Source organism: Alteromonas sp. MmMcT2-5 (assembly GCF_022348315.1).
GTDB classification, from domain to species: Bacteria; Pseudomonadota; Gammaproteobacteria; order Enterobacterales; family Alteromonadaceae; genus Alteromonas; species Alteromonas macleodii.
Window position 1 is genome coordinate 57,672 of record NZ_JAKRFB010000022.1, and the last position, 47,046, is coordinate 104,717.

General features: G+C 43.9%; 45 protein-coding genes and 1 pseudogene (1 of these 46 cut by a window edge). 20 read left to right on the forward strand and 26 right to left on the reverse strand.

Features of this window, described 5'->3' with window-relative positions:
• The 9 genes from MHN09_RS11065 to MHN09_RS11105 all read left to right on the forward strand — a co-directional run.
• Positions 1-143 carry the final stretch of a hypothetical protein gene (locus tag MHN09_RS11065; RefSeq protein WP_239240705.1) on the forward strand. It extends 214 nt beyond the left edge of the window, so only the last 143 of its 357 coding nucleotides appear in the window; its start codon lies beyond the left edge, outside the window; it ends in the stop codon at positions 141-143.
• 300 nt (positions 144-443) lie between these two features.
• Positions 444-1,136, forward strand: coding sequence for a DTW domain-containing protein (locus MHN09_RS11070; RefSeq protein ID WP_239240738.1), 693 nt, complete (start codon positions 444-446; stop codon positions 1,134-1,136).
• A 74-nt stretch (positions 1,137-1,210) separates the two neighbouring features.
• Positions 1,211-1,708 carry a thiol peroxidase gene (gene tpx / locus MHN09_RS11075; RefSeq protein WP_014949606.1) on the forward strand — a complete coding sequence of 166 codons (498 nt, stop codon included), beginning with the start codon at positions 1,211-1,213 and terminating at the stop codon, positions 1,706-1,708.
• A 122-nt stretch (positions 1,709-1,830) separates the two neighbouring features.
• Positions 1,831-2,661 (forward strand): sulfurtransferase, encoded by an 831-nt coding sequence (locus tag MHN09_RS11080; protein WP_239240707.1) that lies wholly within the window; start codon positions 1,831-1,833, stop codon positions 2,659-2,661.
• Between the two features lie 82 nt (positions 2,662-2,743).
• Positions 2,744-3,469 (forward strand): Sir2 family NAD+-dependent deacetylase, encoded by a 726-nt coding sequence (gene cobB / locus MHN09_RS11085; RefSeq protein ID WP_239240709.1) that lies wholly within the window; start codon positions 2,744-2,746, stop codon positions 3,467-3,469.
• Positions 3,470-3,481: 12 nt separating this feature from the next.
• Positions 3,482-4,108, forward strand: coding sequence for a LysE family transporter (locus MHN09_RS11090; RefSeq protein ID WP_014949603.1), 627 nt, complete (start codon positions 3,482-3,484; stop codon positions 4,106-4,108).
• Positions 4,109-4,190: 82 nt separating this feature from the next.
• The gene (locus tag MHN09_RS11095; RefSeq protein WP_014949602.1) at positions 4,191-4,922 is read left to right on the forward strand and encodes a stress protein; all 732 of its coding nucleotides are present in this window, start codon (positions 4,191-4,193) and stop codon (positions 4,920-4,922) included.
• Positions 4,915-5,706, forward strand: coding sequence for a glucosaminidase domain-containing protein (locus tag MHN09_RS11100; RefSeq protein WP_239240711.1), 792 nt, complete (start codon positions 4,915-4,917; stop codon positions 5,704-5,706). Before MHN09_RS11095 ends, MHN09_RS11100 begins: the two co-directional genes overlap by 8 nt.
• The gene (locus MHN09_RS11105; protein ID WP_014976627.1) at positions 5,703-6,350 is read left to right on the forward strand and encodes a DUF2987 domain-containing protein; all 648 of its coding nucleotides are present in this window, start codon (positions 5,703-5,705) and stop codon (positions 6,348-6,350) included. Before MHN09_RS11100 ends, MHN09_RS11105 begins: the two co-directional genes overlap by 4 nt.
• A gap of 14 nt (positions 6,351-6,364) precedes the next feature.
• Here MHN09_RS11105 and MHN09_RS11110 read toward each other — a convergent pair whose 3' ends face one another.
• From MHN09_RS11110 to ccoN, 12 genes are all read right to left on the reverse strand, one after another.
• Complete coding sequence (locus MHN09_RS11110) at positions 6,365-7,387, reverse strand: patatin-like phospholipase family protein (RefSeq protein WP_014979378.1); 1,023 nt, start codon at positions 7,385-7,387, stop codon at positions 6,365-6,367.
• Positions 7,388-8,341: a tRNA 2-thiocytidine(32) synthetase TtcA gene (gene ttcA, locus MHN09_RS11115; protein WP_014949598.1), complete on the reverse strand. Its 954-nt coding sequence runs from the start codon at positions 8,339-8,341 to the stop codon at positions 7,388-7,390.
• A 148-nt stretch (positions 8,342-8,489) separates the two neighbouring features.
• Complete coding sequence (uspE, locus tag MHN09_RS11120) at positions 8,490-9,413, reverse strand: universal stress protein UspE (protein WP_239240714.1); 924 nt, start codon at positions 9,411-9,413, stop codon at positions 8,490-8,492.
• Between the two features lie 244 nt (positions 9,414-9,657).
• On the reverse strand, positions 9,658-10,395 hold the full coding sequence (gene fnr / locus MHN09_RS11125) for a fumarate/nitrate reduction transcriptional regulator Fnr (protein ID WP_014949596.1): 738 nt from the start codon (positions 10,393-10,395) through the stop codon (positions 9,658-9,660).
• 45 nt (positions 10,396-10,440) lie between these two features.
• On the reverse strand, positions 10,441-11,100 hold the full coding sequence (locus MHN09_RS11130; protein WP_014976623.1) for a sulfite exporter TauE/SafE family protein: 660 nt from the start codon (positions 11,098-11,100) through the stop codon (positions 10,441-10,443).
• Positions 11,087-11,317 carry a cbb3-type cytochrome oxidase assembly protein CcoS gene (ccoS, locus tag MHN09_RS11135; protein ID WP_014949594.1) on the reverse strand — a complete coding sequence of 77 codons (231 nt, stop codon included), beginning with the start codon at positions 11,315-11,317 and terminating at the stop codon, positions 11,087-11,089. Before ccoS ends, MHN09_RS11130 begins: the two co-directional genes overlap by 14 nt.
• Before the next feature lies 1 nt (position 11,318).
• Positions 11,319-13,787: a heavy metal translocating P-type ATPase gene (locus MHN09_RS11140; protein WP_239240717.1), complete on the reverse strand. Its 2,469-nt coding sequence runs from the start codon at positions 13,785-13,787 to the stop codon at positions 11,319-11,321.
• Entirely contained in the window at positions 13,787-14,266 is a 480-nt protein-coding gene (locus MHN09_RS11145; protein ID WP_039227668.1) for a FixH family protein, read from the reverse strand. The genes MHN09_RS11140 and MHN09_RS11145 overlap by 1 nt, the downstream gene beginning before the upstream one ends.
• A 216-nt stretch (positions 14,267-14,482) precedes the next feature.
• A complete protein-coding gene (gene ccoP / locus MHN09_RS11150; RefSeq protein ID WP_239240720.1) occupies positions 14,483-15,436 on the reverse strand; it encodes a cytochrome-c oxidase, cbb3-type subunit III in 954 nt (317 codons plus the stop codon).
• A gap of 16 nt (positions 15,437-15,452) precedes the next feature.
• Positions 15,453-15,614: a cbb3-type cytochrome c oxidase subunit 3 gene (locus tag MHN09_RS11155; protein ID WP_014949591.1), complete on the reverse strand. Its 162-nt coding sequence runs from the start codon at positions 15,612-15,614 to the stop codon at positions 15,453-15,455.
• Between the two features lies 1 nt (position 15,615).
• The gene (gene ccoO, locus MHN09_RS11160) at positions 15,616-16,221 is read right to left on the reverse strand and encodes a cytochrome-c oxidase, cbb3-type subunit II (protein WP_014949590.1); all 606 of its coding nucleotides are present in this window, start codon (positions 16,219-16,221) and stop codon (positions 15,616-15,618) included.
• A gap of 15 nt (positions 16,222-16,236) precedes the next feature.
• Entirely contained in the window at positions 16,237-17,670 is a 1,434-nt protein-coding gene (gene ccoN, locus MHN09_RS11165) for a cytochrome-c oxidase, cbb3-type subunit I (RefSeq protein ID WP_014949589.1), read from the reverse strand.
• 229 nt (positions 17,671-17,899) lie between these two features.
• Here ccoN and MHN09_RS11170 point away from each other — a divergent pair, with 229 nt between their 5' ends.
• The gene (locus tag MHN09_RS11170; RefSeq protein WP_275446502.1) at positions 17,900-18,379 is read left to right on the forward strand and encodes a hypothetical protein; all 480 of its coding nucleotides are present in this window, start codon (positions 17,900-17,902) and stop codon (positions 18,377-18,379) included.
• A gap of 124 nt (positions 18,380-18,503) precedes the next feature.
• Here MHN09_RS11170 and bfr (MHN09_RS11175) read toward each other — a convergent pair whose 3' ends face one another.
• From bfr (MHN09_RS11175) to MHN09_RS11185, 3 genes are all read right to left on the reverse strand, one after another.
• Entirely contained in the window at positions 18,504-18,971 is a 468-nt protein-coding gene (bfr, locus tag MHN09_RS11175) for a bacterioferritin (RefSeq protein WP_014949587.1), read from the reverse strand.
• Positions 18,971-19,447: a bacterioferritin gene (gene bfr / locus MHN09_RS11180; RefSeq protein WP_014949586.1), complete on the reverse strand. Its 477-nt coding sequence runs from the start codon at positions 19,445-19,447 to the stop codon at positions 18,971-18,973. The genes bfr (MHN09_RS11175) and bfr (MHN09_RS11180) overlap by 1 nt, the downstream gene beginning before the upstream one ends.
• A 134-nt stretch (positions 19,448-19,581) precedes the next feature.
• A complete protein-coding gene (locus MHN09_RS11185) occupies positions 19,582-21,153 on the reverse strand; it encodes a cation:proton antiporter family protein (protein WP_239240724.1) in 1,572 nt (523 codons plus the stop codon).
• Positions 21,154-21,492: 339 nt separating this feature from the next.
• On the opposite strand from MHN09_RS11185, the gene MHN09_RS11190 reads away from it, so the two are divergent.
• Positions 21,493-23,124: an FMN-binding glutamate synthase family protein gene (locus MHN09_RS11190; protein ID WP_156086455.1), complete on the forward strand. Its 1,632-nt coding sequence runs from the start codon at positions 21,493-21,495 to the stop codon at positions 23,122-23,124.
• Between the two features lie 78 nt (positions 23,125-23,202).
• Here MHN09_RS11190 and MHN09_RS11195 read toward each other — a convergent pair whose 3' ends face one another.
• Positions 23,203-23,679 (reverse strand): c-type cytochrome, encoded by a 477-nt coding sequence (locus tag MHN09_RS11195; protein ID WP_014949583.1) that lies wholly within the window; start codon positions 23,677-23,679, stop codon positions 23,203-23,205.
• A gap of 203 nt (positions 23,680-23,882) precedes the next feature.
• Between MHN09_RS11195 and MHN09_RS11200 the strand changes: the two genes are divergently transcribed.
• Together MHN09_RS11200 and MHN09_RS11205 are read left to right on the forward strand one after the other, a co-directional pair.
• Positions 23,883-24,305 (forward strand): universal stress protein, encoded by a 423-nt coding sequence (locus MHN09_RS11200; RefSeq protein WP_014949582.1) that lies wholly within the window; start codon positions 23,883-23,885, stop codon positions 24,303-24,305.
• A gap of 125 nt (positions 24,306-24,430) precedes the next feature.
• The gene (locus MHN09_RS11205; protein ID WP_239240727.1) at positions 24,431-24,787 is read left to right on the forward strand and encodes a diacylglycerol kinase; all 357 of its coding nucleotides are present in this window, start codon (positions 24,431-24,433) and stop codon (positions 24,785-24,787) included.
• Positions 24,788-24,825: 38 nt separating this feature from the next.
• Here the strand turns inward: MHN09_RS11205 and MHN09_RS11210 are convergent, their stop codons facing one another.
• The 3 genes from MHN09_RS11210 to MHN09_RS11220 all read right to left on the reverse strand — a co-directional run bounded on the left by MHN09_RS11210 (position 24,826) and on the right by MHN09_RS11220 (position 29,631).
• Positions 24,826-25,176: a hypothetical protein gene (locus MHN09_RS11210; RefSeq protein WP_239240729.1), complete on the reverse strand. Its 351-nt coding sequence runs from the start codon at positions 25,174-25,176 to the stop codon at positions 24,826-24,828.
• A 203-nt stretch (positions 25,177-25,379) separates the two neighbouring features.
• Positions 25,380-26,576, reverse strand: a complete 1,197-nt coding sequence (locus MHN09_RS11215; protein WP_239240731.1) for a tyrosine-type recombinase/integrase — start codon at positions 26,574-26,576, stop codon at positions 25,380-25,382.
• Between the two features lie 1,750 nt (positions 26,577-28,326).
• Positions 28,327-29,631, reverse strand: a complete 1,305-nt coding sequence (locus tag MHN09_RS11220) for a DUF2254 domain-containing protein (RefSeq protein ID WP_239240733.1) — start codon at positions 29,629-29,631, stop codon at positions 28,327-28,329.
• A gap of 214 nt (positions 29,632-29,845) precedes the next feature.
• Here MHN09_RS11220 and merR point away from each other — a divergent pair, with 214 nt between their 5' ends.
• The 5 genes and pseudogenes from merR (at position 29,846) to merA (ending at position 33,087) form a co-directional block, all read left to right on the forward strand.
• A complete protein-coding gene (merR, locus tag MHN09_RS11225) occupies positions 29,846-30,238 on the forward strand; it encodes an Hg(II)-responsive transcriptional regulator (RefSeq protein ID WP_239240735.1) in 393 nt (130 codons plus the stop codon).
• A gap of 84 nt (positions 30,239-30,322) precedes the next feature.
• Positions 30,323-30,670, forward strand: a complete 348-nt coding sequence (locus MHN09_RS11230) for a mercuric transporter MerT family protein (protein ID WP_012801203.1) — start codon at positions 30,323-30,325, stop codon at positions 30,668-30,670.
• 34 nt (positions 30,671-30,704) lie between these two features.
• Positions 30,705-30,980, forward strand: a complete 276-nt coding sequence (merP, locus tag MHN09_RS11235) for a mercury resistance system periplasmic binding protein MerP (protein ID WP_012801202.1) — start codon at positions 30,705-30,707, stop codon at positions 30,978-30,980.
• A 13-nt stretch (positions 30,981-30,993) separates the two neighbouring features.
• Positions 30,994-31,439, forward strand: a pseudogene (merC, locus tag MHN09_RS11240) (organomercurial transporter MerC).
• Between the two features lie 10 nt (positions 31,440-31,449).
• Positions 31,450-33,087 carry a mercury(II) reductase gene (gene merA / locus MHN09_RS11245; RefSeq protein WP_012801201.1) on the forward strand — a complete coding sequence of 546 codons (1,638 nt, stop codon included), beginning with the start codon at positions 31,450-31,452 and terminating at the stop codon, positions 33,085-33,087.
• A gap of 980 nt (positions 33,088-34,067) precedes the next feature.
• Here the strand turns inward: merA and MHN09_RS11250 are convergent.
• The 7 genes from MHN09_RS11250 to MHN09_RS11280 form a co-directional block, all read right to left on the reverse strand.
• On the reverse strand, positions 34,068-34,955 hold the full coding sequence (locus tag MHN09_RS11250) for a cation diffusion facilitator family transporter (RefSeq protein WP_045980004.1): 888 nt from the start codon (positions 34,953-34,955) through the stop codon (positions 34,068-34,070).
• Between the two features lie 34 nt (positions 34,956-34,989).
• Positions 34,990-35,892, reverse strand: coding sequence for a cation transporter (locus MHN09_RS11255; protein WP_045980005.1), 903 nt, complete (start codon positions 35,890-35,892; stop codon positions 34,990-34,992).
• A 176-nt stretch (positions 35,893-36,068) separates the two neighbouring features.
• Complete coding sequence (locus tag MHN09_RS11260; protein WP_018624877.1) at positions 36,069-39,263, reverse strand: CusA/CzcA family heavy metal efflux RND transporter; 3,195 nt, start codon at positions 39,261-39,263, stop codon at positions 36,069-36,071.
• A gap of 16 nt (positions 39,264-39,279) precedes the next feature.
• Positions 39,280-40,590: an efflux RND transporter periplasmic adaptor subunit gene (locus MHN09_RS11265; protein ID WP_045980006.1), complete on the reverse strand. Its 1,311-nt coding sequence runs from the start codon at positions 40,588-40,590 to the stop codon at positions 39,280-39,282.
• A 16-nt stretch (positions 40,591-40,606) separates the two neighbouring features.
• Complete coding sequence (locus MHN09_RS11270; protein WP_045980007.1) at positions 40,607-41,839, reverse strand: TolC family protein; 1,233 nt, start codon at positions 41,837-41,839, stop codon at positions 40,607-40,609.
• Positions 41,840-41,937: 98 nt separating this feature from the next.
• A complete protein-coding gene (locus MHN09_RS11275; RefSeq protein WP_106646697.1) occupies positions 41,938-42,303 on the reverse strand; it encodes a hypothetical protein in 366 nt (121 codons plus the stop codon).
• Positions 42,304-42,423: 120 nt separating this feature from the next.
• The gene (locus tag MHN09_RS11280) at positions 42,424-43,374 is read right to left on the reverse strand and encodes a DNA-binding protein (protein WP_018624881.1); all 951 of its coding nucleotides are present in this window, start codon (positions 43,372-43,374) and stop codon (positions 42,424-42,426) included.
• A gap of 177 nt (positions 43,375-43,551) precedes the next feature.
• On the opposite strand from MHN09_RS11280, the gene MHN09_RS11285 reads away from it, so the two are divergent.
• Both MHN09_RS11285 and MHN09_RS11290 read left to right on the forward strand, forming a co-directional pair.
• Positions 43,552-44,493, forward strand: coding sequence for a site-specific integrase (locus MHN09_RS11285; RefSeq protein ID WP_053909437.1), 942 nt, complete (start codon positions 43,552-43,554; stop codon positions 44,491-44,493).
• A gap of 234 nt (positions 44,494-44,727) precedes the next feature.
• Entirely contained in the window at positions 44,728-46,959 is a 2,232-nt protein-coding gene (locus MHN09_RS11290) for a Tn3 family transposase (RefSeq protein WP_239240736.1), read from the forward strand.
• The last annotated feature ends 87 nt before the right edge of the window (positions 46,960-47,046 follow it).

Genomic DNA, 47,046 nt, shown 5'->3' on the forward strand with positions numbered 1-47,046 from the left:
ATATCAGAACGAAAGAAGGTACCAGTGTTTGGCTAGAAGGTTATTCAGCAGAGGACGCGACAAAAATATTGGAGCAAGCAGAAAGTATCGCTGTTATAGAGACGGGACCGAATGAAAGCTCGAAAGAACTTGAAGAAAAATAATATCGTTTCGCTATATATAGTTTATTTTTTATAACCACCAGCGATACCTCAATTATATGAGGCTAAGCAAGTTAATTGGTGCTACATTTGGTGCTATAAATGGTCGGTTAACTTTAAAATAAATTATCAAATCAATCGGTTAGGTTTGTTTTTTAACTTCGGCCCCGCACCATTTATCTACTCCCAATTTTACAAACTTTAAATCAAAAAATTGATAAGATATTTACGCTCTTTTATCACAAATTACTATGGTAAAATCCGTAAAAATTTTGGCAAAGACGTACTATCTTGAATTCTGTTATGTCACTTCGTTTAGACGAGTTATCTCGTGCTGAACGTCCATTCCACGCGCGTGGGAGTAAAGTAGTTCGCTGCGACGCGTGTCTGCTACCAACGCAAAACTGTATTTGTGAATTTAAGCCTGAGGCTGGCACTGATGTGGCGGTTTTGTTCTTGATGTACAAAGGCGAATATTATAAGCCTACCAATACTGGTCGTTTAATTGCGGATGTGGTTAAAGATAACCACGCATTTTTGTGGAAGCGCACCGAGCCAGAAGAGGCGCTATTGGCGTTACTTCGTAACGAAAAATATTTTCCTATCGTGGTATTTCCACACGAATATGCTGCAGCTGAACGTTGTATTGATACGCCACCATTGAATACTGGGAAAAAGTTACTATTTATTTTCTTGGATGGAACGTGGCGTGAAGCAAAAAAAATGTTCGTGAAGAGCCCTTACTTGCATGACTTTCCTGTGTTGGGCGTGAGTATGGACGTAGCGTCAGATTATTTACTACGCGAATCTACCCATGATTTCCAACACTGTACTGCTGAAGTTGGTATTAGCGTTTTAGACCTTGCGCAGCAGAAGCAAGGGGCACAAACCTTAGCGCATTATTTCAGTGTGTTTAGACGGGAATATTTAAAAGGTAAGCCGCATTTGCAGCATAAGCTTGCGTTTGCAGAGTCGCAGGTTAAAAGTAACATTTAAAAAGCGTCACTTTTATTTGCGAAAGTATTGTTTTACATCCACTATTTCATATTAATAAAACACGGAGAAAGCGAATGGCATCAGTTACTTTTCAAGGCAATACAGTTACGACAAAGGGTCAGCTTCCTGAAGTAGGCACATCTGCACCAGACTTTACATTAGTGAAAGCAGATTTGGGTGAAGTAACACTGTCTGAGCTTGCAGGAAAAAATGTGGTATTAAACATTTTCCCTTCTATCGACACGGGAACATGTGCAATGTCTGTCCGAAAATTCAACGAAGAAGCGGCAAAATTGGATAACACTACAGTTATCTGTGTATCGGCAGATCTTCCGTTTGCAGCGGGTCGTTTCTGTGGTGCTGAAGGTATTGAAAATGTACTTACAGGCTCGACTTTCCGCTCAAGCTTTGGTGATGACTATGGTGTTACCTTTGAATCAGCGCCGCTTACTGGGCTGCTGTCTCGTTCAGTAGTGGTTATCGATGCCGAAGGCAAAGTGGTCTACACAGAGCAAGTTGCAGAAACAACAGAAGAGCCGAATTACGACGCGGCTATCGCAGCTCTTAGCTAAGTAGATCCGCAACATAGGTTAGTTGGTTAGCTAACTATGTGATGTGTTTGAATACGTACCGATTTGTTTTATCGGGGTATTACAGGGCACTCACTGATGTGGGTGCCTTTTAGGAGAATGTAATGGCATCGGTATTGCTCTCAGTTGGTGAATTAGCCAATGTAATGCAACAAAAGCCGGTAACGCTTGTACGAGCGTTAATGGACGACCCCGTTTCAAAAACACCAGATACGCGCACGGCAATGGTTTTACCTGCGTCAGTCGACTTTGACTTAGATAGTGAAGGTAGCGATCACACTACAGGTCTCCCTCACAGTATGCCTTCTGCAAATGACCTTGCTATTTATCTTGGTAATCAGGGCATAACAGCGAATACACCTATTACGGTATACGATACCCGTGGAATATATTCTGCGCCAAGAGTGTGGTGGATGTTAAAAGCGTTGGGCCACCAAGATGTTTATATATTAAATGGCGGACAGCCTGCATGGGAAAAAGCAGCGCTGCCGGTTTCAGAACAACAACAATACGGAAAATTAACCTATCAAGCTACACCTAGGCCTGGTTGGTTCGCAAATTCCGGTGCAGTACTTCAGGCAATAAATACTGAAGCACAACTTGTTGATGCGCGCAGCGCGCCGCGATTCAAAGGAGAAGTGTCAGAGCCTCGTGAAGGAGTACGTTCAGGTCATATGCCTGGTGCGTTTAATATTCCTTTTGACACCTTACTCAAAAGCGGGCATTTTTTGCCAGTTGAGCAGCTTAAGCCTGTTTTTGACCGCGCTAATATCGATTTACGCAAACCCATTATTTGTACGTGTGGTTCTGGCGTTACCGCCTGCATAATTGGAGTGGCGGCATTATTGTGCGGCGCAACGCAGGTTTCAGTATACGATGGCTCTTGGTCAGAGTGGGGCGCTGATACTCAATATCCTGTGGTCAAAGGTATGTAAAGAGTCGCGGCTTTTAACTAAGTAAATATACAACATGCTAATCGTATAATTAGCGCTATAACTACAGAGTAAGAACAACCTGATGCCATCTGATCAATCTCTACCCAATATTGTTATTCTTACCGGTGCGGGTATTTCCGCTGAATCTGGATTAAAGACATTTCGGGATAATGACGGCCTTTGGGAAAATCATCGCGTAGAAGAGGTGGCCACCCCAGAGGCTTTTGAACAAAATCCTAGCTTAGTTTATCGCTTTTACAACGCTCGACGTGCGCAGTTACAGCAAGACGACGTGAATCCTAATGCAGCGCATGAGGCGCTGGCCAAACTTGAGAAAGCGTTCGGTAGCAACCTGATGTTGGTTACTCAAAATGTGGATGACTTGCATGAGCGCGGTGGAAGCCAGTCTGTTTACCATATGCATGGCAAGCTGCTATCTGCGCGCTGCGCTATAAGCCAGCAGACTTTTGACTGGAGTGATAGTTTTGATCACACCACTAAATGCCCGTGTTGCAACAGAGTAACCTTACGACCGGATATCGTGTGGTTTGGTGAAATGCCCATGTACATGGACGAGATTTACGATGCGCTTTCAAAGGCTGATGTGTTTATTGCCATTGGCACATCAGGTAATGTCTATCCTGCCGCGGGTTTTGTTCAGATCGCTAAAGAAAGTGGCGCACACACCATAGAGGCAAATTTGGAGCCGGGCGTAACTAATGCATTGTTCGATGAATCGCTAACAGGCCCTGCTTCTCACATCGTCCCACAATGGGTTGATCAATTAATGTCAAAGTACGCGCTGTAGGAGGCGCATAACATGCAGTATATGAATGAGTTTCTTACCATTGCGTTGGTACACCTTGTGGCTGTTGCTAGCCCAGGGCCAGATTTCGCGGTGGTTGTTCGAAACAGCGTGGCCTATGGCAGACGTATCGCCATGTACACCAGTATAGGGATTGGCTTAGCTATATTACTGCATGTGGCTTACTCGTTAGTGGGGCTTAGTGTGGTTATTGCAACTACTCCATGGTTATTCACCACATTTAGCTATGCCGCCGCAGCTTATTTACTGTACCTTGCGTTTGGTGCGCTTAGAAGCGGGCCTGTAAAGCAGGACCAGGCAGTTAACGCTGAAAAGAAAACATCCCACATATCTGCAAAGCGCGCAGTTTGGATGGGCTTTCTCACAAATGGACTAAACCCAAAAGCAACGCTATTTTTCCTCTCGTTGTTTACTGCAATTATTAGTATTGATACCCCATTTACAGTGAAACTTGGCTACGGTATCTATTTAGCTATAGCCACTGGACTGTGGTTCTGTTTTCTTTCATACCTTTTGAGCACCAGTAAAGTAGCTGAGCTTATTGGTAAAAAAGGGTATTGGTTAGACCGTGCGATGGGGGTGCTACTCGTCGGTTTAGCTGCGAAATTAGTACTAGGTTAACGTTTGTTTACCTTACAAACAGGCATTTGTTTTTGTGAATTGGTATAATCCCGCCGATTTTTCAAAAAGATAAGAGAGTTGTGTGAAAGACGTAAACCAAGACCGCCTGAACAATACGTTGTCTAAACAGTATCAATTTGATACCAAAGGTCTATTGCGCCGCGCTGCCGGTTTAACAAAGGCAAACTTTTCATCATTGCTGCAGGGAAGTGTTGTTCTATTTTTGACGTTTGTCGTGTTAGGTGTATTTGCTCAGCAGTACATCACAATAAATGACGATGGGACCTATGTATTCGAGCATCAGTCTATCATAGAAATTGTTGCAATCTGCATCGTTGCCCCGCTGTTGACGGGGTTGTATATGATGGGCGTTTTTGTTGCCCGCGGCACTAAAACTTCAGTATTTACCGTATTCCAGTTTTTCCCCTTGATATTCTTGCTGGCGCTAACTCAGCTAGTAAACAGTATTCTTGTTCAACTAGGTATGATGTTGCTTATTATACCCGGCGTTTATTTTTATTTAGCCTCGTCCTTTTCACTTATGTTGGTTGCTGACAGAAAGTTAACGCCAATTAGTGCGATCATCCTGTCGTGTCGCGTATTTAATGCATACTGGGCTCAAATTGCCAGCATATTTGGTGTGTTCTTTTTACTGTTTGTGTCGGTGCCATTAACGCTGGGCTTTTCACTTATTTGGGTATTACCTTTTTATTTTAGTATGATGGGCTTGCTCTATCAGGAACTGATTGGCGAGCAGGGAGTAAGCACGGAAGCATCTGAAAACGATGTGAATGAGTCTAGCTTCGATGCATAAGCGTGAAACCTTTAAAATTGTCCTTATTACGTTAGGCGTATTGGCGGTAATCGTCATTAACGCCATAATTTTTACTGAGGACGAACCGGATATTTTAGATATACCGCAAACGGTTGAAGCTAAAAAGCCAGTGCCTAACTTCTCTGCCTATACAGATGTAAAAGAGAAGAAAGAGGCGTTTTTTAACTATTTACGCCCCGAAATAGAGAAGCAGAATGCGTATCTACTCACGCTTAGACATTACGTACAAACCTTATATAGAAAGGCGTTAGCTAACGAAACGCTCTCTGAAGAAGATATGGCAAGGCTTGAATGGTTAGAAGAGGAATATCGAGTTAAGCCAACGCAGCCGCTAAAATCAAAATTGCTAGCTTTACTACAAAAAATTGATGTTCTACCAGCCGAACTCGTGCTCGTGCAAGCCGCGAATGAGTCAGCTTGGGGCGCCAGCCGGTTCGCAAGAAAGGGCTATAACTTCTTTGGTTTATGGTGTTTCTCTAAGGGGTGTGGTTTTGTTCCTAACCGTCGAAACGATGGGGCATCTCATGAAGTTGCCAAATTCGACAGTTTGTCGCGTGCAACGTACACCTACATGCGAAATTTAAACCGCCACGACGCGTATGCGGATTTAAGAGAGATCCGCAGTCGACTGCGTGCAAACCAAATTCCTATTACTGGTGTTGCGTTAGCTGAAGGGCTAATGAACTATTCTGAGCGAGGAGCCGCTTATGTTGAAGAGCTTCAAACTATGATCCTATTTAACGAGGAGTTTTTATCCGAATGATACGCGCTGCTTTATTTTTTGCTTCATCTCTGTTTATTGGTGTAGGCAGTTCTTCCGTTGCTGCTGAAACGATAGATGTTGAGTACAGCCGTTTCTATAGCCATGTTAAAAAGCTGGATAATGAAGATACCCAAGCACTTCAGTTTGCATTCGGGTTTGTTCGTGTTGGCGAAGGGCGTTTATGTGAAGTTAACGGAGCGTCTATCGTAACCGATAAGAAAACAATGCCCTTAGAAGTGAGTGGTGAAGGGCGATTCACGGTGCCTACTGAAAAGGCCCTGAAACTTGCCAACGCACTGGTTCGCATCGATTTAAACGAACGCGCGAACGTGTGTGATATGTCGGTACAACTTGAAACCAAGCCGGAATATCTTAAGCAGTATTACACAAAAGACGACCTTACGTTTTTGTATGGTCAGTACGAAGCTTTCTTTAATGAAATGGGAAGCTTTTTGTCTTTCATGATGCCTTCGGTAAAGGGCTTGATGATTCAGTTTGATGACAAGAATTTAGATTTCATTACACCACAAGGTGTGCAAATCAATAACGGCGTATTGCATCTAGAACAAGATTGGATCAACGACGCAAAAGGCTTAACACTGCCTCATGCGCCGCTACGTGTTACCGCTATGGCTTCAAGCTAAATGCATATTTGGGATTAGGTAAGAAGCTGATACCTAATTTGCTCTGCTAAACGCGCGATGGTTTCTTCGCCCTTCGCGCATAGCTCTTCGGCTCTGTGGAATTCCATAATACCCACGTCGGTAAGCTGAGGCTCAATAAGAATGTCAGGCGGGTCGCCAGCCAAACGTGAACGTGTGACGCGAGCTTGAAGTATCTCAAGTGAACTGCTCATCACGCTCATAATTCCAGGCGGGTTTCGCTTGTTCACTTTAGCGGGGACTTCGGTCAACTCTTCTTCCACTTTTTCAATCACATCAGAAGCAATGCCTTCTTCAGTCTTAACATTGCCAGCCGAGACGCTGTCTTTTTCATCTTTTTTCTCTAGGGCTTTTTCTTCTTTGTTGTCAGGGGAGAACCATTGGCGTAGTACGTTTTGACTCTTTGTAAAAAAGTCCTCGGTTTTGCGCTGGTTTTCTTCATGATCTTGTCTCAACTTTTCAAGACGAAGTGGTCGAAAATCGGCGTTAAGGTTAACCGCGATTACAAAATCGGCCCCTAATTGGCGACATAAGTTCACCGGTACAGGGTTTACAACGGCACCGTCTACCAACCAACGATCACCATGTGCTACGGGCGCAAAAAGTGCGGGAATAGCGCAGGATGCTTGAATGGTGTCTCCGATAGGACCAGAGTTAAACACTACTTCACGGCCGGTATAAAGGTCGGTAGCCACAGCCGCAAACGGCTTAAGCATGTCTTCATAAGTCGATTCACAAAACTCGCTTGCTAGCTTGTCGAAAACCTTCTGTCCGCTGGCAATGCCGCCGCGTCTAAGTCCTACACCCATAAGAGCAAGTACCTGCCAGTCGCTAAGGGAACAGGCCCACTCTTTCAATCCTTCCAGCTTGCCACTTGCGTAGGCAGCACCAACATAGGCACCAATAGAGCATCCCGCTACAACGTCAATTTTTACGCCGAGTTTTTCTAATGCTTCAATTATGCCAATGTGAGTCCAGCCCCTTGCGGCACCGGCACCTAGCGCAAGTCCAATTTTCATTTACTTAGGTTCCATAATGTTTATTACTTCAATAGTATTATCTTCATCACTGAAGTCCGTACTATTTTCTGTAGTGAAAGAAGGTTCATCGAACCCGATATCACCGTCTTCTACCGGGCCTTCTTGTGTAGCAATAGCTTTAAAATCATAAAGGTTGCTGTCGATTAAGTGTGAAGGCGCTACGTTTTGAAGCGCGCGGAACATCGACTCTATACGACCTGGGAAGCGACGGTTCCAGTCTTGAAGCATAGCCTTTATGTTTTGGCGCTGTAGGTTTTCTTGTGAGCCACAAAGGTTACACGGAATAATCGGAAATTCAGCGGCCTGAGAATATTTCTCGATGTCTTTTTCTGTGCAGTACGCCAATGGACGAATAACGATGTGTTCACCGTTGTCGCTGACTAGCTTTGGCGGCATAGACTTAAGCTTGCCACCATGAAACATATTGAGGAAAAACGTTTCTAGCATGTCGTCGCGGTGATGACCTAATGCAATTTTAGTCGCACCTAACTCTTTTGCCGTGCGGTACAAAATACCACGGCGCAAGCGAGAACAGAGAGAGCATGTTGTCTTTCCCTCTGGAATTTTGTCTTTAACAATAGAGTAGGTGTCTTCTTCTACAATTTTGTAGTCAACGCCAATGCTTTCTAGATATTCAGGCAAGATATGTTCGGGGAAACCAGGCTGCTTTTGGTCAAGATTAACCGCAACGATATCAAAATGAATAGGCGCAATCTTCTTTAAAAACAATAAAATATCTAGCATGGTGTAGCTGTCTTTACCGCCAGATAAACACACCATTACTTTGTCGTTGTTTTCAATCATACCGAAATCGCCAATGGCTTTACCCACATTGCGGCGAAGTCGTTTCTGAAGTTTGTTGAAGTTGTACTTTTGCTTACTTTGCGCAGCATTTAATGGCGACGCGTCAGCACTGTTTGTGCCTAAACTCATAATTAACTAGCTTGGTTTGTGATAAAGCCACCATTATACATTAAAGCGGCTTTTCGAGACCATGCTTGTGAAGTTAAATTTGTTGGTGACATACCGCGTTGGCCGCTAAGTAACGGCAAACACGGGCTATGTAGTACTGATAAAAAGACTACACCGACAACGGCGACACAAATCCATCTGGCTTAATAGCAAGCACATCGCAATTGAGTTCGTCGATCACGTGTTCTGCAGTGTTACCAATTAGGGCCGCTGAAATGCCCACACGGCCAACGGTACCAATAACAACCAGCTCTGCATCCAGTCTTTTTGCCACTTGCGGGATAACTTTTTCCGGAAGGCCTTCTCTTACTACGCATTTGTTTTCAGGAATACCGTACTTTAACGCGTGACTACGCATTTCTTTTAAATGATGATTTTTTACCGCGTCGTGATAGGTATCGGGGTCGAACTCAGGTACTTCTATGGCGATATTAAGTGGTGTAGAAGGGTAACTGTTGACCAAATTTACGCTCCCTTTCAATAAAGAGGCGTAGTCGTTAGCAATGAGGGTGAGCTTATCGTTAAGTGCGGCATGCTCATCGTCTTCACTGCCTACGTTTACTGCAGCAATAATCTCTCCTCCTTCTGGCCAGTCGTGCTCTTTAACGAGCAATACTGGGCGAGGGCATTTACGCATTAAATGCCAGTCGGTGGGGGTGAAAATAACAGAAGCAAGATCGTCGTGCTTTTTGGTTGCCTTTACCACTAAATCTATCTGATTGTTTAGGGTGTAGTAAATGATCGACTCATACGCACGATTATTCCATTCTACAACGATATCAGTTTCAGTGAATCCTTGTTCTCTTAAGTGGGTGGCAAGCCATTTTGCATGCTCCTTTGTAACTGCATCGCGCATTGACTCGCGCTCATCCGGGCTAAGCATGGTCGTCATATCATAAGATAAGTCGTATACCACCATCATTGCGGTAACTGAAGCGCCTGTTTTTGAAGCGAGTTCATAAGCTCGGCTTAGTGCAGGTTGGTTATCGCGCTCGGCATCTACCACGGCCAGAATTCGTTTACACTCAATCATAACGTCCCCCTAACTACGAAACTTAGTAGCGGCTGTCGAAATCGAAGCTTTCTAATACTAACTATAAACGACATTGGGAAAAACGTAAGTTGTTTTAGATCAAGAATTTTACGAGGCGACCATGAGTGAACCTACCTAATTGAATATGGAGCAACCGGCGTGGCGCTGAAAGGGTAGATAGGTGGCTAACACAGGTTACAAAAAAGCGCGCTTAGTGCGCGCCTTATTTAACACTTAAAAAGGACTAACCGCAGACAACGCTAGGGCCGTTAAGCGCCGCTAGTTTGGTGTTTAGCCTATCGAAATCCAAAATAGTAATAAGCTTGCCGTCTACTTTTATGATGTTGTCTTTTTGAAAACGGCTTAACAGACGACTAATCGTTTCAATCGTTAATCCTAAATAGTTTCCAATTTCGTTGCGCGTCATGGTTAAGTGGAATTCTCTATGGGAAAAGCCACGCTCTTCAAAGCGTTGCGACAGGTGTGAGATAAAATACAGTAAGCGCTCTTCTGCGGTACGCTTGTTTAAAAGCATGATCATGTCGTGATCTTGTTTTATTTCAGCGCTCATGAAGCTCATGATCTGGTGGCGCAGCTTTGGAAATTGCACTGACATTTCGTCGAGGGTCTCGTAGGGAAGCTCACACACCATGGCAGTTTCTAACGCAGAAGTATAGCTTTGGTGTTTGTTCTCTCTTAATGCATCGAAACCGATAATATCACCAGGAAAGTGGAAGCCGGTAATCTGTTCTTCACCTTCGGTATTAGTCACAAATGATTTGAATGAACCGGTTCTCACTGCAAATAGAGAACGGAATTTATCACCAGTTTGAATCAGCGTGTCACCTTTATGAAGCGGCTTCTTGCGTTCAATAATATCGTCAAGAGACTCGATTTCTGTTTTGTTTAACGCCACCGGTAAACACAGGTGACTGAAACTACAGTTTTGACAGTGAATAGAAAATTGGCTTCCTTTGCTCATAATGCACGCTCTCTAAAAGAATACCCGACAATAATACACCCATTTTTAAACGATTGCGCCATGAATAAGATAAGCTGCATATATTGCCATTATTACTGCAATAATTTGTCTAAAATGGTTATGTTGAAAACTTCGAACAATATATTGGCTACCAGCGCTTGCAGCGAGCAAGGTGGGTAATGTACCCAAACCGAAGAAGAACATAATAGCAGCGCCTTCTAGCGCGTTACCCGCCGCGAGAGACCAGGTAAGTGTGGAATACACCAAACCGCAAGGAAGCCAACCCCAAATAAAACCATAAGGCAACGCACTTAAAGGGGTCTTAAAGGGCAAAAAGCGTTTTGAAAGCGGCTGGACTTTGGAAAATAGGCCTTTACCCGCATTTTCCAGCACTGTTAAGCCAGTCCACCACTTACCCAAATAACACGCCAGTAGAAGCAACATGATTCCGCTAAGTAGGGAAAGGGCATAGTTGGCAAGAGGTATATAATCTGCTGCAATTTTTCCAAGTGCCCCGGTTATTGCTCCGGCGATGGTGTAGCTCACTATACGTCCCATGTTATAGGCAAGGGTATAGGGTAGTGCTGAAGCGCCTTTAGGCGATACCATCCTTAGCGCAGCGACAATTCCACCGCACATTCCCACACAGTGAACTCCACCGGCTAAGCCGATAAGAAAGGCAGAGAAGTAGTTAATCCCTTCCATGTGGCGCTTGGCTTTTGTCTACTTTACTGTCTTGAAGTTGCTTGCGTTGCTCAGCTAGCTTTTTTTCTTCTGGCGGAAGATCATCGTCAAACAATATGCTATACCCTTGGCGATCTAAATCTTCAAATTGATTGGTTTTCACCGCCCAAAAGAATATCACGATGGCGACGGCAACAATGATGATGGCGATTGGAATTAATACGTAAATAATACTCATGCTATTTGCTCAAAAGTCGCGTTGAGTTTGTGACCACAATGATACTGCTTAACGACATACCAACAACAGCCATCCACGGTGAAAGTAGGCCTGATACGGCGAAAGGTAAGATCAAAACGTTGTAACCTACCGACCAGCCAATATTTTGCCTTATTTTTTGCTTCACTTGGTGCGCAGTTCGAATAAGTTCTGGTACAGAAAGCAGCTGATCGCCAAGCAGTATCACGTCGGCCGCAGTTTTAGCCACGTCTGTGGCATTACCCACTGCAATTGCCACATCAGCGCTGGCAAGAACTGGAGCGTCGTTAATACCGTCACCCATCATCATCACTTTCGCGCCAGATTGCTGCATAGCTTGAACGGCTTCGTACTTTTGCTCAGGTGTTAGGCCACCTTTAGCGGTCGAAATTGGCAATGGTGCGGTAAGCGCATTAACGTTTTGCTGTGTATCACCACTTAAAACGGCGAGAATATGGCTTGCAGCTAATATATCGAGAGTTTCTTGCGTATCTTCTCTCAGTGAATCCTTTACTTCATACGCCGCCATAATACGCCCCTTAACCGTGAGAAACACGTTAGCTGAAGGGAAAGCTTCAATGAGTTTTAGCTGTGATTCGTGAACGCTGAATGCTGCAGATCCCATAGAAAACAACGTGTCATTGATCTCACCGCTGATACCACCTCCTGGCGTAACGGTAAAATTAGTCACTTTGTGTACAGTGCTATCGATAACGTTAGCACTGCCGCTAGAGGCAGAATTCTCGCTAAAGGCTATACCGTCGCTAAAGGCTATACCGTCGCTAAAGGCTTTGGCAATCGGATGTTCAGAGCGTGACTCCAAAGCGCGCGCAATTGATAGCGCACTATTGCTATCCACACCGTCAGCGTACCAGGCATTTGAAATAGTAAATTTGCCTTTTGTGAGCGTGCCGGTTTTGTCTAAAGCGATGGTGTCAATGTCAGTAATTTGTTCTAGCGCATCGGCCCGTTTTAGTAAAATACCTTGTCGGTTTAACTTTGCCATAGCGCAAGTTAACGCTGATGGCGTAGCCAACCCTAGTGCGCAAGGGCAGGTTGCAACCAGCACCGATATGGTGATCCAAAATGCCTCGTCGCTACCCTGATACGCCCAAAAGCCATAGGTTAACGCCGAAATCAGCAATACCGCGGTAACGAAATAGCGAGAAAAATTATCGGCTATCTGCGCTGCTTTAGGTTTACTCGCCATGGCACTTGCTTGCAGCCTTACAATTTGATTTACCAGCGCATTTTTAAGGGTCTGCGTAACCGTAATGGTTAGCGTACCATCTTGACAAACCGTGCCGCCGTATACCGGGCTACTGTTCGACTTACGCACGGGGTTAAATTCACCGGTAAGCATAGATTCGTCAACCGCCGCGTTGCCGTCGGTTACCACCCCATCAATGGGGACTGTTTCACCAGGCTTCACCAGTACTACGTCATCAATTTTTAGCTGCTTAGCCAGACACTCGGTTAGGCTGCCATCTGGATTTAGTTTGGTCGCTGATACGGGCACATACTGCATCATATTGGCAGAGATCTGTGCGGCGCGATGACGACTGCGATGTTCTAAGAATCGGCTAAGTAACAGCAGAAAAATAAACATACAGATGGATTCGAAATACACTTCACCTTGCTCTAATACTGTAGAGCGAATTCCAGCAATGTAAGTACCGAATATGGCGAGCGTAACGGGTACGTCCATATTAACCGTTTTGGCGCTTAGCGCTTTAGCGGCGCCCACATAAAAGGTGCTGCCTGAATACAGCACCACTGGTGTAGTAAGCGTAAGGGCAACCCAATAAAAATATTGGCGGGTCTCTAACTCAATGGCGCCGAACCAATCAAAATAAAGCCCAGTCATCAGCATCATAACCTGCATGGTCATAATGCCTGCTAGGCCAAGCTTTTTTAGAAAGGTCTTCTGTTCGCGTTTATAACTGGCTTCGTGTTCGTCGGGGTGAAATGGTGACCCAACATAACCAATGCGTTTTAGCGTAGATAGAATTTGGCTAAGCTTAATTTGAAACGGTGACCAAGTGACTAAAGCGCGGCGCTCTTGTACATTCACCGCGACTTGCTTTATTCCTTCAACTTTTGACAACTGCTTTTCGATAAGCCAGCCACACGCAGCGCATGTAATACCTTCAAGGGTCAACTGAATCTGTTTGTCCTGACCTTCTTCAAACACGAACTCTTCTTGAAGGGAAGGGTCGTCATAGACTTTTAGCTTATCTAACGTTTCTAAAATACTGTCGTCAGATTTTTGCGCCGGTTCGGTTCTAAACTGGTAATAGTCTTCAAGGCCGTTGTTAACGATCGCTTCAGCTACCGCTAAGCAGCCAGGGCAACACATGTCTCGTTGTTGCCCTAAAATGACAGTAGTAAATTTCCCATTGTCTGGACTCGCTATAGGCAAGCCGCAATGGTAACAGTCGTGCTTCGTCATTATGGATTAAATTTCATTTTGCCAGTGTGGGGCAGATAGACCGTGTTTTGAATTTTCCAGCTATCATCAATCGGCGTCAGCGATATGCGCCATTTACCGTCAAGGTTTTCTTCAATAAAGCCGCGATAAATACCGTTAGCGTCGCGACTCAATAAAACGCTAACATCGCGCTCTTCTAGTGTTACGTGATAGAAACTTAATTTAACCGCGTTACCTTCTTGAGGAATCCCCGAATGAAATTGCAGCGCTATGCTTCCATCTTCAATGGTTAAATCAGTGGTGATATTCATGCGGCGGGCTATGGCTTCTTTGTCCAGACGGGCATTAATTGCTTTTCCTTCTTTGTAGTAGTCGTCTACCACCAAGCTATCTTCGGTAGAAATAGCAAGGTTTAATAACACGCCACCCATGATGAGGGTAATGATAGGAACGGCAATTAAAAACCAGGGCCAGAACTCTTTATACCAGGGTCTATTCATCGAAATCTTTTCTCGTATTTACTTCACTAACAACATATTTATTTTTACTTCCCCAACTACACGTAAAGTCGGCAAATAATGATAAATATAGTGTTGGCGAGACATGTTAAAAGTGTACAAAGAATGTTCGCATGGCACTCTCTATACCGCTGTATTTTCTCATAAAAAAAGCCCCGTAGTAACGAGGCTTTTTAAGATATTTAATGATTTAAATCATTAATCATTTGAAAGGCTGTATACATACGCTGCAACAACGTGAATTTTGTCATCACCCAAGGTTTTCTTGAATGAAGGCATTACACCGTTACGACCGTAAGTAAGCGTTTCTGTTACCGCTCTGTGGCTGCCGCCGTATAGCCAGATATTGTCAGTAAGATTTGGTGCACCAAGTGCTTGGTTACCTTTACCGTCCATACCGTGACAAGCCGCACACGCTGCGAAACGAGCTTTACCTGCTTCTGCAAGCTGAGGGTCCACATCGCGACCGCTTAAACTAAGTACGTAGTTAACCACTTTTTCGATACCGTCTTCACCCATAGCATCTAGCCATGCTGGCATAGCTGCTTTACGACCAAGCGTAAGAGTTTCAACGATTTTCGCACCTGAACCACCGTACAACCAGTCGTTGTCCGTTAGGTTAGGGAAGCCGCCATTTTGACCACGTGCATCAGAACCGTGACACTGAGAGCAATTTTGTAGGAACAAACGCTGACCTACTTTATTTGCTTCTGGGTCTTTAGCCAGTTCTTCAACAGGAACTTGTGCATACGCTTCGAAGATCGGATCGAACTTCTCGGCAGCGAAATCTAGTTCACGGTCATATTCTACTAAGTAGCCTTGCTCTTTAGCGTCTATACGCGCCTGAGCTGACTCTTCTAGCGATTGAATATTTTGGTTAGAGCTCTTCCAACCCAAAATTCCTTCATACGCACCTAGGCCAGGATAAAGCGCCAGGTATAAAAAGCCCCAAACGATGGTCATGTAGAACATAATTGTCCACCAGCGAGGAAGTTGGTTGTTCAACTCCTCAATACCATCAAATTCGTGACCCATTGACTCACCTTCAGCTACGCCAGTCTTGTTAGAAAGGCACCAGCGAAGAAGGAAGTAGCAACCAATGATTAACCCTAGGGTTATCACTGAAATCCAAATTGTCCAAAACATACTCATGAGTTCGAGACTCCTGCTAATCTTCTTTTGATTTTTCTTTTTCTTCGTCTGCAAACACTAGGTTCGCAGCTTCATCGAATTTTTTCTTGTTGCGGCTGCTGAACGCCCACCATACAACACCGATGAAGCTTACAAAGACGATGACAGTAAAAATGCTGCCTACTATTCCCTGGTCCATATTATTTCAAATGTGTGCCAAGAGATTGTAGATAAGCAATAAGGGCCTGCATTTCCGTTTTGCCCTGTACTGCCGCTTTCGCACCCGCGATATCTTCGTCGGTATACGGAACGCCAAATCCACGGAATACTTCCATTTTTTCAGCTGTTAACTCGCCATTAAGCGTGTTTTCCGCAAGCCAAGGGAAACCTGGCATATTCGACTCTGGTACCACGTTACGAGGATTAAGCAGGTGAACTCGGTGCCATTCGTCGCTGTAACGACCACCAACACGTGCTAGGTCAGGACCAGTACGCTTAGAACCCCAAAGGAAAGGGTGCTCCCATACTGATTCGCCAGCAACGCTGTAGTGACCATAACGCTCTGTTTCAGCGCGGAATGGACGGATCATCTGGCTGTGACAACCTACACAACCTTCACGGATGTAGATATCACGGCCTTCAAGCTCAAGCGCGGTATATGGACGTAAGCCTGTTACTGGTTCCATGGTTTGCTGTTGAAACATCAACGGCGTTATTTGAACCATGGCACCGAAGCTGATAGCGATAAGGATTAATACCGTTAACAGACCGACGTTCTTTTCAATTAACTCATGTGCGTTTTTCATTATTCGTCTCCTTTACTACGCCGGCTGAGTCGCTGGGTCTGCAGCGATACTGCCTTTAGGTGCACGAACGGTTTTCCATGTGTTGTATGCCATAACAAGCATACCTGCTACCACGAAACAACCACCAATGAAACGAACCACATAGAAAGGCTTAGACGCTTCTAATGACTCAACAAAGCTATAGGTTAACGTACCGTCAGCATTTACTGCACGCCACATTAGACCCTGTAGTACACCAGACATCCACATTGCTACGATGTATAGAACAACACCGATAGTTGCAAACCAGAAGTGTACGTTAACTAGCTTGGTGCTATACATAGCGCGCTGACCGAATAGCACTGGAATTAAGTGGTAAATTGAACCAATTGAAACCATTGCAACCCAACCTAGAGCACCAGAGTGTACGTGACCAATTGTCCAGTCAGTGTAGTGAGACAGTGCATTAACGGTCTTGATTGCCATCATTGGGCCTTCGAAGGTAGACATACCGTAGAAAGACAATGAAACAATAAGGAAACGCAATACTGGGTCGGTGCGAAGTTTATGCCACGCGCCAGATAGCGTCATAATACCGTTAATCATACCACCCCAAGATGGAACGAATAGGATAATAGACATCACCATACCTAGTGACTGAGTCCAGTCTGGTAGGGCAGTGTAGTGAAGGTGGTGAGGACCAGCCCAGATATACAGAGAGATAAGTGCCCAGAAGTGAACAATTGAAAGTCTGTATGAATAAACCGGGCGACCAGCTTGCTTAGGTACGAAGTAGTACATCATACCAAGGAAGCCCGCAGTCAGGAAAAAGCCTACCGCGTTATGGCCGTACCACCACTGCATCATAGCGTCTACTGCGCCTGCATACAGTGAATACGATTTAGTGAAAGATACCGGAATAGCCATGCTGTTACCAATATGAAGAATTGCAACAGTTAACATGAACGCGCCTAAGAACCAGTTTGCAACATAAATGTGCGAAACTTTACGGATTACTAGGGTTCCGAAGAAGTTAATGATATAAGCGACCCAAACCAGTGCCAAAAGGATATCAATTGGCCATTCTAGTTCAGCGTATTCTTTTGAGCTGGTCAAACCCATAGGCAGGGTGATAACAGCTAAAACGATAACGGCTTGCCAACCCCAAAAGGTAAATGCGGCAAGTTTGTCACTGAACAGTCTTACCTGGCAGGTACGCTGAACGATGTAGTACGACGTTGCAAATAGCGCACAGCCGCCGAAGGCAAAAATAACGGCGTTAGTGTGCAACGGACGCAAACGTGAGAATGTTAGCCATGGTGTGTCAAAGTTAAGCATAGGTGCAAATAACTGCGCGGCAATAAATACCCCTAGGCCCATACCAATGATACCCCAGACTATGGTCATGATGGTAAATTGCCTAACTACTTTATAATTGTAGTCAGGTTGTGCTTGGCTTATTTCACTCATTTTAATGAATCTTCCACTTCAAATGAACTATGGTCTCCAACTGCCGGAATAGTACGGTCGAGACGTGTATCAGCTAAGGAATAACGCTTCACACCGAGCTCGGAAAGAGTAATAATTATTGTCTCCAAGCCAGTTGGTACGCGGATGATAAGGTTTTTAATTACAAAAAGATACCATAAACTACCTAAGCTTGATCTCCGTCAATGAAGAAATACACAAAATTTAAGAAATGCTAAATAACGATAACAATAAACGATCAAAATTTTTACATTCCCAGCTTCCATTAGTGGCTATTATTGTTGTAGCCGTGTGTGTATACCTTGCACATAAATTCCAGTCATCGGTGTTAAAAGACACGAGCGTAGTTAATGGAATAGGAAACAGCTGCAACTTTGTCAATGAAACTTGCGAATTCTTAATTGATGACAGGTTAGCAATTGCCACTTTTTCAGCCATGCCTGAAGCCGAAGAGTCAGTAACGGTTAAGCTCTTAGTTCCTGAGGGAGAGGAAATAGAGAGCGCATGGATTGAAGGGTTAAACATGTATATGGGCAAAATTCCCGTGCTGTTAGATAACGACGGGGAAGGAAAATGGTCAGGTTGGTTTATGTTAGGTAGCTGTAGTGAGCCAGTTATGAAATGGCAGCTACGTCTAAATATTAAAGATAAAGAAAGCCCCAGCTATTTGTATTTTGTTACACAGCAGTAACTGTATTAAAAGCAATAAGACTCTCCCTAAAGAAAGGGGAGTAAACAAGCAAAAAAAGGCCGCTCTTTATTTAAAGAGCGGCTTTTCATTAATTACCTGTAAATTGTAGCGTGAACGCTATTTCTTACATTTGAGACTGAAGGTAGTTTTGAATACCTAGTCGCTTAATAAGGCCAAGCTGCTGCTCTAGCCAGTGTGCGTGATCCATCTCTGTATCGTCTAATAGTACAATTAGCATGTCACGAGTTACGTAGTCTTTCTCGGTTTCACAAAGCGCAATGACTTCACGTAACTTTGCATCAACTTCATATTCAACACGTAAATCGCTTTCTAGCATCTCAGGTACATCTTTACCCACTTTGAAGCCTGTGCGCTTCGTCATGTCAGGCGTACCTTCTAAAAACAGCATGCGTTCAATTAACTTAGTTGCATGTCCACGCTCGTCATCAAATTCATGATCGATGCGTTCGTAAAGCTTATTCAACCCCCAATCAAGATACATCTGAGAGTGAATGAAATACTGATCCATGGCGGCCAACTCATAAGAGAGTAGTTCGTTTAAGCCATTGATGATTGCTTGGTTACCTTTCATTAGTCATCTCCCATTACTTGCGCTTGTAGGTAGTTTTCTATACCCATAGCATCAATTTGGTATTCTTGCGTTTCAATCCAGTCTAGGTGCTCTTCTTCGTATTCAAGAAGGTCTTCAAGCAAATCACGAGAAACATAATCCTGCTTTTCTTCACATAGCGCGATAGCTTCACGAAGTAGTGGAAGCTGTTCCTTTTGAAAACGCGCATCACATGACAGCATTTCAACGGTATCTTCACCGATATAAAGCTTGCCTAACGCTTGAAGATTAGGAAGGCCCTCAAGGAATAAGATGCGCTCGATAAGATCATCCGCTTGCTTCATGTCCTTGATAGACTTTTTATAATTCTTTTCGTTAAGTTCAGAAAAACCCCAGTTTTTGAACATACGAGCGTGCAGAAAGTATTGATTTATCGAAGTAAGTTCACTTGTCAGTACTTCGTTCAATTTTGCAACAACTTGTTTATCACCTTGCATTGTGTAAACCCTATTAACGTATTTGCGTGAAGTTTAGTCTAAATTTGACTGCATGTCAAAAAAGTCTTTGTAAAACAGTTGTTTACAAACGATAACGTTTCTCAATTCATCCATTGTTCGCATTTAGAACAGCATTACTGTTGTGCATGCGCATAAGCAAGACTTTCTTCAGCAAAACCAAGCCCTGCTTCGGTAAAGAAGTTGAAGACTTTATCTACATCGTTTTCTAATAGATGTGATACTTCATCCTCATATCGTGCAATGGCTGCAACTTTTCCAACATAGCCCGCGTTTTTAAGCTGACGTGTGATGTTTATTGAGTCCTGGATAGAAGGCAGAGCAAGCAAAACAAGCTGAATTTGTTTGATATCTAAATTATCCCACAAATCGACGTCTTCACCGTCGCCGCATATTACGTTTAAGCCTTCGTCTGATAACTCTTTTACTTTTACTCGGTCGGCGTCCATTCCCCATACGCTCACATCACTTAATTTAGATAACGCATTGAAGGCACCGCGACCAACTCGTCCCATCCCCAACACTAAAAATTCCGCGTTGTGGAGAGTAGGATAAATGTCTTCTTTTAAGCGCTCGTTTTTCTCAAAACGTTTAATGGTGTGTTTATGATTGTGATATTGAGAATGAGAATTGCGATAGAGCACGCTGGTAATAACGAATGAAATAGATACGGCTAAAGCAATCACCACTAACCAAGAGTTTGCCAATAAATCTAATGAAACGGCTAGTGCGCCAACAATAAGCCCAAATTCACTGTAATTTGAAAGCACCAAGCTGCTCAAGTAAGCCGTGCGACCGCGAAGGCGAAGTGACGTAAATAAGCCGAAAAAGAGTGCTGCTTTTAACGGTATAAATAAGCAGAACACGATAGCTAGGACAATCATACTAAGATCGGGAAGGGCGGTAAGACCGATAGTAAGGAAGAAGCCGATTAAGAAGAGATCCTTAAAACTAAGCAGCGACTTCGCTAGCTCCGAAGCCTTTTCATGTTGCGCTAACATGATTCCAAAGATTAGTGCCCCAAGATCGCCTTTAATGTTAACCAGCTCAAACAAGTGATAGCCACCTAAGGCGAGGATAAAGCCAGTAAGCGGAAGCAGTTCACCGTGGCCCGACTTATTAATCATTTTGTTTATGATTGGCATTGCTGGGAATAAGGCCAACAACGCTAGCGCCCACACAGAGGGGAGCTTTCCAGTTGCTGCAACAAGGAAGATAACAGCAAAAACGTCTTGCATGACCAAAATGCCAATGGCAAGGCGGCCGTGGCGGGTTTTACTTTCGCCACTTTCTTCTAATACTTTAACCACGCACACTGTGCTACTGAAACTAAGGGCAAAAGCGATAAGCGCAGCACTTTTCCATGTAAGCCCATCAACGAAATTTGCAGCAACCGCACCAATCGCATAGACGCAACAGGTAATAACGCCCACCCATACTAAGGTATGTGAAACGCTTCCCGCCCAAACTTCTCGTCGACTCAAATCGCGGATGTTGAGTTTCAGACCGATGGTGAAGAGCATAATGGTGATGCCCAAGTTGGCTATTTGGGTTAAATCTTCAGTGAGCGTGTAGCCTGCAAAATTTAATAAAAAGCCAGCTACCAAGTAGCCAACTAAAGGAGGAATGCCAATAAGTTTAACCGTTAAGCCGCAAACAAATGCGAAAAGAAGAAATGCATACTCCATGAATTACCTTTCAGAAAATGTTGAACGTAAAATCCGTTACCTTTGTATAGGTCACATCATCTATTAACCAGTGATAGCTACAAATCGCTCTCTCAACTCGCTAATTGAAAGGTTTTAGACTAGCATGCAATGGCTTGTTTTCGCAGCTAAAAAAGCATTGTAATTGCATATTTTGGTAACGCGTAACCCAATTGAGCTAAAAGCCGGCTCAGTATATTTAACCCCTAAATCAGTCATTTACCGCTAAAGTAAATCTAGTTCCCGATTTCAGGTGTATTGAACAGGGTTGTAGGCATATTATTTTGTTTTGATATGACCAAAAATAAAGAAGGACTTTGAATGCGTTTAACAATTCTAACTGTGCTAACCCTGCTGGTCGCTTTCAATGTGGTGATTGGCGTATTGTGGGCGCCCGTGTGGTGGTTTTTACTTTTATCAGTCACGCTACTCATTTTTGGTCTATATGATGCCTTCCAAACAAAACATGCCATTTTAAAGAACTTTCCATTAATTGGCAGGGTACGATGGACTGTCGAGGGACTAAGGCCTTACATCCAGCAATACATCATAGAAACCGATACTGGCGGAGCACCTATTTCCCGCATGTTTCGTTCGATTGTTTATCAACGTGCGAAAAACAGTAGAGAAACTGTTCCCTTCGGTACTCAGCTAGATACGTATAAAGATGGCTATGAGTGGATTGGCCATTCTTTATCTGCTCGCGAAGTGGAAGACATGGATGAAGATCCCCGAGTGACGGTAGGTGGCCCTCATTGCAAAAAGCCGTATCGTGCAAGCATACTTAACATAAGCGCAATGAGCTTTGGAAGCTTGTCAAAAAATGCCATTTTGGCGCTAAATAAAGGTGCTGCAAAAGGCGGGTTTTACCATAACACAGGTGAGGGTGGTCTAACCCCATATCACCTCGAAAATGGTGGCGATATCGTTTGGCAAATTGGTACGGGATACTTTGGTTGTAGAAGTAAAGATGGCGGTTTCGATCCTGTTCTTTTTGAAGAAAAAGCCAAACTCGACAATGTAAAAATGATAGAAATAAAGCTAAGCCAGGGCGCTAAGCCTGGACATGGTGGTATTTTACCTGCGTATAAAAATACCCCTGAAATAGCTAAAATAAGAGGGGTTGAGCCTGGAACTCAAGTTGATTCTCCCCCTAGACATAAAGCGTTTGCAACGCCTTTAGAAATGGTTGATTTTATTAGTCAGTTACGCAAGTTAAGTGGATATAAACCAGTGGGTATTAAGCTGGCGCTGGGTAGAAAAAGTGAGTTTATTGCCATGTGCAAAGCCATGGTAGAGAAGGACGTAACGCCAGATTTTATAACGGTAGACGGGGGCGAAGGAGGTACCGGCGCCGCACCCCTTGAGTACACAAACTCTATAGGATTTCCTCTGCGTGAAGCCTTGGCGTTTGTTGACGATTGTCTCACTGGTTTTGGTATTCGCGACAAAATTAAAATCATTGCTTCTGGAAAAATCATTACCGCTTTTCAGTTAGCGAAAAATCTAAGTTTAGGCGCCGATCTATGTAACAGTGCCAGAGGAATGATGTTGGCACTTGGATGTGTTCAGTCGCTGTCATGCAATACGAATAAATGTCCGACCGGTGTAGCAACGCAAGACCCCAAGCTTGCCAAGGGCTTAAACGTTGAAGACAAGTACGAGCGCGTGTACCGCTTTCACAAAAAAACTATTCATGCGCTGATGGATATCTTGTCTTCTACAGGACATGTGAGAACTAGCGAACTAAATCGTACCCATATATTTAGGCGAGTAGATCAGTGTAATATTGCGCGTTACGACGAAATTTTCCCGTTAGTTAAAACAGGAAGTTTCTTAACCGACGACGTTCCCGATAGATTTAAATTACACTTAAAAGAAGCAAATTCTGAAAGCTTTATGCCTTGTAGTTTATTGGCAGAAATAGAGCAAGAAACGAAAGCGGTATCTTAAAAAAACTAAGCCATGACTCCTAATCAAATACCGATTGTGGAGTCACGCTTAACGATTTTTAATGCCTAAAACTGCGAGTTAATCTTTAGATTGCTCGCTTGGAATACGCAGTTGATAGAGGCGGTAATCACTAGTCCTGTAGGGTGTTACTTTATATTTAGGCTGAAGATACGCCACTAAATCTATTAGTTCGGAAACGGTTAGCTCGTCGTTTACAACTCGCATTAATGACACACCGTCTTCGCTGGTGAAACTGGCAGGCTGTCGAGGAGTAAGTTTGTGTGATGGGTTAATAATACTTGTCACCAACTCTGCATAAGTTTTAATTCTTCCACTGCTGCCTCCCAACGGAATAGGCTTCGCGACTAGGTATTGCGCATTGTCGGACTCTTTTTCCCCGGCAATTCTGTGACAGTCTTGGCACTGATACTTTTTAAATACCAAATAGCCTTTTTCCATATTACCTTCGGGCAAGCTAAAGCCGCGAGGTGACTGCGCGCCCTGGTCACAGGCGAAAAGGAGAAGCGTTGCTATAACAACTATTGCCGTTTTCATACTCATTTCCCTCTTTCTTTTACGGTAAAGATGCGTAACGTTCGCTAGAACTAATGTGTATACACTGATTATGAATGAGGCTGCAGACTAATCATTGACCTAGCTCAAAGAATAATTATTTGTATAGCACTACTATTTAATGGAATTAGTTAACGGTATGGTAGAAAAGCACTGCTACCTAACAAAAATTGAGGACAGCCACAATGCAAGGTTACGAGACAATTTTAGTACCTATAGATATTTATTCTGACTACGAATTAGTGGTGGAGAAAGCCATTGCAATAGCGGGCAATAGTCACAAAATTCACCTCCTGTATGTTGCTTATCCACAAACCAATGTAGAGCCTTACGGACTATTTTTAGAACGGGATTTTTCAGAGGAAGTAAGAGAGCAGGCATTAAGGCAATTAAAAGACGTTGCCGCAAAACATGATATACCTTACAGCCACATCAATGTAGAGATAGGTTCTCCTGCTGATGAGATTCACCATATGGCCGAAAAGATTAATGCAGATCTCATTGTTGTCGGCACCCATGGCCAGAGCGGTCTTCGTTTGTTACTTGGGTCAACGGCCAATGCAGTACTACATGGTGTTAAAACAGACGTGCTAGCTGTGAAAGTATAAATTAATGCGGCGATTAGCGTCGAAAATGCTTTAAATATCCATGATAAATACCTTCGCCGTCATGTAGATGTAATGAAGGTCAGTTACGTTTTGAAAGGCTGTAACTAATCTTAAAATTACTTATCATGATAACGAAACGGACAGGTATTTTACGCGTACTCTATGCCACTTACTATTCACTTAAGGGGCTTCGTGCAGCCTTTTTAAGTGAAGCTGCGGTCAGACAAGAAGTTTTCGCAATATTGATAATGACACCTGTAGCGTTTTTCTTCGACGTTACGCATGTAGAACGTATATTGCTGGTGATATCTTTACTCATTGTGCTTATCACTGAGCTACTCAACACCGCTATTGAGAAACTCTGTGATCATGTCAGTACAGACATCCATTTATTAATAGGCCGTGCTAAAGATATCGGCTCGGCAGCCGTGTTCGTTAGCCTAATAATAGCCGGCTTTACGTGGATTAGCATTCTTTGGTAGTGCACTTTGCGATTTATAGGCAGAAAGAAAGCCCTAATTTATAGGGCTTTGATTTTCTGGTCACAACATTCTGATACTAAGGTTCTAATTGTACTATCTAAGTTTTTAATGTGCGAATAATGCAATGAAGTCTCACCACCGTTATTGATATCTTTTATCGTAAAAACAACATCATCGCCTCGTGAAGTTACGCAGATTCTCACGTAATCATCAGATTGAGCTAATGGCACGAGGAGATATAACGGCTCATTGTTTGAGTTTAAATAATCTAGTGCTGCTTCTTGTGACTTGAAAGGGTCTTGCTTCTCGGGTTGGACATTCCATGACGACGAGGGAACCACCATTTCCGCAAGTAATTTTCCATGCTTTGTATCAATACCGCTACTCATATATCACTCCTTTTACCTGATTGTTTGCCAACTTAGAAAACCTATTCATAAATATAGGCGTAAGGCAAATTTACCTTTTGATACGAGGGTAATACAGTTTCAGATTGGTTAAAGAATGAAGAGAGTAGGTGAGTTAGACATTGTTATTGATGTGGTTGATTACGCGTAACCTTAACCCCCCTAAATCGCTGTATTTACGAGCTTTATCTTTTCCGTTTTGCCGACAATTTTGCCATTCCACCACGCTTTACGTTAGCCTGTTTTGTATAATGCCCAGGCATTTCCGGTGATTGCCAACCTCCAGCCAGTTGAAGCTCGGGTAAAGATGCACCATCTTCGGCTAGAGAAACTGCACCACCAACACGACCGCTATGAGGGGTAATGTTTTCGCTAATACCTGCGCGTTGAGCAATGCGTTGCCAAATCCGATAGACACTCGAATAGTTAAGTACATTTGCCTTATGGCTGGGAATGTTCTCATCAAATGGCAGAAGTGCTGTTTTATGGTTTGTTAGTCGTCTAAACAAAACGCCTTTGTGCAGGCCGCGTAAATCTGAAGAAAGGCGCGTTGCTTTAGTTTTTGGGTCAAGATTAGCTTCGTTAATATACTCTTGAACCATTGATATAGTGCTGGAAGAAATATAGCGATATTGACCTTGGCCAGACTGGTCGTTTTTCGAAGAAACAACCAACAGCGTGTTGTTACGCGCAGATATATCCTCGATGCAAACTCGAACTAATTCATCAGCGCGAAGCAATGCATCAAACATCAGGTTAATGATTGCAAGGTCGCGGAGCTCTAATAAAGAATCAGGAATAATTGCATTGTTTATTTGTTCAAGCATATCTATGGTAAGCGGAACCGCTTGTTTGTGAGACAAGCGAAACTTTCTATTTTCTATAAGCGATAAACGGATGAAATCTCTTAGATACGCAGATCTAATAATTGGGTTTGGCAATTTAGCCACGCCTAAAAATTTACTAAGGGCAGATAACCGACGCTTAATGGTTCTATAGGCTAGGGGAGAACGACACAACGCTTCGACATATTGTTTAATGCAGTGCTCATTGTGTTCGAAGTCGTTTTTAAAGCCACTTAATCCAGCTTGGTTACAAAAAATTGCGAACTCATTGTAGTCACTAATGTATGCCCGTTGTGTGTTGTATGGAAGTTTGGTGAAAATATCTTGATAATAGCTTTCAACGTTTTTATCAGAAGATGAACATTGACTTGTTGTTAGGTCGTCAGAACCTGACGTGTGCTGCTTACCAAGAGAGTACTCGATACCAAAAGCTGGAACCGTCGCGCTACTTGAGTCTTGTGGCTTTGAGCTGCTATCACTGTTGCTGTTAACTAATTGAGTTGTGAGCAAGTATGAGCTAGTAGTTTTTGAGGGCATTGAGCAACCTGGTGAAGACATTAATGTGACTATTATGCTAGATTTAACAGAACTTGATAACTTATTGATATATAACATTATTCACGCATGATAACTGTAATTATCATGCGTGAAGCTACGCACTAATCCATTCATCATTTCACTAACCGCTTTGCTGTTATAATCTCAAGTACAGTGCTACTCTACCATATATACTGTATATATAAACAGTTTGGGTGCTTCAATGCCTTCGATTGTTGGCCTATCTCGTAATTATTCCAAACCATATCGCTAGATAAGGCTTGTGGCCTGCTGAGAGAGTACGTTTTTTGTGCAATTTAAATCGTGCGCTACGTGAAATCTGCAAGGTAATAACCCGAATGCGCACTCAGATTTCACGTAGCGACGCCTGAAAAATAAGCTGAAAAGTGATGAAAAAACACCCTAAGAGCTTATTTATTAAAGAAGTACTTCACATGATTTACTTCCAACATGTTTGCTGGCTAATCGCATATTTTTCAAAACCAAACGAGTTAAAGGTAAAAGTAAGCGTTAGGAAAGTGGAATAGGCGATAACCTAGTAGTTATTACCTTTGCATTTTATACGCTTTTCATAGAGCCTCTATCTAATGGCGACTACGGTACGTCGATAATAAGACGTCGATACGGTACGTTGCAGAATAAACGACGTCAACGCAGATATGAATTCAATAAACATCGCGTCGATTATGTTTTAATTCTACGTGCTATCCACGCCACCCAACTTTAAAACAGCGAACGGCCTTCATGCTCAAAGTTTAATTTAATAAGAAGTATAAATAATTGATGATGTTTAAAATAAAGAGCAATTAATAAATAGGATTTAGCGGCCGTAAATATTACATTTAACGCTAAATGTTAGAAAAACCTTAACCTTACAGCTAGTCGTCTTATCTTAGAAATAATTAGTTTCCTTTATTTAACTCATCAGCGTTAAGCCTTTGGTTATTTGAGCTAGTAATTAATATTACAAGCTGTGCGTTCATTATTTAAAGCAAAGAAGACTAAAGCCCGATAAATGTTTTTAGGAACCTGATTAGGACTATTATTTATCTGTGTTAGTTGTCATTAAACCTTACGAATACCTAAATATTACGAGAAGGATAGCGTAAAGCTCCTTGCAAGGCTCCATCTGGCTCATTGACTATCAACTTTGATACTCTATTTAACATAATATACATTATGCGTAATTAGCTGTATGGAAGATTAGAACGTTGATGTCGCTCTATTTGGTTGGTTTGTTGACTGTGATTACTTACAGACCTTTATGCGCGGCAGCTGTTTTAGTGCTTCGGCCTTACCGCAATTGCTTCAATTGTGTCAGCAGTTTTTATTGAAAGTTGCTATGAACTTTGGATTTAGACATGGAATTTATAAATCGTGCGCTACGTGAAATCTGTAGCACTACACCTCGCAAAATGTATTTTTATTCACGTAGCGTCATGTTAGTTTTTTGATTAATTATGGGTATAACTAACAAACAGAAAGACGCAGTCTTTGTATTTTTATACTAGGCTTTAATTTATTAAATGTGGATTTTTAGCTATTTAGAATGTTGCTGTGTCTATTTGAGTTGTAGTTAATCAGATTTAATCTGATTAACTACAAAAAGAAACTCGATCGATCATTTACGTAGATTACATGGTTTGTGGTATGCAGAGATTATATAGACTGGCTAGCTGTTTACATTAAGCATTTTTAGCAGTGATTTTGACAGTAATAACTTACACGTTTAGTTATCATTATAAACGCGCTCAATTCGCTTAATATCGTCTTCGTAATCCAATGCCAACTTTGCACGTTCGTAACTTTGCTTCGCTAACTTAGACGCCGCCTCAACAAAATCTCTTTCTATTCTTGTACCTCCATCTTTAAAGCACGCTTTAATTGTTTTTAGTGACTTTTGTATTCGGATAGCAACTTCAATATTAGCAGCACCATCACGGGCAATGCTGGTGTACGCATCGTCAAAAAGATCATTCACATTTAACGCAGGCAATGAAATGCGGTCATATTTAAACTCCTCATGCTGAGTGCTATCGTTTTGTGAGTTTTCGGTTTCAGTTTCGGATTTGGGCTTGTGCCACAACAACATAAGGCGTGTAATGCTGCTAATGGTATTTATTGCAGTACCATGGTCATTAACCGATGGCGATAATGCACGAGATGCAATTTCGGCTAGTACGATAAAGCCAAAGCGAGGATCAGCCTCAAAGGACCTGGCTTCACCTATAGTAAATGCGTCAACAATTTCATCTGATACTACCTTTTTATTCGAATATGCTATGGCACGCTCTGGTGAGACAAACTCACCGGGTAACATGGCAACATTGATACAACCGTCGTTTTTATCAGCCCAGTGTTGCAGTTTGGCAATGTCTATAAGCTGAATATAGCCCACTTGTTTAGTATAAATGGCATGCGTCCCCTGCTCTTTTATTTGCTCTTGCGGTACTGCGCCTAAGCACGGCATATCTATTCTATTTTTAATTGCGCGTGTCGTGGCGTGCTCCACTTTTAATAACGTTGACCCCACGCGCCCTAATCGTGCAACGCTGTCTACCCACCGGATAAAGGTTAAAATAACTATCGAAAAAGCCAGACAGGTTAGACAAAATAAAATGAAAAGCCCGGCTTCATCGAAAAAAGCTTGAGTCATTGCAGTAAGCGCTACAGCACTATAGATAAATGCGCCTATGAAAACTGACAGTGCATTTTGTGATACATCATCGGATATTATAAGGCTTAGAGAACGCGGCGTTGACGACTGACTGGCCGAAGCATAAGCATTAACCATGGTACCTGCAGAAAACGTGGCGATCACCATCATGCTAGATGCCATAATTGAAAGCAGTGTTTCAACTGATTCGGGTTTTATTTCAGGAATATGCTCAGCCAATGAAGTCCCGTCTGCTACTTTAGCGACGAATACAGCAAAGATTGAGAGCAAACAAAAGCCAAGAGGTTTTACCCATAGCTTTTCTTTTACACTGTATAAAAGGAAACGCAGTCTATCTACGGTAATCGGTGCTTCCACATTCTTCTCTTTTTATTAACTTTATTTCACTTAATACGAGGTACGGCCACGATTCGTGATAAATCGACCAAAAAATAGTTTAACCATATGAAATATATTGAATATCTCAACGAACTAACAGCAGACTTTGCGCTATTGATACACTGTTTGTTATATTCGTACTTTCAACTTAGAATTTTACTACCCACTTCAGTACCGACAATACGGTTAAATTATGTATGTAATTGGTCAACTTGCCAAATTGGCAAGCGTAAACGTTGAGACCGTTAGATATTATGAACGGTGCGGCTTAATTGAACAGCCCCAAAAACCCGTTAAAGGTTATCGTCGTTATCCTGAGACGACTTTGAATCGCATTCGGTTTATCAAACGTGCTCAAGAGTTACGGTTTTCCTTGGATGAGATCGCTAACTTGCTGATGCTGGAAGAGACTTCTTGCCAAGAAGTACAAAGTATAGCAAACCACAAACTTGCCAGTGTTCGTGCAAAAATGGCTGATCTACGCCGCTTAGAAACCAGTCTTAATGATTTACTGAAACAATGTGCAAGCAACACTGAACAGGCACATTGCCCGATTATTACTTCCCTTCTCCCAGAAAACAACTAATAACAATCGCTAAACCCCTTGACTCCGTACTTGGATACGGAGTTTATACTGTTTTCTATCAGAACATTTGAAGTGGAGTAAGCCATGGCAAAAAACGATACCAGTTTACCGCTAGTTGGTGGTATTGCTGCTGCTATTGGTGCTGGGCTTTGTTGTGCTGGGCCCTTAGTCTTGTTACTACTAGGCGTTAGTGGTTCTTGGATTGGCAATCTGACCGTATTGGAGCCATACCGCCCTATTTTTATCTTGCTGGTACTGGTTTTATTTAGTTTTGCCGGTTGGAAAGTTTATCGACCTATAGAAGAGTGTGAGCCTGGAACCGCTTGTGCAATGCCACAAGTACGTAAGCGCCGGCAGATCATTTTCTGGGTAACCGCCTTCATTGCATTAATATTAGTCACTAGCAATTACTGGATTATCTGGTTTGCTTAATTATATCGTTGAGAAATAACCCTTGGAGAAGAAGATGAAAAAAATTGCACTATTATCCCTACTATCAATACTTAGCTTGGGTGCGTTTGCCAAGCAGCAAACAGTCATGCTTGAAGTTCCCACGATGACCTGCGTAACTTGTCCGATTACGGTGGAAAAAGCATTGCAACAGGTTGAGGGAGTTACCAAAGCTGAAGTGACCTTCGAAGATAAGTTAGCCGTGGTCACTTTTGATGATGAAAAAACTACGGTGGAAAAGCTGACCGAGGCCACAAAAAATGCCGGCTATCCATCTGTGGTAAAGCAATAAAGGACGAATACTAATGAAGAACCTGCTGAGTCTTTTTACCCGCATTGGCGACAAAGCCAGCTCATTAGGTGCCGTGGTGTCTGCCATGGGTTGTGCCATGTGCTTTCCGGCCATCGCCAGCTTGGGGGCAGCCATCGGGCAGGGTTCCTCAGTCAGTGGTAGTGGTTCTTTATCAATACACTCTTGCCTATATTGGCTTGGGTTAGCCTAATAGTTAACGGACTTGGCTGGATTGGTCACAAGCAGTGGCATCGTAACCTGCTTGGTATGCTAGGGCCTATTCTGTTGTTGCTATCACTTTATCCGTTCTTTCAATATGCCTGGAGCACTTATGTGACGTACTCAGCCTTGGCACTGATGGTAGCGGTATCAATCTGGGATATTTTTTCGCCAGCGAATAAACGCTGTGACAATGAAAGTTGTGTGCTTCCTGCCGACAACACTCACTCAAATCCATAAGGAGGTCTTTATGCGTAAATTCTCCATCTCTGGAATGACTTGTGAAAGATGCCCTCAGCAGATCGAAGATGCCTTGATCGTCATGCCTGGCGTCAGAAATGCCACCGTTTTTTATACGAAATCCAGTGCAGTCGTCGAAGCAGAATCTGATGTCAATGAACAGACGCTAATCAATACCATCAAAGCTCTTGGCTACACGGCTCAACCTGTCGCGTTAGATGGCTGCGATAGTGAAGATGTGACTGACAAAAAGTCGCTGCATGTCGCTATCATCGGTACTGGCTCGGCTGCTTTTGCTTGTGCTATCAAGGCAGTGGAAAATGGAGCACAAGTCACACTCGTTGAAGCTGGAGATGTGATCGGAGGTTGTTGTGTTAATGTCGGTTGTGTACCTTCGAAAATTCTGCTCCGGGCTGCCCAGCTGGCTGAACAGCAGCGTAACAATCCTTTCGACGGTCTAGAAAATCATGAACCTTCTTTGGATCGTAGCTTGTTAGCGAAACAACAAACTGCACGCGTGGAAGAGTTACGTGCCGCCAAATATCAGCATATTCTGGATACCAATCCAGCATTGTCATTGGTACAAGGTTATGCATCTTTTAAAGATACTCATACCTTAACTATTCGCAACAAAGATGGTTACGAGCAAGAGCTGGTTGCAGATCGCTTTTTGATTGCCAGCGGCAGTCAGCCATCTATTCCTCCTATTCCAGGCCTGGTTGATACCCCTTATTGGACTTCGACGGAAGCTTTATTCGAAACTGAGCTACCTGAGCACTTGTTAGTGATAGGCTCTTCAGTTGTGGCTGTCGAACTTGCTCAAGCTTATCGTCGGCTGGGTGCAGAGGTCACTATCTTGGCTCGCAGTACTTTATTGCTCCGTGAAGACCCACTGTTGGGAGAAGGCTTAACCGTAGCTTTTGAACAGGAAGGCATTCGCGTACTGGAACATACCCAAGCCAGTCAGGTGTCTTATGAAGATAATAAGTTTATCCTTGATACCGAGCAAGGAGAAATTCGTGGCGATAAATTGCTGGTCGCCACCGGCCGTGCACCTAATACCGGTAAGCTTAATCTTGCCGCTGCCGGTGTAGAAAAAGAGGCCAATGGAGCGGTCACTGTAGGTGATCAGATGCGCACATCACAGTCACATATTTACGCAGCAGGTGATTGTAGTAACATGCCGCAACTGGTTTATGTCGCGGCAGCGGCAGGCAGTCGTGCAGGGATTAACATGACAGGGGGTGAAGCTCGGTTGAATCTATCCGCGATGCCAGCCGTGATCTTTACCGAACCGCAGGTAGCAACGGTAGGGTTGTCAGAACAAGAAGCTCATGCACAGAATATTGAGACCGAAAGTCGAGTATTGCCACTGGAAAACGTGCCTCGAGCACTGGCTAACTTCGACTCTCAGGGTTTCATCAAACTGGTGGTTGAAGCTGGCTCCCAACGCCTGATCGGAGCCCAAGTATTAGCTCATGATGGCGGCGAGATTATCCAGAGCGCGGCACTGGCGATTCACAACCACATGACAGTGGATGACTTAGCGGATCAATTGTTTCCTTATTTAACTATGGTGGAAGGCCTGAAGCTTTGTGCACAAACTTTCAGTAAAGATATTAAAGAACTGTCTTGCTGTGCTGGGTAAGCTTTATCTTTCGTCAGAAAAGATATTTATGAGTCTGCTTTTGGTTTCCAGTGATACGGTACTACCAATTTACTGCATATTTCTTCGTGGAAAGTTTCTTCAGTAACTGTTTGAGAGCTAGCCTCAAGCAAGATATTTGGCCACAATAGGAGATGTGATCATCTGAATTACTGCAAAGAATGTGGCTGGTATTACTATTTCTGATGGCAACCGGGATGCAGCCACAAAAGCCGCTGCAATGCTAAATTCTTTTTTGCTGACAGTAAATAGGTATGCGATGACTTCCGGTCGGTCTGTCGTTATAAACCGTGAAGCCATTCCAATTAAGTAGCCACAAAGATTTAGACTTAAAGCTGCTCCAGCAATTACAAAAGCATACTATCCATAACCAATGATGGTTTCTGCATTGGAAGCCACTACCGCAAGTAATATTACAAGATAGAAGACTGACCCAATTCCTGCGTAAGTCGAATCATGCTTTGAAATAATCGTCGGAAAGTTGGTGCGTAAGGTTACACCGAGAATTGTAGGCACTAAAACAACTAGAGCTAACTCCAGGATGATGGAAACGAGAGGGACTTCTAGCTGTATCCCTGTCAGCCATAGAAAAAGGAGCGGAACTACGAAAGGAGAAAAGGCTGTATTGACCGCATTGAAAAAGGCGACCAGTCAAGAAGCCTGCAATTGAATCGGGCCATAGACGAGCCCCATTGCCAAAAACTGTCTTGACGGTTTGCGAAAGACTATTCGTACGGCATGTGCATCAAATGTAAGGCTGATCACAAACATCAGAATCACAAGTAAAGGGGCTATTGAGGAGTCGAGGTACTTCCCGGATTCGGGCAATATCAGGCCAACTCCAGCTACAATAATCACAAACCAAACAAGATTTGATTCAACGAAATAAATTAATCGACGCATAGGTCAAGGGTACCAGTTACAGTGCGGCCACAATATAAATTATAGCTGTACACTCCCAATTACAGAGCTTGAGAATCATCGCGACATTGCTCATTTGTCATTTCAAGCTCAATGGTCGTATGCTCTAAATTAAATTTACTCAATCGTTCTGCTATGGACTTTTTTAACTCCAGTTGCTGTTGAGTAGACAGTGCCTCTTGTAGAGCTAGATGAGCAGTAAGTACATGATGCTCTCCATCCAATGACCACAAGTGCAGGTGATGGATACTATCCACTTCTTTGAGTTCTATTAAGGTTTTATAAACTGATTTTGACAGTTCTTTGTCAGGGATTGCCTGTAAAAATAACCTTATAGTGTGCCAAAGGTTTTTAGCAACATTAATTAAAATATAGAGAGTGAAAAGAATTGATAAAGCTGGGTCAAGAATGGGCCAGTCAACAAAAAGAAGTACGATGGAAACGATTAAAACTGCAACCCAACCCAGTACATCTTCCAATAAATGCCAATTGAGTACACGCTCATTAAGAGTTTTGCCTTTACTTAATTTATAAGCCGCAAACCCATTAACTAGCACCCCAAACACGGCTAAGGCGATCATGCCCTCAACTATAGGCATTTCTGGTTGCAGGAGTTTAGGGATAGCTTCTGTCAGAACCCAGACGGAACCAATAATGAGGACTAGACCATTAATAAGTGCACCGAACAATGATAACCGGCGGTAACCATAGGTGAACTCTGAATTTGAACCTTTTTCACTAACTTTACTGAGAAACCAAGCAAATCCGATGGATAAACTGTCGCCAAGATCATGAACGGCGTCGGCCATGATGGCGGTACTATTGGTTAAGATACCTCCTATAAATTCGATAATGGTAAAGGTGACATTCAGAAAAAATGCCCAACCTATACGATTATTTGAACCATGTGAGTGCGAATGATCATGCATTTAAGATTACCTCTTGTGGAGCTCTATTCCTACCTTAGGATTTGATCTTCAATATACGAATACCGCCAACTAAAACAATTAATCCAATGATAAACCCAATGATTAAGTCTGGATATTGTGAGCCCGTCCATGCCACTAATCCTCCGGCAATAATAACGCCTGCGTTAGCGATGACATCGTTAGCAGAAAAAATCCAACTTGCTCTCATGTGAGCGCCGCCATTTCGCTTTTTGGCAATTAAGATTAAGCACCAGACATTTGCTACCAAGGCAATTAAGCCAAACACCATCATAAGGTTTGACTCAGGCTCACTCCCTTGAACCAGTCTCCTCACAACTTCTGTTAATACACCCAGAGCTAATATAATCTGTAACCATCCTGATATATGCGCTGCACGGAGTTTTTTTCGGACGCCATGCCCAACGGCGTATAGTGCCACCCCATACACTGCTGCATCGGCAAACATATCCAATGAATCAGCTATCAATCCGGTCGATTGTGCCCACCAGCCGATAACAAGTTCTGTAATAAACATCACTGCATTAATAGCTAATAGCATTTTAAGTATCCCAGCTTCCTCTGCTTCTTCATTTTGTGCCGTCAACCTTGCTTTATGGATAATCTCGCTGTCCACAGCGTTAGTTGATTCCAATCTAGCCCCAAGCCCAAGAGACGTTATCCGGTCTTCTACCATGTCCCTGAGTTCAAGGTGATGAAGCACTCTAACTATGCGTTTATGTGTATCAAACTCGAGGATTACACTTGGCTCAAGACTGTCCAGTGCCATTCGGATCATGCTTTCCTCTGATGGGCAGTCCATTTTAGGAACGTGGTATTCGCTTACATGTGCCCCTTCAAATAACTTGTCGTCGTTAGTAATATCTTGTGTTTCATCTGTAGCATCTGCTTTGCAGTCACGGTTACATTTCTGGCTCATAGGTATACCTTGCATTTTTTGATATTGGCTTTCCCCCTCCCCGATCACTATAGTCTAAAGCGGAGAGTCCTCGATACGAAAATGGGCGAGCTTTCAGCATTAATGGGGTGTTGGTTCAAACCATCTTGCTATTATAAAGTATTGCCGACTCCAAAATAGAGCCGGCAGATTGCTAGTTAGTGTTTCTCCTTCAACTTACCTTTTGAAAACCAGGCAAACAGAACGGGCAACACAAACAGTGTTAAAAATGTGGCTGTTATCAGCCCGCCTACGATAACACTGGCAAGCGGTTTTTGTATCTCTGCGCCAACGCCATTTGATAGCAACATCGGTATTAAACCTAACGCAGATGTCACTGCTGTCATCAATACCGGTCTAAGCCTGGATACGGCACCATCAAAAGCGGCTTCACTGACAGGTAGGCCATCCTTGATACGCTGATTGATACTTTCAACCATCACTACACCGTTAAGTACCGCGACGCCAAACAGGGTAATAAATCCGACCGAGCTGGGCACTGATAAATACTGCCCTGACAGCCAGAGTGAGAACACCCCACCAATAACGGCTAGAGGTACATTTACCAGGATCAGCATAGCCTGACCAACCGAAGCAAAGGCAAAGTAAAGCAACAAGGCAATAAGCGCCAGCGATAATGGCACGACCAGCGACAGACGCTTTTGTGCTCGCTGTTGATTTTCGAATTGTCCACCTATATCCACGGAGTAACCCGTTGGCAAATCAACTTGTTCAGCAATCGCTGCGCGAATATCTGCTACCACACTGCCCATATCACGCCCTTGCACATTGGCCTGAACGACTACTCTGCGCTGAACATCATCGCGGCGAACCTGCGGCGGGCCGGAAGCAATATTTACAGAGGCTACATCACCAAGGCGAACCCAGGCTCCTGAAGGTGCCTGCAAACGAAGGTCAGCAATAGTTTCGCGATCTTGGCGAAAACGTTCATCCAACCGAACATAGATATCATAACGTTCGTTACCATTGATGATTTGTCCAGCGCTGGCACCGCCAAGCCCATTTCGAACCACTTCCATGACATCCGCTACGTCGAGTCCATAACGAGACAATGCGCGGCGATTGGGCTTTACGACCAATTGAGCTTCACCGACAATTTGCTCCATGGCAACATCACGCGTACCGTCGATCTTTTTGACCACTGCCTCAATTGCCTGCCCTTTTTCAGCCAGCACATCAAGATCTTTACCAAAGAGTTTTATCGCTAGTTGCGCTTTAACCCCCGATAACAGCTCATCCACACGGGTGGCAATTGGTTGTGAAAAATTGAACAGCAATCCGGGATGTTGTTCCAGCTTTTGCTCCATCAGGGATTGAAGTTCATAACGATTATCGGCGCTGGTCCATTCTGGCACTGGCTTAAGACCAATATAGATCTCAATGTTATTCACTGGCTCTGGATCACCGCCAATTTCGGCACGTCCAATGCGTGATAACGCATAGGTGACTTCCGGGAATTCCATCAGCATTGCTTCGAGTTTTGGAGCGACTTCAAGCGCAGTATCCAGGCTGGAGGACGGAGCGAGAGTTACCCGGAGGTTGACCGTTCCTTCTTCGAGTTCAGGCACAAACTCGGTACCCAGACGCGGTATTACTAAAGCTGCCGCAACCACGAGCGTTACAGCAATACCAACGACGACCTTACTGTGGCTCATAGCCCACGACAAACCCTTGCGGTAGAGTTTATCAAGTGGTTTCAAGACGAAACTCTCCCGCGGGCGTATCCCTTTGCGAAACAGGTAGGTGGCTAATGCTGGGACTATGATTAAAGCTACAACCAGCGCGGACAGCATAGACAGCATGATACTGATAGCCATCGGCTGGAACAGTTTGGCTTCGACCCCTTCGAAACTGAATAGCGGCATGAAGACAACTAAAATAATTGCTGTCGCAAAAAATATAGGTCTTGCTACCTCTCTGCCAGCTTCTTGCAAGCGTAAAGCAATCCCATGGCTATCATGAGCTGCATCAACAGGATCTGGATCATCCTGAACCATTGTCTGTCTATCTTTGTCATGGGTGGCATCGGGATGGGTCAAATGTTTGAACATGTTTTCGACCATCACTACAGAGCCATCCACGAGCATGCCAATGGCCACGGCAATACCGCCTAGAGACATTAAGTTTGCCGAAAGACCAAACCACGCCATCACCATCAAAGCAATACCGATGGAAATTGGAATTGAGATCAGTACCAGTAAGGTAGCACGCAAATTCATTAGGAACAGCGCCAAAATGACCACAATGAAGACAAACGCCAGTAACAGAGCATTGACAACGGTATCAACCGCTTGCGTCACCAGATCGGCCTGATCATAGTAAGCCTCGAACTTAACTCCTTCCGGTAACGCCTGATTAATACGCTCGATACGGGCATTAACCCCATCAATGGTGCTTTTGGTATTGGCGCCTAAACGTTTTAATACAATGCCTGAGACGACTTCGCCTAGTGTCTCAACTTTCCCATCCGAAGTTCGGCGTGTCATGGTCACTGCGCCCTGGCGGATTTCGCTACCCAGATTCACTTTGGCTACATCCGATACGGTGATAGTGGTGCCATCCACCGTTTTCAGGGGAACTTGACGGATCTGCTCCAGCCCTTGCTTGCCATGATCGAGCCAGCCGGTACCTCGGATCACCAATTGCTCCTGACCACGGTTCATATACCAGCCGCCAACATTGGTGTTGTTACGCTCCAGAGCCGCCATGATATCGTCCTGGGTCAGATCGTAAGATAACAGCTTTGACGGATTCAGATCGACCTGATACTGACGCACCTCACCGCCGAAAGACAGCACATCAGTCACGCCTTCGGCCGGGATAAGCAACAACTTGACCACCCAGTCATTTAAGCTGCGTAGCTCCATGGCATCGAAACCCGAACCGGGTTCGGCAACCAGTAAATACTGATAGACTTGCCCCAGCCCAGAAGTGTTTGGCCCCATTTCGGGTGTACCAACGCCCTCTGGAATCAGCTCTTTGGCAGCCTGAAGTCGCTCGAATACCAGTTGCCGGGCAAAGTAAATATCAGTGCCTTCCTTAAACACAACAGTAACGCCAGACAAGCCAGTCTTTGAAATAGACCTTACTTCTTCTACATCAGGCAGAGCGTACATGACAGCTTCAATCGGATAGGTTATCAGCTGCTCGACTTCCTCAGCAGCCAAGCCAGGAGCTTCAGTATTGACCGAGACCTGAACGTTGGTAACATCCGGAAATGCATCAAGATTCAGCCTTGGAATAATAAAAAAGGCGCTGACCGTTAGTGTAATGAGCGCAATCGCCACCAGCAAACGGTTAGTGACCGCCCAATCGACAATTCGATTAAACATAGAGTCTCCTTAATGCTTAGTGGTTATGCGGATCAAAACCGCCTTTGGCGATTTGTGAAGCAACAAAAAAGGCACCGTCGGTAACAATACGTGTTCCGGGAACAATGCCGTTAATTTCACGCAACGAACCTAGTGCTCGCTTTAGTTCAACTTCTTGAGAGCGAAACTGCCCTGGACTCTCTTCTACAAAAATTGCCCAGTCTCCATCGGGATTTCGCATCAGTGCTGACTCTGGCACAGCCAATACCGGCTCTTCTGTACGAAAACGGAAGAAGACCTCTGCAAACTGTCCCGGATGCAGCCTATGCTCCAGGTTGTCCACCAATAAGCGCACTGTTCGGGTTCGTGTAACGGGGTTTATGGTATGTGCTTCTTGGGATACCTTGCCTTGAATTCGGATATCACCAGCCACAATGTCAGCCAATGTACCGAGCGGAAGTGATATAGACTGATCTGCTGGAAGGTGTGCTTCGACCCAGAGCTGCTTCTCATTGGCCAGCTTGATCAGAGGAGAACCAGCTTCGACGCGCTGCCCCTGCTCGAAGTCGTCAGATAACACAGAACCATCGGTTTCGGCACGTAGGGTATATTCGCCCAATGCCTTAATATCTTGCGATGCCAGAGACTGCAAATCTGACTCAGCTAACCCATAGGCCTGCAACGTTGCCCGAGCAGCCTCCCAGCTGGTTTTGGCCTGGATATAACGCTGCTCTCCAACGGTTTTGCGACCGAGCTTGCGGACTCTTTCCCATTCAGGCCAAGCGGTGCGATAGTCTGCCTGGGCCTGCGCCACATCCTCACTGAACAGGGTTACCAGTGGCTGACCTTGTTCGACATGAGCGCCCAATGCTACGTGACGACGTAATACAACGGAAGCTACTCGCGGTGACACTATGTAGCTAGTGTATCCATTAGAAAGAACTTCCCCTGGTGCGTAGAACTCATAATCAACGCGCTCGGCAGTGAGAGGAGCAACCTGGATATCAGCAATCGTCATTTGAGTAGCATTTAGTGCCGTAGTGGCAGAAGCTTCTTCTTGATGCCCATGTCCATCTTCTTCAGTATTACTTTCGCTGTGTCCCGCATCATCATGACTTTCATTGTGGGAACTATCGCTAGACCCATGTTTTGTATCACCATGACGCTCATGTTCATCCGTGGCATTTGATGGGTGCTCCTTGTGAGACGCATCATCCTTATGCTCAATAACCTCTTGAGCAGGCTTGCTCTTATCATGTTCGTGCGCCTCACCACTCATCGTTTCTGCAAGCCCTATGCTTGGTGCAGTCATTGCGGCGCTTAGCATCGCTATCAATAATCTATTCATGTTCATTATCCTATCTTTAATTCAGTGGCTTAGTCGCAGTTGGTGCAACAGCTCTGAGCTGGCCGGAGTGCAGCAACACTTCGGTTAACGCAAGTTGTGTGTGCTTTTCGAGTGAGATTCCTGCCAGCAGGCTCTCCGAACGCTGGTTGAGAGCGAGCAGGTAGTCAGTTGTTGATAGGTCGCCGCTTCGCCACTGGCGTTCCAACAAGTCAGCACTATTTTCAACTCTGCCACGAGCTAGCTCGAGCCAGCGTCGGTATTGCTCGTCATAACGTTTCCAGGCAGCTTGTGCAGCCTGCCAGTCAAACCGTAGATTGCGATAAACGGCCAAGAATCGGGCCTCTGCTTCTAGTGCTGCACGATTAGCCACACGAGTTTCGGCACTGTAGTCATTACGTACATTCAAAGGAATCGAGAAGGTCAGGCCGACAGTATTTTCTCCACCGTCGCGACCAGCATTGACTCCAAAGGTCGGCTCTGCTTTGGCTGCGCGGCGGGTTGCTACGGCCTCTTCCTTGATGGACTTCCAGCGAGCCTGAGCGCTGGCAACATAGGGATGTTGTAACAACTCCTGGTCAGTAATGGACACTGGCTCCGAAGGCCAGAAATCTTCGGGAATGCCTCCTTTTTCAGGAGTCCACTGTGGCAAAAGTTCGCGCACTCTGCTTTCTGCTTTTTGCAAAGCGACTTCAAGCTCAGCGACCTGTGCCAGCTGTTTTGATAAAGATAGAAAGGTGAGTTCAGCATCAATAGTGCCTATATCCCCTGCTTTTTGGCGCTTTTCAGCCACTTGCAATAATGCATTAAGCTGCTCTTTTTGTGCCTGAGCAATAATGGCGGCTTCATTACTGGCACGCCACTCAACCAATGCTGATAGAGCCTCAGCAGTCTTACTCATAACCTGTTGCTGATACTGGGCTTTGGCTGCTTGTCGGATAAAAGCCGCTTGCTGCTGTTTAGCACCTCGTCTATCCCACCAGTCAACCGTTTGAGAAACACCTACACGGTAGTTATTTTCTTCACCAACCTGTTCCAGCTCAGAAGATAACTCCGGGTTGTAAAGTGGCTGTTCCGCTGCGTCCGCAGTAGCTTCCGAGCCTTGCAGTTGCTCGCGGGCCGCGATGATGTCTGGGTGCTGCTTTATCTGTGATGCCAGCCAGCGCTCCCAATCAACGGGTTGCGCTTGCGCCGAAGCCGACAGCAAATAAATAACGGCACACATCGCATAAGAAACGGATAGTTTCTTCATGAAATTTCCTCACAATTAAAATCAAAGTACATCAGGTACAGCTGGGTTGGCATTTGCACAACGCTATACCTCAGAATAAAAGTTTATTTGTACTGTATTTAACTGATCGGAGGGGGATTATCAGGGAAGGCTATATGGGAACGGTAATGGGAAGGGTTGCCTAAAATAGCACCCTTTTGATAAAGAGAAGCAGAGATATCTTGGCGACCCAGAAAGAAAGGGTGTGATGAGCCATGACAGTGACAACAATGGTGGCAATCAAGCTGGTAGCTTTTGCTCTTTTCTGATTCTAACCAACGCTTGTCATCATCTGGTATTGGAGAAGAGTGAGCTTTTTGATGCTCGTGATCAAAAGTAAGATGCTCAGAACCGGATTGATGAAACTGATGAACGTCCGCCACAGCAACTACCGATTGCAGGGCAATCAATATGGCTAGAGCGAAAGTTAAAAGTTGACGGTTCACGGTAAAAAAGAGTCTCTACTCGTTCTCATAAATGCAGGGCAGCAGACTAGCAGATTATCAGTTAGTTCACAAAAGATAAGTGGATACTAACCAACTATTACACAGCTTTGTGCTTAAAGGCTAGCTTTTAGACTTGGCTACTTCCTGTTTTTTTGCGAGTTTCTCGGGCGATTTCAATTCCTCAACCTCATGCTCTAGCTGAACAACGGAAGTGTTTAGCTCATTGTTTTCTTTGGTTATAGCATCAAGTTGCGCTAGTAGCTCCTCTCTGTCAGTACTGGCTGACTGCACCTGTTCAGTTAACGCTTTTAATGAGTTTTGAAGTTCGCGCTGTGACTTGGCCAACAACCGCTTTTCGGTGATTAGCTCAGCGTTCTGACGGTTCAACTGCGTGAGTTCTGACTGTTGAGAGGCAATGGTTTGCCCCAGCTTTCGCTGCTCTGCTCGCAATCCCGACACTTCTTCAGCGTGCTTGCGCTCTTGTTGATCACGCTGTTCTTTAGCGGATTCGCGGAAGTGGCTCAAGTTGTCATAACTGTGTTGCAGACTCTTCTCCAGATCGATAATTCGTTCATCTTTTTGTCCACAAACAGCTGTAAGTTCTTTCAAGTCACTTTGAATACCTTGCAACTCAGTGTTCAGTTGCTCACTCTCACGGCTGGCAGTATTGAGCTTCGCCTGTAGTGAGTGAATGTTATCACTTAGAGCTTTATTTTGCTCTGTGGCTTGGCTTAACGACTCCTCAAGTCCTGACTTTTCTTGATTCCAAGACTTACGCTCTTTATCAAAGGCTTGCTCCATGTCTTCAATGGTTTTATTCGCTTCAGCGTTGAGCCTGGCAGCAAGCTGGCTTACCAGGTGCCCAATGGCGTCGGAGACTTTGACCTCGGTGAGTGTACCGTTAGTACGGGTCTTTTTAATGTCTTTGAGGTATTTTGAGATGGTGGTTTTGGAGCCAGTGTTACCCAGCTCAGCTCGTATTGCATCAATTGATGGGTTATTTACACCCTGTGAAGTCAATGATTTATATGCTTTTTCAACGTCAAATTGAGAGATGCCTGTGCGCGCCATTTTTTAAGTCTCTGATTATTTTGTAATGTAATACATAATATGTATATACATATTATTACTGTGTTATCTACGTGGTCTATAGCTTTCGAAAATTCATTTTAGATAATAGTAGATTATCTATTGTGATAGACATTTTTGGACGATATGATGAGATAAAGTCGTACATAACACGCATATATGCCCGATTCTAAAAATATTGATTTAGTGAGTTTTTACGTCAACGCAGCCACTCGCGAAAATACGGTACGCAGTTACCGTACCGCCATTGAACACTATGAGCGTCACTGGGGGGGACTCTTACCTGCCACTCCAACTGCGATTGCACAGTATCTCAGTCACTACGCTGATAAGCTGACTTCAAGCACCTTAGCACACCGGTTGGCCGTACTTGCAAAATGGCATCATGAATACGGTTTTCCAGATCCTACGAAAGCACCATTAGTAAAAAAAGTAATGAAAGGTATCCGAGCAACGCATGCATACCAAACCAAGCAGGCTCGGCCTCTCCAATTAGAAGAATTGAAAATCATTATTCAGTGGCTTGAGGAGTCGATAAAGGAGTCAAAGGATTATAGGAAAGGCTTGAGACTCATTCGAAATAAAGCCATTCTGCTACTCGGGTTCTGGCGTGCTTTTCGAGCAGATGAGCTCACTAATATCCATGTTGAGTACGTGACCATGATCCCCAACAAGGGAATGTCACTGTATTTTCCTACTACGAAAGGCGATAGGGATAATAAAGGGGTGACCTATAAAGTTCCAGCTTTGCAAAAACTCTGCCCTGTCACTGCTTATCAGGACTGGGTTACGGCCGCTGAATTAAGCAAAGGACCGCTATTTGTAGGGATCGACCGCTGGGGACATTTTAATCATAAGAGCATGACATCCAATACAATCATTAATATTGTTCGAGAGTGTGCAAGTGGTGCTGGACTATTACACCCTGATGCCTTTAGTAGTCATTCGTTACGACGGGGGTTCGCATCCTGGGCCGACAGTAATGGCTGGAGCCTTAAAGAGCTTATGGAATATGTAGGTTGGAAAGATCCAAAAACGGCGCTTCGTTACATTGGTTCATCGCATAAGATTCAGCAACACTTTATTGAACAGCTAAAATAATGCAGTACAGTGACTGGGCCACTTCATCATGAGTTTTAAGCATGAATTCAGTATAGATTGAACTTGGACACTAAACGTCTTGCGCAAGTTTAATAAACTTCTCAGCACTAAAATTACTTTAGATAAACTGCAAGGTGATTGTGGCTGAGCTAAACAGTCGAACATTTTGTAATGTAACCAAATAATCAGACCTCCTAGCTGGCCTCGAGATCCGTCGCTGGTATTTATATCTCTATGACAACAATCAATGAAACCGCTTACCCGCGCATTAAACCTAACATGAGTCAGTCTGAATTACAGTCTGTATATACACCCACCCCCGAGGATATTGCCTATGTTCGCCAGCAGCGCCGGCGCAAATTGGATCAGCTTGCCCTGTTAGTCCATATTAAATTAACTCAGCGTTTGGGGTATTTTCTCAAGTCTCCTGACATCCCTAACAAGATTATTAGTCATATTTCTGAGCAGATGAAAATGAGGAGCGCTCCGAGAAAGTACTTATCACGGTTCGATAGAGGTGGAAGTCGAACCCGGTTAAAGGCTTTAGTGAGAAGGTATCTAGACATTAAGCTAATTGAAAGCAATGATAAAACAACATTATTGCTTCATAAGCTGTCATCCGAAGCATCTGAGAAAAAGCATGAAATCGCTGATATTATCAATATAGTCATTGAAGGGTTGGTTAAACAGCGCTATGAATTACCCGGCTTCTCAACTCTGGTAAAATACGCTAAATCAGCTAAAAAGCAAGTCAACGATGCCTATTTCAAGCAAACGCATAGAAAGCTGAATCATGAGCTGACAGCTGAGTTGGATAGAATGCTTAATAGCTCTGGAAGTAAAACACGCTGGGACTCGATTAAACGAGAAGTTAAAAAACCCACGAATAAAGAAGTCAAAAGCTACCTTCAACATTTACAATGGTTACAAGGCCTAGTCGAACGCTTACCAAATATGGAGTTCCTACCGTTAACGAAGAAACATCATTTCACTTTAGAGGCTCGTTCATTGGATGCTTTTCACTTAAAAGAAATGAAGCAGGCCAAACGTTACACACTGATGGTGTTGATGATCCAATCAAAATTAAGTCAATCCTTAGACGACGTGGCGGGTATCTTTAAACGAAAATTGAATAAGTTGCACCAATCTGCGGAGACCCGACTGATGGAATACCATCAGGAGCATACACAGCGAACGGAAAAACTTATCAGCCAGTTTCGTAATGTCTTAAAAACTTATGGTGATAATGAAGCTGGCGTACCGCCATCACTGTCGGATATTCGAAACGCCATGAGCGAAGAGCCAGCGATACTATTAGCTGAGTGTGAAGAGCACTTAGCCTATGCTGGAAATAATTATTATCCCTTTATGCTTAAATTGTATAAACCGCAACGTGCCCAGCTTCTGAACTGTTTGGAGCTTTTAGAGTTAGGGTCATCATCTGAAGATAGCTCGATTCTACTGGCGCTAGAAACCATTCTGGAGTATCGAAATACCCACAAGCAGGAACTGGGTCACTATGAGGAGTTTGTCGCGCAGCCCTGGGTGAACGATAAATGGAAGAAGCTGATATTCAACGCAGACACGAAAACGGTCAACCGTAAATACTTTGAGTTGTGTGTTCTGTCTCGGATCAAGAATGAACTCAGCTCAGGTGATTTATTCATTCGTTACAGCCTGGAACATTCAGATTATCGCAAAGAACTAATCAGTTGGGATGAATACGAGCAAGGTTTATCTGAATATACTGACATGCTAGGTTTTTCAAAGGATAGCAAAACCTTTGCAACTGAATTAAAGAAAACTCTCAGCGAATTATCAACTCAGGTGGACGAGCAATTTCAATCCAATGAGTTTCTTGATTTCAATAATGATCAGCTTGTGATTAGAAGACATCAGAATATCCCTGAGCCCCAACAACTCAAGAAGCTTGATGAAGCCTTACGGGACTCTCTTGAGGAAAAGAGCATTGTCGATATTCTGGTAGAATCCGAGCAATGGCTGGACGCCCACAAATTGTTTAAGCCTGTATCTGGATTTGAAAGCAAACTTGATAATCCTCGTAAACGCTTTATATCGACCCTTTTTTGTTATGGCTGCAATCTTGGGCCAACTCAAACAGCTCGCTCAATCAAGACCTTAAGCCGTAAGCAAGTTGCTTGGCTGAATTTAAAGTATGTCACTGAAGAGAAACTTGAAAAAGCTATTGTAAAAACCGTGAATGCTTATAACAAGTTTGAGCTGCCATCCTTCTGGGGATCAGGTAAATCAGCATCAGCTGATGGTACCAAGTGGAACGTGTACGAACAGAACCTATTATCAGAGTATCATATCCGTTATGGGGGGTATGGCGGTATAGGTTATTATCACGTCTCGGACACTTACATAGCTTTATTCAGCCACTTCATTCCGTGTGGCGTTTATGAAGCTATCTACATCCTTGATGGCCTCATTAAGGGGTTCTAGGGATTTTCCCCTCTAAAAAGACATAATCCTCTGTAGACCACACCAATAAATGGCTGCGGAGGTGGTTTACTTTCAGCTTGGAGCCTA

What these genes read in the sequence shown, in the direction of transcription:
- MHN09_RS11250 (WP_045980004.1), bottom strand. Translation starts at nt 34,955, where the DNA reads ATGCATGATCATTCGCACTCACATGGTTCAAATAATCGTATAGGTTGG.
- MHN09_RS11205 (WP_239240727.1), top strand. Translation starts at nt 24,431, where the DNA reads ATGATAACGAAACGGACAGGTATTTTACGCGTACTCTATGCCACTTAC.
- bfr (WP_014949586.1), bottom strand. Translation starts at nt 19,447, where the DNA reads ATGCAAGGTGATAAACAAGTTGTTGCAAAATTGAACGAAGTACTGACA.
- MHN09_RS11270 (WP_045980007.1), bottom strand. Translation starts at nt 41,839, where the DNA reads ATGAAGAAACTATCCGTTTCTTATGCGATGTGTGCCGTTATTTATTTG.
- merP (WP_012801202.1), top strand. Translation starts at nt 30,705, where the DNA reads ATGAAAAAAATTGCACTATTATCCCTACTATCAATACTTAGCTTGGGT.
- MHN09_RS11285 (WP_053909437.1), top strand. Translation starts at nt 43,552, where the DNA reads ATGCCCGATTCTAAAAATATTGATTTAGTGAGTTTTTACGTCAACGCA.
- MHN09_RS11130 (WP_014976623.1), bottom strand. Translation starts at nt 11,100, where the DNA reads ATGGAAGGGATTAACTACTTCTCTGCCTTTCTTATCGGCTTAGCCGGT.
- tpx (WP_014949606.1), top strand. Translation starts at nt 1,211, where the DNA reads ATGGCATCAGTTACTTTTCAAGGCAATACAGTTACGACAAAGGGTCAG.
- bfr (WP_014949587.1), bottom strand. Translation starts at nt 18,971, where the DNA reads ATGAAAGGTAACCAAGCAATCATCAATGGCTTAAACGAACTACTCTCT.
- cobB (WP_239240709.1), top strand. Translation starts at nt 2,744, where the DNA reads ATGCCATCTGATCAATCTCTACCCAATATTGTTATTCTTACCGGTGCG.
- MHN09_RS11265 (WP_045980006.1), bottom strand. Translation starts at nt 40,590, where the DNA reads ATGAATAGATTATTGATAGCGATGCTAAGCGCCGCAATGACTGCACCA.
- MHN09_RS11110 (WP_014979378.1), bottom strand. Translation starts at nt 7,387, where the DNA reads ATGAAAATTGGACTTGCGCTAGGTGCCGGTGCCGCAAGGGGCTGGACT.
- ccoN (WP_014949589.1), bottom strand. Translation starts at nt 17,670, where the DNA reads ATGAGTGAAATAAGCCAAGCACAACCTGACTACAATTATAAAGTAGTT.
- MHN09_RS11070 (WP_239240738.1), top strand. Translation starts at nt 444, where the DNA reads ATGTCACTTCGTTTAGACGAGTTATCTCGTGCTGAACGTCCATTCCAC.
- MHN09_RS11155 (WP_014949591.1), bottom strand. Translation starts at nt 15,614, where the DNA reads ATGGACCAGGGAATAGTAGGCAGCATTTTTACTGTCATCGTCTTTGTA.
- MHN09_RS11105 (WP_014976627.1), top strand. Translation starts at nt 5,703, where the DNA reads ATGATACGCGCTGCTTTATTTTTTGCTTCATCTCTGTTTATTGGTGTA.
- MHN09_RS11215 (WP_239240731.1), bottom strand. Translation starts at nt 26,576, where the DNA reads ATGCCCTCAAAAACTACTAGCTCATACTTGCTCACAACTCAATTAGTT.
- ccoP (WP_239240720.1), bottom strand. Translation starts at nt 15,436, where the DNA reads ATGAGTATGTTTTGGACAATTTGGATTTCAGTGATAACCCTAGGGTTA.
- merA (WP_012801201.1), top strand. Translation starts at nt 31,450, where the DNA reads ATGCGTAAATTCTCCATCTCTGGAATGACTTGTGAAAGATGCCCTCAG.
- MHN09_RS11200 (WP_014949582.1), top strand. Translation starts at nt 23,883, where the DNA reads ATGCAAGGTTACGAGACAATTTTAGTACCTATAGATATTTATTCTGAC.
- MHN09_RS11090 (WP_014949603.1), top strand. Translation starts at nt 3,482, where the DNA reads ATGCAGTATATGAATGAGTTTCTTACCATTGCGTTGGTACACCTTGTG.
- fnr (WP_014949596.1), bottom strand. Translation starts at nt 10,395, where the DNA reads ATGAGCAAAGGAAGCCAATTTTCTATTCACTGTCAAAACTGTAGTTTC.
- MHN09_RS11190 (WP_156086455.1), top strand. Translation starts at nt 21,493, where the DNA reads ATGCGTTTAACAATTCTAACTGTGCTAACCCTGCTGGTCGCTTTCAAT.
- MHN09_RS11195 (WP_014949583.1), bottom strand. Translation starts at nt 23,679, where the DNA reads ATGAAAACGGCAATAGTTGTTATAGCAACGCTTCTCCTTTTCGCCTGT.
- MHN09_RS11255 (WP_045980005.1), bottom strand. Translation starts at nt 35,892, where the DNA reads ATGAGCCAGAAATGTAACCGTGACTGCAAAGCAGATGCTACAGATGAA.
- MHN09_RS11290 (WP_239240736.1), top strand. Translation starts at nt 44,728, where the DNA reads ATGACAACAATCAATGAAACCGCTTACCCGCGCATTAAACCTAACATG.
- MHN09_RS11145 (WP_039227668.1), bottom strand. Translation starts at nt 14,266, where the DNA reads ATGAATAGACCCTGGTATAAAGAGTTCTGGCCCTGGTTTTTAATTGCC.
- merR (WP_239240735.1), top strand. Translation starts at nt 29,846, where the DNA reads ATGTATGTAATTGGTCAACTTGCCAAATTGGCAAGCGTAAACGTTGAG.
- MHN09_RS11140 (WP_239240717.1), bottom strand. Translation starts at nt 13,787, where the DNA reads ATGACGAAGCACGACTGTTACCATTGCGGCTTGCCTATAGCGAGTCCA.
- MHN09_RS11100 (WP_239240711.1), top strand. Translation starts at nt 4,915, where the DNA reads ATGCATAAGCGTGAAACCTTTAAAATTGTCCTTATTACGTTAGGCGTA.
- MHN09_RS11230 (WP_012801203.1), top strand. Translation starts at nt 30,323, where the DNA reads ATGGCAAAAAACGATACCAGTTTACCGCTAGTTGGTGGTATTGCTGCT.
- MHN09_RS11170 (WP_275446502.1), top strand. Translation starts at nt 17,900, where the DNA reads ATGCTAAATAACGATAACAATAAACGATCAAAATTTTTACATTCCCAG.
- MHN09_RS11080 (WP_239240707.1), top strand. Translation starts at nt 1,831, where the DNA reads ATGGCATCGGTATTGCTCTCAGTTGGTGAATTAGCCAATGTAATGCAA.
- MHN09_RS11210 (WP_239240729.1), bottom strand. Translation starts at nt 25,176, where the DNA reads ATGAGTAGCGGTATTGATACAAAGCATGGAAAATTACTTGCGGAAATG.
- MHN09_RS11260 (WP_018624877.1), bottom strand. Translation starts at nt 39,263, where the DNA reads ATGTTTAATCGAATTGTCGATTGGGCGGTCACTAACCGTTTGCTGGTG.
- MHN09_RS11280 (WP_018624881.1), bottom strand. Translation starts at nt 43,374, where the DNA reads ATGGCGCGCACAGGCATCTCTCAATTTGACGTTGAAAAAGCATATAAA.
- ccoS (WP_014949594.1), bottom strand. Translation starts at nt 11,317, where the DNA reads ATGAGTATTATTTACGTATTAATTCCAATCGCCATCATCATTGTTGCC.
- MHN09_RS11185 (WP_239240724.1), bottom strand. Translation starts at nt 21,153, where the DNA reads ATGGAGTATGCATTTCTTCTTTTCGCATTTGTTTGCGGCTTAACGGTT.
- uspE (WP_239240714.1), bottom strand. Translation starts at nt 9,413, where the DNA reads ATGATTGAGTGTAAACGAATTCTGGCCGTGGTAGATGCCGAGCGCGAT.
- ttcA (WP_014949598.1), bottom strand. Translation starts at nt 8,341, where the DNA reads ATGAGTTTAGGCACAAACAGTGCTGACGCGTCGCCATTAAATGCTGCG.
- ccoO (WP_014949590.1), bottom strand. Translation starts at nt 16,221, where the DNA reads ATGAAAAACGCACATGAGTTAATTGAAAAGAACGTCGGTCTGTTAACG.